At 57.0% G+C, this 53,682-nt stretch carries 62 protein-coding genes, 1 tRNA gene, 1 other RNA gene and 5 pseudogenes (1 of these 69 only partly in view); 37 read left to right on the forward strand and 32 right to left on the reverse strand.

The genetic code is table 11. The features are described from left to right. Window positions 1-21: 21 nt before the first annotated feature. On the reverse strand, window positions 22-429 hold the full coding sequence (locus ACUVSA_RS04870) for a hypothetical protein (protein WP_445893990.1): 408 nt from the start codon (window positions 427-429) through the stop codon (window positions 22-24). On the opposite strand from ACUVSA_RS04870, the gene ACUVSA_RS04875 reads away from it, so the two are divergent. From ACUVSA_RS04875 to ACUVSA_RS04890, 4 genes are all read left to right on the forward strand, one after another. Beyond that, window positions 428-1,027 carry a YkgJ family cysteine cluster protein gene (locus ACUVSA_RS04875; RefSeq protein ID WP_445893991.1) on the forward strand — a complete coding sequence of 200 codons (600 nt, stop codon included), beginning with the start codon at window positions 428-430 and terminating at the stop codon, window positions 1,025-1,027. The genes ACUVSA_RS04870 and ACUVSA_RS04875 overlap by 2 nt on opposite strands. Before the next feature lie 358 nt (window positions 1,028-1,385). Then, window positions 1,386-1,607, forward strand: coding sequence for a hypothetical protein (locus tag ACUVSA_RS04880; RefSeq protein WP_445891663.1), 222 nt, complete (start codon window positions 1,386-1,388; stop codon window positions 1,605-1,607). Between the two features lie 202 nt (window positions 1,608-1,809). Further along, window positions 1,810-2,538, forward strand: coding sequence for a hypothetical protein (locus ACUVSA_RS04885; protein ID WP_445893992.1), 729 nt, complete (start codon window positions 1,810-1,812; stop codon window positions 2,536-2,538). A 335-nt stretch (window positions 2,539-2,873) separates the two neighbouring features. Then, window positions 2,874-3,032, forward strand: a complete 159-nt coding sequence (locus ACUVSA_RS04890) for a hypothetical protein (protein ID WP_445893993.1) — start codon at window positions 2,874-2,876, stop codon at window positions 3,030-3,032. A 9-nt stretch (window positions 3,033-3,041) separates the two neighbouring features. On the opposite strand, the gene ACUVSA_RS04895 is transcribed toward ACUVSA_RS04890, so the two are convergent. After that, window positions 3,042-3,905: an HDOD domain-containing protein gene (locus ACUVSA_RS04895; RefSeq protein WP_445893994.1), complete on the reverse strand. Its 864-nt coding sequence runs from the start codon at window positions 3,903-3,905 to the stop codon at window positions 3,042-3,044. 44 nt (window positions 3,906-3,949) lie between these two features. Next, entirely contained in the window at window positions 3,950-4,429 is a 480-nt protein-coding gene (locus tag ACUVSA_RS04900) for a hypothetical protein (RefSeq protein WP_445893995.1), read from the reverse strand. Window positions 4,430-4,601: 172 nt separating this feature from the next. On the opposite strand from ACUVSA_RS04900, the gene ACUVSA_RS04905 reads away from it, so the two are divergent. After that, window positions 4,602-4,934, forward strand: coding sequence for a DVU0772 family protein (locus ACUVSA_RS04905; RefSeq protein ID WP_445893996.1), 333 nt, complete (start codon window positions 4,602-4,604; stop codon window positions 4,932-4,934). A 35-nt stretch (window positions 4,935-4,969) separates the two neighbouring features. On the opposite strand, the gene ACUVSA_RS04910 is transcribed toward ACUVSA_RS04905, so the two are convergent. Together ACUVSA_RS04910 and ACUVSA_RS04915 are read right to left on the reverse strand one after the other, a co-directional pair. Further along, window positions 4,970-5,599, reverse strand: coding sequence for an aldo/keto reductase (locus ACUVSA_RS04910; protein ID WP_445894090.1), 630 nt, complete (start codon window positions 5,597-5,599; stop codon window positions 4,970-4,972). 561 nt (window positions 5,600-6,160) lie between these two features. Beyond that, a complete protein-coding gene (locus ACUVSA_RS04915) occupies window positions 6,161-6,595 on the reverse strand; it encodes a helix-turn-helix domain-containing protein (protein WP_445893997.1) in 435 nt (144 codons plus the stop codon). A gap of 165 nt (window positions 6,596-6,760) precedes the next feature. Here ACUVSA_RS04915 and ACUVSA_RS04920 point away from each other — a divergent pair, with 165 nt between their 5' ends. Beyond that, entirely contained in the window at window positions 6,761-7,675 is a 915-nt protein-coding gene (locus ACUVSA_RS04920) for a DUF1269 domain-containing protein (protein ID WP_445891656.1), read from the forward strand. 124 nt (window positions 7,676-7,799) lie between these two features. On the opposite strand, the gene ACUVSA_RS04925 is transcribed toward ACUVSA_RS04920, so the two are convergent. Both ACUVSA_RS04925 and ACUVSA_RS04930 read right to left on the reverse strand, forming a co-directional pair. Next, the gene (locus tag ACUVSA_RS04925; protein ID WP_445893998.1) at window positions 7,800-8,702 is read right to left on the reverse strand and encodes an NAD(P)/FAD-dependent oxidoreductase; all 903 of its coding nucleotides are present in this window, start codon (window positions 8,700-8,702) and stop codon (window positions 7,800-7,802) included. A gap of 13 nt (window positions 8,703-8,715) precedes the next feature. Then, window positions 8,716-9,369: a lactate utilization protein gene (locus tag ACUVSA_RS04930; RefSeq protein WP_445891654.1), complete on the reverse strand. Its 654-nt coding sequence runs from the start codon at window positions 9,367-9,369 to the stop codon at window positions 8,716-8,718. Window positions 9,370-9,779: 410 nt separating this feature from the next. On the opposite strand from ACUVSA_RS04930, the gene ACUVSA_RS04935 reads away from it, so the two are divergent. From ACUVSA_RS04935 to ACUVSA_RS04950, 4 genes are all read left to right on the forward strand, one after another. Continuing rightward, on the forward strand, window positions 9,780-10,235 hold the full coding sequence (locus ACUVSA_RS04935; protein WP_445894091.1) for a class I SAM-dependent methyltransferase: 456 nt from the start codon (window positions 9,780-9,782) through the stop codon (window positions 10,233-10,235). Window position 10,236: 1 nt separating this feature from the next. Further along, the gene (locus ACUVSA_RS04940; protein ID WP_445893999.1) at window positions 10,237-10,548 is read left to right on the forward strand and encodes a hypothetical protein; all 312 of its coding nucleotides are present in this window, start codon (window positions 10,237-10,239) and stop codon (window positions 10,546-10,548) included. 11 nt (window positions 10,549-10,559) lie between these two features. Beyond that, complete coding sequence (locus ACUVSA_RS04945) at window positions 10,560-10,901, forward strand: hypothetical protein (protein ID WP_445891652.1); 342 nt, start codon at window positions 10,560-10,562, stop codon at window positions 10,899-10,901. 258 nt (window positions 10,902-11,159) lie between these two features. After that, window positions 11,160-12,395 carry a DEAD/DEAH box helicase gene (locus tag ACUVSA_RS04950; RefSeq protein WP_445894000.1) on the forward strand — a complete coding sequence of 412 codons (1,236 nt, stop codon included), beginning with the start codon at window positions 11,160-11,162 and terminating at the stop codon, window positions 12,393-12,395. Between the two features lie 118 nt (window positions 12,396-12,513). On the opposite strand, the gene ACUVSA_RS04955 is transcribed toward ACUVSA_RS04950, so the two are convergent. Together ACUVSA_RS04955 and ACUVSA_RS04960 are read right to left on the reverse strand one after the other, a co-directional pair. After that, window positions 12,514-12,705, reverse strand: coding sequence for a hypothetical protein (locus tag ACUVSA_RS04955; protein WP_445894001.1), 192 nt, complete (start codon window positions 12,703-12,705; stop codon window positions 12,514-12,516). A gap of 139 nt (window positions 12,706-12,844) precedes the next feature. Continuing rightward, window positions 12,845-13,816 (reverse strand): ARPP-1 family domain-containing protein, encoded by a 972-nt coding sequence (locus ACUVSA_RS04960; protein WP_445894002.1) that lies wholly within the window; start codon window positions 13,814-13,816, stop codon window positions 12,845-12,847. Between the two features lie 548 nt (window positions 13,817-14,364). Between ACUVSA_RS04960 and ACUVSA_RS04965 the strand changes: the two genes are divergently transcribed. Continuing rightward, entirely contained in the window at window positions 14,365-15,471 is a 1,107-nt protein-coding gene (locus ACUVSA_RS04965; protein WP_445894003.1) for a helix-turn-helix transcriptional regulator, read from the forward strand. A gap of 80 nt (window positions 15,472-15,551) precedes the next feature. Here the strand turns inward: ACUVSA_RS04965 and ACUVSA_RS04970 are convergent. Together ACUVSA_RS04970 and hisB are read right to left on the reverse strand one after the other, a co-directional pair. After that, a tRNA-Met gene (locus tag ACUVSA_RS04970) sits at window positions 15,552-15,628 on the reverse strand. An 834-nt stretch (window positions 15,629-16,462) separates the two neighbouring features. Further along, window positions 16,463-17,059, reverse strand: coding sequence for an imidazoleglycerol-phosphate dehydratase HisB (gene hisB, locus ACUVSA_RS04975; protein WP_445894004.1), 597 nt, complete (start codon window positions 17,057-17,059; stop codon window positions 16,463-16,465). Between the two features lie 265 nt (window positions 17,060-17,324). Between hisB and ACUVSA_RS04980 the strand changes: the two genes are divergently transcribed. The 11 genes and pseudogenes from ACUVSA_RS04980 to ACUVSA_RS05030 all read left to right on the forward strand — a co-directional run bounded on the left by ACUVSA_RS04980 (window position 17,325) and on the right by ACUVSA_RS05030 (window position 27,126). Continuing rightward, window positions 17,325-17,648, forward strand: a complete 324-nt coding sequence (locus ACUVSA_RS04980) for a carboxymuconolactone decarboxylase family protein (RefSeq protein ID WP_445891645.1) — start codon at window positions 17,325-17,327, stop codon at window positions 17,646-17,648. Between the two features lie 172 nt (window positions 17,649-17,820). Beyond that, window positions 17,821-19,740, forward strand: a complete 1,920-nt coding sequence (gene glgB / locus ACUVSA_RS04985; RefSeq protein WP_445894005.1) for a 1,4-alpha-glucan branching protein GlgB — start codon at window positions 17,821-17,823, stop codon at window positions 19,738-19,740. A gap of 89 nt (window positions 19,741-19,829) precedes the next feature. Next, window positions 19,830-20,792, forward strand: a complete 963-nt coding sequence (locus ACUVSA_RS04990; RefSeq protein WP_445894006.1) for a sulfite exporter TauE/SafE family protein — start codon at window positions 19,830-19,832, stop codon at window positions 20,790-20,792. 51 nt (window positions 20,793-20,843) lie between these two features. Beyond that, on the forward strand, window positions 20,844-21,266 hold the full coding sequence (locus tag ACUVSA_RS04995; protein ID WP_445891642.1) for a DUF1634 domain-containing protein: 423 nt from the start codon (window positions 20,844-20,846) through the stop codon (window positions 21,264-21,266). A gap of 119 nt (window positions 21,267-21,385) precedes the next feature. Beyond that, window positions 21,386-22,840 carry a sigma-54 interaction domain-containing protein gene (locus tag ACUVSA_RS05000; protein ID WP_445894007.1) on the forward strand — a complete coding sequence of 485 codons (1,455 nt, stop codon included), beginning with the start codon at window positions 21,386-21,388 and terminating at the stop codon, window positions 22,838-22,840. 1 nt (window position 22,841) lies between these two features. Continuing rightward, window positions 22,842-23,189, forward strand: a complete 348-nt coding sequence (locus ACUVSA_RS05005) for a dinitrogenase iron-molybdenum cofactor biosynthesis protein (protein ID WP_445894008.1) — start codon at window positions 22,842-22,844, stop codon at window positions 23,187-23,189. Between the two features lie 4 nt (window positions 23,190-23,193). Next, complete coding sequence (locus tag ACUVSA_RS05010) at window positions 23,194-23,352, forward strand: hypothetical protein (RefSeq protein ID WP_445894009.1); 159 nt, start codon at window positions 23,194-23,196, stop codon at window positions 23,350-23,352. A 30-nt stretch (window positions 23,353-23,382) separates the two neighbouring features. Further along, window positions 23,383-23,652, forward strand: a complete 270-nt coding sequence (locus ACUVSA_RS05015; protein ID WP_445894010.1) for a hypothetical protein — start codon at window positions 23,383-23,385, stop codon at window positions 23,650-23,652. A gap of 9 nt (window positions 23,653-23,661) precedes the next feature. Next, a complete protein-coding gene (locus tag ACUVSA_RS05020; protein ID WP_445894011.1) occupies window positions 23,662-24,045 on the forward strand; it encodes a hypothetical protein in 384 nt (127 codons plus the stop codon). 153 nt (window positions 24,046-24,198) lie between these two features. Next, complete coding sequence (locus tag ACUVSA_RS05025; RefSeq protein WP_445894012.1) at window positions 24,199-25,698, forward strand: ATP-binding protein; 1,500 nt, start codon at window positions 24,199-24,201, stop codon at window positions 25,696-25,698. After that, window positions 25,683-27,126: pseudogene (locus tag ACUVSA_RS05030) on the forward strand (sigma-54-dependent transcriptional regulator). Before ACUVSA_RS05025 ends, ACUVSA_RS05030 begins: the two are co-directional and overlap by 16 nt. Before the next feature lie 22 nt (window positions 27,127-27,148). On the opposite strand, the gene ACUVSA_RS05035 reads toward ACUVSA_RS05030, so the two are convergent. Continuing rightward, on the reverse strand, window positions 27,149-28,051 hold the full coding sequence (locus tag ACUVSA_RS05035; RefSeq protein WP_445894013.1) for an ATP-binding protein: 903 nt from the start codon (window positions 28,049-28,051) through the stop codon (window positions 27,149-27,151). Next, window positions 27,984-29,780, reverse strand: coding sequence for a PAS domain S-box protein (locus tag ACUVSA_RS05040; RefSeq protein WP_445894014.1), 1,797 nt, complete (start codon window positions 29,778-29,780; stop codon window positions 27,984-27,986). The genes ACUVSA_RS05035 and ACUVSA_RS05040 overlap by 68 nt, the downstream gene beginning before the upstream one ends. A gap of 681 nt (window positions 29,781-30,461) precedes the next feature. Here ACUVSA_RS05040 and ACUVSA_RS05045 point away from each other — a divergent pair. From ACUVSA_RS05045 to ACUVSA_RS05055, 3 genes and pseudogenes are all read left to right on the forward strand, one after another. Continuing rightward, window positions 30,462-30,716: pseudogene (locus ACUVSA_RS05045) on the forward strand (cyclic nucleotide-binding domain-containing protein); the annotation flags it as partial. Between the two features lie 55 nt (window positions 30,717-30,771). Then, the gene (locus ACUVSA_RS05050; RefSeq protein ID WP_445894095.1) at window positions 30,772-30,903 is read left to right on the forward strand and encodes a hypothetical protein; all 132 of its coding nucleotides are present in this window, start codon (window positions 30,772-30,774) and stop codon (window positions 30,901-30,903) included. Between the two features lie 258 nt (window positions 30,904-31,161). Then, window positions 31,162-31,473, forward strand: a complete 312-nt coding sequence (locus ACUVSA_RS05055) for a response regulator (RefSeq protein WP_445894015.1) — start codon at window positions 31,162-31,164, stop codon at window positions 31,471-31,473. Between the two features lie 115 nt (window positions 31,474-31,588). On the opposite strand, the pseudogene ACUVSA_RS05060 reads toward ACUVSA_RS05055, so the two are convergent. The 6 genes and pseudogenes from ACUVSA_RS05060 to ACUVSA_RS05085 all read right to left on the reverse strand — a co-directional run. Then, a pseudogene (locus ACUVSA_RS05060) lies at window positions 31,589-31,657 on the reverse strand (inorganic phosphate transporter); the annotation flags it as partial. Window positions 31,658-31,670: 13 nt separating this feature from the next. Further along, window positions 31,671-32,411 (reverse strand): annotated as a pseudogene (locus ACUVSA_RS05065) (anion permease); the annotation flags it as partial. A gap of 30 nt (window positions 32,412-32,441) precedes the next feature. Then, a complete protein-coding gene (locus ACUVSA_RS05070) occupies window positions 32,442-32,822 on the reverse strand; it encodes a DUF47 family protein (protein WP_445894016.1) in 381 nt (126 codons plus the stop codon). Next, window positions 32,711-33,064, reverse strand: coding sequence for a DUF47 family protein (locus ACUVSA_RS05075; protein ID WP_445894017.1), 354 nt, complete (start codon window positions 33,062-33,064; stop codon window positions 32,711-32,713). The genes ACUVSA_RS05070 and ACUVSA_RS05075 overlap by 112 nt, the downstream gene beginning before the upstream one ends. Further along, complete coding sequence (locus tag ACUVSA_RS05080; protein WP_445894018.1) at window positions 33,057-33,440, reverse strand: CBS domain-containing protein; 384 nt, start codon at window positions 33,438-33,440, stop codon at window positions 33,057-33,059. The genes ACUVSA_RS05075 and ACUVSA_RS05080 overlap by 8 nt, the downstream gene beginning before the upstream one ends. Window positions 33,441-33,691: 251 nt before the next feature. Next, window positions 33,692-34,018 carry a hypothetical protein gene (locus tag ACUVSA_RS05085; protein ID WP_445894019.1) on the reverse strand — a complete coding sequence of 109 codons (327 nt, stop codon included), beginning with the start codon at window positions 34,016-34,018 and terminating at the stop codon, window positions 33,692-33,694. A gap of 120 nt (window positions 34,019-34,138) precedes the next feature. Between ACUVSA_RS05085 and ACUVSA_RS05090 the strand changes: the two genes are divergently transcribed. Beyond that, window positions 34,139-34,600, forward strand: coding sequence for a hypothetical protein (locus tag ACUVSA_RS05090; RefSeq protein ID WP_445894020.1), 462 nt, complete (start codon window positions 34,139-34,141; stop codon window positions 34,598-34,600). A gap of 63 nt (window positions 34,601-34,663) precedes the next feature. On the opposite strand, the gene ACUVSA_RS05095 is transcribed toward ACUVSA_RS05090, so the two are convergent. The 3 genes from ACUVSA_RS05095 to ACUVSA_RS05105 form a co-directional block, all read right to left on the reverse strand. Then, entirely contained in the window at window positions 34,664-34,924 is a 261-nt protein-coding gene (locus ACUVSA_RS05095) for a response regulator (RefSeq protein WP_445894021.1), read from the reverse strand. Continuing rightward, entirely contained in the window at window positions 34,906-35,076 is a 171-nt protein-coding gene (locus ACUVSA_RS05100; RefSeq protein WP_445894022.1) for a hypothetical protein, read from the reverse strand. The genes ACUVSA_RS05095 and ACUVSA_RS05100 overlap by 19 nt, the downstream gene beginning before the upstream one ends. 138 nt (window positions 35,077-35,214) lie before the next feature. Beyond that, on the reverse strand, window positions 35,215-36,015 hold the full coding sequence (locus tag ACUVSA_RS05105) for a sensor histidine kinase (RefSeq protein WP_445894023.1): 801 nt from the start codon (window positions 36,013-36,015) through the stop codon (window positions 35,215-35,217). Window positions 36,016-36,797: 782 nt separating this feature from the next. Here ACUVSA_RS05105 and ACUVSA_RS05110 point away from each other — a divergent pair. The 9 genes and pseudogenes from ACUVSA_RS05110 (at window position 36,798) to ACUVSA_RS05150 (ending at window position 44,848) form a co-directional block, all read left to right on the forward strand. Then, entirely contained in the window at window positions 36,798-37,307 is a 510-nt protein-coding gene (locus ACUVSA_RS05110; protein ID WP_445894024.1) for a hypothetical protein, read from the forward strand. Beyond that, entirely contained in the window at window positions 37,232-37,807 is a 576-nt protein-coding gene (locus ACUVSA_RS05115; RefSeq protein WP_445894025.1) for a hypothetical protein, read from the forward strand. Before ACUVSA_RS05110 ends, ACUVSA_RS05115 begins: the two co-directional genes overlap by 76 nt. A gap of 55 nt (window positions 37,808-37,862) precedes the next feature. After that, window positions 37,863-38,429: a hypothetical protein gene (locus ACUVSA_RS05120; RefSeq protein WP_445894026.1), complete on the forward strand. Its 567-nt coding sequence runs from the start codon at window positions 37,863-37,865 to the stop codon at window positions 38,427-38,429. Between the two features lie 152 nt (window positions 38,430-38,581). Then, window positions 38,582-39,874 carry a sensor histidine kinase gene (locus ACUVSA_RS05125; protein ID WP_445894027.1) on the forward strand — a complete coding sequence of 431 codons (1,293 nt, stop codon included), beginning with the start codon at window positions 38,582-38,584 and terminating at the stop codon, window positions 39,872-39,874. A gap of 2 nt (window positions 39,875-39,876) precedes the next feature. Then, window positions 39,877-40,335, forward strand: a complete 459-nt coding sequence (locus ACUVSA_RS05130) for a universal stress protein (RefSeq protein WP_445894028.1) — start codon at window positions 39,877-39,879, stop codon at window positions 40,333-40,335. A gap of 174 nt (window positions 40,336-40,509) precedes the next feature. Next, a pseudogene (locus ACUVSA_RS05135) lies at window positions 40,510-42,472 on the forward strand (CoA-binding protein); the annotation flags it as partial. An 84-nt stretch (window positions 42,473-42,556) separates the two neighbouring features. Then, window positions 42,557-43,138, forward strand: a complete 582-nt coding sequence (locus ACUVSA_RS05140; RefSeq protein WP_445894092.1) for a GNAT family N-acetyltransferase — start codon at window positions 42,557-42,559, stop codon at window positions 43,136-43,138. A 416-nt stretch (window positions 43,139-43,554) separates the two neighbouring features. Beyond that, the gene (locus tag ACUVSA_RS05145) at window positions 43,555-44,631 is read left to right on the forward strand and encodes a DHH family phosphoesterase (protein ID WP_445894029.1); all 1,077 of its coding nucleotides are present in this window, start codon (window positions 43,555-43,557) and stop codon (window positions 44,629-44,631) included. A gap of 52 nt (window positions 44,632-44,683) precedes the next feature. Next, complete coding sequence (locus ACUVSA_RS05150; protein WP_445894030.1) at window positions 44,684-44,848, forward strand: CBS domain-containing protein; 165 nt, start codon at window positions 44,684-44,686, stop codon at window positions 44,846-44,848. 233 nt (window positions 44,849-45,081) lie between these two features. On the opposite strand, the gene ACUVSA_RS05155 is transcribed toward ACUVSA_RS05150, so the two are convergent. Then, complete coding sequence (locus ACUVSA_RS05155) at window positions 45,082-45,537, reverse strand: bifunctional nuclease family protein (protein WP_445891605.1); 456 nt, start codon at window positions 45,535-45,537, stop codon at window positions 45,082-45,084. A gap of 267 nt (window positions 45,538-45,804) precedes the next feature. On the opposite strand from ACUVSA_RS05155, the gene ACUVSA_RS05160 reads away from it, so the two are divergent. Both ACUVSA_RS05160 and ACUVSA_RS05165 read left to right on the forward strand, forming a co-directional pair. Beyond that, window positions 45,805-46,185 (forward strand): NifB/NifX family molybdenum-iron cluster-binding protein, encoded by a 381-nt coding sequence (locus ACUVSA_RS05160; RefSeq protein WP_445894031.1) that lies wholly within the window; start codon window positions 45,805-45,807, stop codon window positions 46,183-46,185. A 20-nt stretch (window positions 46,186-46,205) separates the two neighbouring features. Further along, entirely contained in the window at window positions 46,206-46,457 is a 252-nt protein-coding gene (locus tag ACUVSA_RS05165; protein ID WP_445891603.1) for an FmdB family zinc ribbon protein, read from the forward strand. Between the two features lie 435 nt (window positions 46,458-46,892). On the opposite strand, the gene cysS is transcribed toward ACUVSA_RS05165, so the two are convergent. The 9 genes from cysS to ruvC form a co-directional block, all read right to left on the reverse strand. Beyond that, window positions 46,893-48,377 (reverse strand): cysteine--tRNA ligase, encoded by a 1,485-nt coding sequence (gene cysS / locus ACUVSA_RS05170; protein WP_445894032.1) that lies wholly within the window; start codon window positions 48,375-48,377, stop codon window positions 46,893-46,895. Next, entirely contained in the window at window positions 48,374-48,874 is a 501-nt protein-coding gene (gene ispF, locus ACUVSA_RS05175) for a 2-C-methyl-D-erythritol 2,4-cyclodiphosphate synthase (RefSeq protein WP_445891601.1), read from the reverse strand. The genes cysS and ispF overlap by 4 nt, the downstream gene beginning before the upstream one ends. After that, the gene (ispD, locus tag ACUVSA_RS05180; protein ID WP_445894033.1) at window positions 48,871-49,623 is read right to left on the reverse strand and encodes a 2-C-methyl-D-erythritol 4-phosphate cytidylyltransferase; all 753 of its coding nucleotides are present in this window, start codon (window positions 49,621-49,623) and stop codon (window positions 48,871-48,873) included. Before ispD ends, ispF begins: the two co-directional genes overlap by 4 nt. 58 nt (window positions 49,624-49,681) lie before the next feature. Continuing rightward, window positions 49,682-50,089, reverse strand: an RNA gene (gene rnpB / locus ACUVSA_RS05185) — RNase P RNA component class A. A gap of 512 nt (window positions 50,090-50,601) precedes the next feature. Next, window positions 50,602-51,000: a cobalamin B12-binding domain-containing protein gene (locus ACUVSA_RS05190; protein WP_445891599.1), complete on the reverse strand. Its 399-nt coding sequence runs from the start codon at window positions 50,998-51,000 to the stop codon at window positions 50,602-50,604. A 97-nt stretch (window positions 51,001-51,097) separates the two neighbouring features. Further along, window positions 51,098-51,310: a dodecin family protein gene (locus ACUVSA_RS05195; protein WP_445894034.1), complete on the reverse strand. Its 213-nt coding sequence runs from the start codon at window positions 51,308-51,310 to the stop codon at window positions 51,098-51,100. Between the two features lie 131 nt (window positions 51,311-51,441). Further along, complete coding sequence (ruvB, locus tag ACUVSA_RS05200) at window positions 51,442-52,461, reverse strand: Holliday junction branch migration DNA helicase RuvB (RefSeq protein ID WP_445894035.1); 1,020 nt, start codon at window positions 52,459-52,461, stop codon at window positions 51,442-51,444. Window positions 52,462-52,703: 242 nt separating this feature from the next. Next, window positions 52,704-53,312: a Holliday junction branch migration protein RuvA gene (ruvA, locus tag ACUVSA_RS05205; RefSeq protein ID WP_445894036.1), complete on the reverse strand. Its 609-nt coding sequence runs from the start codon at window positions 53,310-53,312 to the stop codon at window positions 52,704-52,706. Then, window positions 53,309-53,682 carry the 3' portion of a crossover junction endodeoxyribonuclease RuvC gene (gene ruvC / locus ACUVSA_RS05210; RefSeq protein ID WP_445891647.1) on the reverse strand. It continues 127 nt past the right edge of the window, so 374 of the gene's 501 nt are visible here — the last part of the coding sequence; its start codon lies off the right edge, out of view — the gene reads right to left on this strand; its stop codon occupies window positions 53,309-53,311. The genes ruvA and ruvC overlap by 4 nt, the downstream gene beginning before the upstream one ends.

Raw genomic sequence — 53,682 nt, forward strand, 5'->3', positions numbered from 1 at the left:
GTCCAGGCTGGGGAGTAGGCTTCACGGAGAGCGCAAAGGTCTGCCATGATCGGGCACGGGCAGCACTCCTGTGCGGCCGCCTTGTCTCTGGATTCGGGACTCTTCTTTGTTGTAGGCAAACTTGTTGATCACATAGTCGGCCCCATAGGCCAAAGCGCCCAGGCAAAGGAGAGGGATTAAAACGCGGCCCACTACGGTGCCGAGGCGAATTCTTGTGCGCAACCGTCGTGCCCAGGAAAAAGGAGCCATCCAAAGCGCCAGGACAACGATCAGCAAGGGCAAAACGATCTTCAATAAAAGCACCTTCGTGAACATGACCACCTCGACGGTCCACCATGAAAAAGCCTTGCGAAATCCGAATGGATGATCATAACATACCTTGAAAACCAAAGCAGCCCGCAGTTTCGAACGGCAATAAGGGTCTTTCATGACATCGCCTTTGCCGCTTCCCTGGTTTGAGGAAAGAGTCCGCGAACTGGAGGGACTCTACGACGCATTTCAGAGTACGGCGGCCCCCTTTGTGGCCGGCGCCGCGTGCAGACCCGGCTGCGCTGACTGCTGTACCAACGTTGGCGAGATTTACACGACGACCCTGGAAGGCTTGCGCATAAGCTTGGCTATCGACGCCATGTCGGTTTTCGAAGCGCCCGTCCTGCGGCGACGGATTGCGGAAAATAGGGAGCAAAAGAAGCGAAGCCTTCTTTTGCTCTGCCCCTTTCTTGATCCGGAAAAGCACTGCCGCATCTATGCCGTTCGACCCTTCACTTGTCGTCGCCTGTATTCCGTCGAACCGTGCGGTCAAAAGGGGCCCGTGGTGCATCGAGACCTCTGGGCACTGGCCGAAGAGTTCACTCGAGCCGTTCAGGCCTTGGATCCTTTGGGCTATTCCGGCCATGTCTCGTATATTCTCGCCCTTTTTGATGATCCACTTTTCACCGAAAATTATATGGCCCAAAAACCATTGCCTAAGGCTCTGGAAAGGCTTGTGCGCGACTACGACCTCCTTGCCCACGCGCAGGCGATCTAGGAGCTAGCCGAAAATGGGGTGCGGAGCGCAAACCGTACAGCCACACAAAAGTATTCTCGGCAGGCTCCTCAGGAGCCTGTTCGAGAACGTTTTTCTAGTGGGGTTCATACAAGCCCGTATGTTCCAACGGGGAGCCGTGTGCGCGAGGTCCGCACATTTCCGGAGTCGTCAAAGCGCGTCCCACCGATGGCAGGGGGGTTAGCCTCCGATTCGCTTCGCAGGGACCGACTCCTGCTGGTGCGCCCGTACGCGAACGGGCAGGAGGCCTTTCCTGCGAAACCGTGTGCGCGAAAATCCTCGTTACGGACACTAGAACCTTCACACAACAGTTTTGAATGAGCTCCTGAGGGGGTTGCCCATGGCGTGGCAAGCTATCGTCTTTTGGAAGAGTTTCGGTGCCGGCCCCTTGGGCTGGCATTGGAGGATCGCCGATGTGGAGGTGGGCCATAAAGAAGAGGGCTCGGCGGATTCCGTCGAGCAGGCCAAGGACGCCATTCAAAGAGCCCTTGTTCGTCGCGGGGTCGATCCCCAAACTGTTCGCGTTGAAGTGTGGGACGAGGGTGTCTGGGAAAAGTGTTGATTCCCAAGGAAGAAGCCTCAAGAGCCCGTGAGAAAAGGCCTTTGCTTGGTGGCGTTCGTACGGGCCCGTATGTCCGAGCGGTGGGAGCGCCTTCGCGGTCCAATTATTGGGGAACGGCTGGAAGGCCGTTTCTCCAAACTGCCTCAACCCGAAAGGACGCGGCCGAACCATTTTCAGACACCCTCCTCAGGTGCATAATCACATGAGTTTCTACTGCTACCTCACCACGACGCAGGCCATTGTGATGGCTACGGACAACAAAAAAGAGGTGCTGAACCTTTCATGCGGCCTCCATGGGACTTTCCGCAGCGAAAAGGTCACCGCGTGGAATGCGCGAAAGATCCATGCCGTCGGCTCCGGCTGGTGGATGACCGGCGTTGGATTGTCCGCGTTTCTTGACGGGATTCGAGCACAGGTTCGGAATCTTTTGGAAGACAGAGCTAAAGAAGCCTCAGCTGCCGTGGATGTGATGGAACGGCTGACAGCGGCATCTCAATGGGTGCAGAGCCTGCACGAGCAGACCGTCGCCGGGCTGATGCAGGCCATGCCGCCTGGACTGGAAAAAGCCGAATGGCTCGAACATCAACAAGAAATCGTCTTTGCCGGTTTTGATGGGGCAATGCGCCCCGTGGTCATTCGGGCTCAAAGTGCGCAGGGTTTTGCTTTTGAAAGGCGAACCGGTGCCGCTTTGTTGGGGTTTGCCGGTGACAACGGAGGATGGAACGCCGCGGTTATCGAAGCCGTTGATGGTATTCTTTCCAACATCCTGGATGACTTGATGCGTCAGCCTATGGAGCAGGCGGTTCATCGGGCGTGGGACCTCATCCCTCCTCTCTTTCAGCGCATGGCGCGGGCTTTTCCAGAAAAGCTTTCGGCAAGCGGCGATCTCCTTTTCCTGACGCCCGCGGAACACCGCTGGTTTCTTTTCTGATGGTTTGTATCAAAAGGCAAAGTGTGTGAGCGGGCCAGGCCGTGCTCCTCTTGAGCCCCGGCCCTGCCTGCTCAAGTCCAGCCCCAGTGTTACAAAAAAACATGCCCCTGAAGTGAAAAGGCCCGGAACCGTGACTGAATTTCTCATGGCGTTCATCGCACACGACCTCAGCCCAATACGATCCAAATCGTGAACCAAGGGCTTCATAACAAGGCCAATAAAGGCTTTGCCCCAATAGGAGCTGCTTTGGGGACGGTCAACGAGCGACGCTCCTGACAAATGTTTTTTATGATAAAAACGGTTCGCGGAAAAGAGGAGCTCAAGGCCCTCTAAGAATGCCGATCGTCCATTTCACGGTGGCAGAAAAACGCTTTGACGCCATCGATTGGTGTTTTGAGGCCCTCCACCGGCAAATGCACGCTCATTTTGGGACTATGGACAAGCGCTCCACGATGTTTGAGTGGACTCTGAGTCTGGACTTTTATTTCGTCTAGGGCGCGCTTTTAGGCAAGGGTGAGGAAACTGCGGGCGTCTTCCATGGCTTCGATGACTTTAAGGAAATACGCGTCCATGCGGTCTTGCGTGATGCCCAGCTTTTGCAGGACCTCGTCGGCATCGGGCTGCAGGAAATCCCCGGCGCTCACGCCGATGCCGATGCTGTGAACGATGCGGTTGGCGGCGTACAGAATGGCGGCCACGTCCTGATGATGTTTGGCGTCTAAAGGGCTGTGATGAAAGCGAATGCCCACTTGCACTTCCGAAGGAAAATTCCATCGGTGGGCAATGAGGGCGCCTAGGTCTTGATGGTTGATGCCGATGACCTCGCGTTCCGCTTCCAAAAAGGTGATCTGACGTTCTCGAACCAGAAGGTAAATGGTGTCAAAATAGTCGGGAACCTGTCGGTCCAGCACTGTCTTGCCGATGTCGTGAAGCAGGCCGGCGGTGTAGATGCTGAGCGCGCGCTGGCGCTGCAGATCTTCGGCAATGATCTGGGAAAGAAGGGCGGTGGCCACCGAATGGGCCCACAGTTCCCCCTCCCGCAAGTCGTAGGAGCGCAGTTGTCCTCGAAAATAATGGGCCGAACAGGCCATGAGAATAATTTCCACAATCTGGCGCTGCCCGAGAAAAATGATGGCGTCGCGAAGGGATCGTATCTTATAGCGGCGGGCGAAAAAGGGCGATCGCGCGATGGAAAGCACGCGCGCTGTGATGGCCTGGTCATAGCGAATCACCGCCTCGATCTCATTAATGGGGGCCATGGCTCGGAGCAGCGGAATGACGCGGGTGACCACCTTGGGAAACGGCGGTAACCGATCCACAGCCCTCAAAATCTCATCCAGGGCGGGTTTGGTGACAATGGTGGCCATGGTTTGTCTTGCCTGTGTTTGTCCTAGACCTCAAAGCCCAGCCGCTACAGCGGCGGAAGGAGCCTAAATTCGCGGCCGTAGCGCACGAGATCCACTTTTTCCAGCTGTCCTAGGATCTGCTGAATGTCTGTGGGATCGTCCACCAGGTTGCGCGCTTTTTGCAAAAGCTGTATGGCCGCTTGCAGGTAGATTCCCGCCTTGGTGCGACGCACTTCGTGATCGGCTCCAATCCAAATGGTAAAGGACTTGTCGTCCTGTTCCACGGTAAAGCTGCCCACACCCTTAGCAAAACGCCCAAGCGCCTGTAGAATGCCGACCACTTTCTTATGGGTCTGCGCATCAAGGACGCCTTCCATGTCAATGCGGAACTTTCCCGTGTGCGGATCGAAATCCACCACGGGAACGGCATCCGATTCATCCAAAGAGCTGGCCGTTGCCTTGAGGAACCGAAGGGAGGGGCCCAGCTCCTTGTCGCTGGCTGGATCGAGAATCACGGAACCGTAATAGGATGCGTAAACCTCCATTTGCTGCTTCTCCCCCTAACATCTCTCGGCTCTTTTGCCAAAAAACATGAATTTTTTTCAGCCCTTTTCGTCGGCCGCCCTTGGTCGGCGCCCCCGCTGTTCTTAATTTTGCACTAAAAGTTCCTATGAACGGAAAAAGGCGGGACCGCAACTTTTTTTAGGAGGCGCGCGTATGATGGATGAAAAGGAGCTGAAGGCTCGCCAGGACCTTTTGGACGCCATCGACTGGGACATGACGCCCGAAAGGGCCGTGGAAACCTACCTGGAATGGGGCACGGGATGGTCACGTAAGGGGCAAGCCGCCATGGTGGCTGGCCAAGAATCCCTCTATTTTGTCGTCTATGCTTGGGAGGAACCGACCCAGGTGACATTGGTTCGAAGAAACTCTCAAGGAATGGAGGACTTGGCTAAGATTCACGTGCCGGCATCCATGGTACACGAGATCGTGAACCGCGAAGGACGGAAACCCGGCGTCGGAGGTCTATGCCCTGAGCGACGAACTTAAACAGTGGCTCATGAGGCGCCTCGGCCTGTGAGGTTTTACGATCGCCCCAAAGGACCACGATAAAAGGCCAACCTTTTTGCGTAGGGGCGAAAGACTTCAAGCACCGCGCTTTGTTCCTTCGGGTCCATGGGCTGAAAAGATCGAGCGCAGGAGGCCAAAGTGCGCACATGATGCGCGCTGTGGCAGCCCACGACCACCAGAGTCACCGGCTGCGAAAGGGCAAAGCGAATCAAGGTTTCGGCGCCGATGCCGGCATCAGGGGCCAGGTGCTGGCCGGCCCCGAGAACCTTCATGCCGATGACCGCCATGCCCTTGTGCGCCGCCACGGAAGCCGTCTCGTCCAGAAAACCGCCCAAAAGAACTTCTACGGGGTTGACGGGCAAAAGAACCGCGTCCAGAGGCCAACGGGCGACCGCTTCCGTTAAAACCCTGGGGTCGTGGTGGCCCGTGACGCCGATGTGCGCCGTGAGCCCCGAGGCTTTGGCTTCCAGAAAGGCATGCAGGGCTCCGCCGGGCTTTTCCATGGCGTCGAGCTCTTCCATGGTGCGCACATCGTGCATCTGCCATAGATCAAGACGGGAAAGGCCCATGCGGCGAAAAGTGCGCTCCAAATCACGAAGAGCGCCATCCCGGGTGCACTGGGCGGACTTGCTCGCCTGAAATATGCCGTTCCGCCGCTGGGGGCTCTTCTTCCATACGGCTCCGTAGTAGTCCTCCTGTCCGCGTACGCCGGAGCGCTGTCAAAATACACAAGACCCCCATCCAGCGCCGTCTCAATAACCGACCTCGCCGCCTCCAGACGATGCCGCGTGCGAAGCACCCCTTCGCCCCCCAAACCGACCCGGGAGACCCGACGGCTGGTTCGGCCAAAGTCCACCTCGTCCACAGGGATCATGGCCATATGCACGGCTTTTCCCTCTGCAAAATCCCCAGAGTGTGGTTCACAAAACGCCTCCTCTTACAAAAAAAGGCCAGACGGCGGGGCTATACCGTCTGGCCTTTTTCGAGGAGGAAAGAGTTCGTTTCTTTCGCTGTCCTTGCATAAGCAAGGGGCGTGCCATAAGAAAGGGACCGATGGCTACACCATATGTCACGGGCTCGGACACAACCCTGGAGCGCCGCCGAAGCCCAAAGAAGCACGCCATAATCCCGCCATACCGGCCACAATCCAGCCATTATGGCGGAGTGGGCTTTGGGCCGAGGGTTTGGGCAAAGGTGCGTGGAATTCAAAGGCGGCACAAGCGGTGCCACCAGGGTTTTTTGAGCTGGGCCAGTTCCGCTTCCAGTTGGCCGAGGCGGTGTTCCTTTTCCAAAAGCAGCGCGTTTTTTTCATAGGCTTCTGTTCGATAGAATTCCAGAAGTTGGCTCTGATAACGCAATCGCCCCAATTCTTCCAGCAGGGCTTCGTAGTGGCTGGCGGGAACAGAGATGGTGTTTTCTCCCACGGGCGGTTCGGAAGCCGTGTCCTTGGGCGGCGCATTCACAGACTGGGTTTGGCGTTTTTTTTCTTCCAGCAGCGCTTTGACTTCGTGGGAGGGAATAAAGACTCTTTTGCCGTGGCGTATGGCTTCCATCTTGCCGGTGCGTTCGAGGTATTCTTCCAGAATTTGAGGGGAAACGCCGAGGGCCTTGGCGGCCGTGCGAACGGTCATGCGTGCCATGGGATTCCCTCCTGGTAATCACCTTCCCTGAGTGTGGCCATGTCTAGCATAAAAACCCAGCGCGCCCAAGAGCTTGTTTGCCATTGTCCTGACCTTGTGTTCTATTGAAAGCGACGGCGCCGCCGGGAGAAGATGTCATGGACACCACCGAAAGGATTGGAAGGCATGCAGCACGTGGTGGATCGGTTCCAAAGGGCGTTGGGGGTCAAAATTTCGCCATGTTATGAGGCGTTGCTGACGCATCACAATGAGCAGTTGTCTTCGGATCCCTTATTCGAACCCGGTTGGATTCCAGGGCTGGGCAATGCGGATTTTGCTGTGGGAACGACCCAGACGTTTCGGGCCATGTTTTCGGATTTTCCAAAGGAATGGGTCATCATCGGCATGGAAGGCAAACGCACCATCGAAAAGATCGGCGAAACCATCGATGTCTACGTGGCCTTGGACATGCGGAACGACAGGATTCATTTGGTGGATTCTCTGGGAAAATCCTGGAAGGGGGCGGATCATTTTCGAGACTGGCTGGCTCACAAACTGGCCCGCGCCCTGTGGGAACGCACCCATGAAAGTCATCTTTTTGTCATCGGGGATAAGTCAGAAGCCGTGGTCCAGAGGTTGCGTGAAGAGCTGGTGCTTTGGCATCGTAGAGGCGTGGTACAGCTGGAAGGCATGCTTGTGCTCTATCGGGACGCCCAGGGCAAGCTCATCAGCAAACACCTCCAGCATGCGGACGTCAAGGAAACGGCCGTAGGTGGAATTGTCGGACTCTTGGTGGGATCGCTACTGCTGCACCCTGTGGTCGGTGCCGCCCTGGGCACCCTCACGGGGGCTGCGGTGGGAAGTGCCAGATTCAGTTTGTCCCATGTGGGCCTTGATGATGAATTTATTCAGCAGCTCGCCTGTGCTGTGCCTCCCGGCACGTGGGCTTTACTGGTTGTCGTGCGTCGTGCCAAAATTCGCGAAATGGTGGAGACCCTAAAAAAAGTGGGTGGCACGGTGCTGGTGACGTCCTTGAGCAAACGAGGTGAGGAGCGCCTTCGAGGCGCTTTGGCGGCCGCCGCGTCCGACGGGGCCTCGTAGGCGGACAAAGCGTTAAATTTTGCTGCCGCGAAAAATGTTTCCACAGGCCCCCAAAGATCTAGAGGGCCGAAAGCGAAATACGCCTCGCGGACCCTTTGTGGAGGTCTTCACGGCCTTTTCACCATTATGAGATCTTGCGAACGTAATCGGCAGCTTCCAGCCCGGCCACGCAGCCTTCCCCCACTGCCTTGGCGATCTGCCACGGCGGGCCGCAGATGTCTCCGGCGGCGTAGACCCCGGGAACGTTGGTTTCCTGTTTCTTGTTGGTGACCACATATTGAAAGGATTCCGTATCCAGGTTGACGCCTAAAGCGGTGGCGATTTCCAAAGCGCCCTTGGCGCCCAGTTCAATAAAGACGCCTTGAACCGGAATCCGGGTGCCGTCATCCAGAAGCACGGCTTCTACAGCGCTTGAGCCGACAATTTCTCGCACCCTGCGGCCTTCGTGCACAGTGACGGCGCTGTGGCGAAGTTTTTCGGCTAGATTTTCGGCCACTCGAAGTTCTTCGCAAATGAGATGGACGTGTTCGGTGTAAAAAAGCAAGGTGAGGGCGCCCGAGACGGCGGCGCTTTCGCAGCCCACCACGGCCACAGGAACCCCTCGAAAAAAGTTGGCATCACATTCCACGCAATAACTGACCCCTTTGCCGAACCATTCGCGCTCTCCGGGCACTCCCAGTTTTTTTCGAGAAATTCCCATAGCCAGTATCACGACTTTGGCTTCGATTTGGTCCCCGCCTTCCAGGTCCAGTTGAAACCGGCCGTTGAGCTGTCGAGCATGGACCACGTCCTGGTCAAAAAAGACGGCGCCGGACTTTTCCGCCTGCAGACGTCCTTGGTTCAGCAGGTCTTCACCGGTGGTCTGAGGAAGGCAGCAGAAGTTTTCCACATGGGCCCGGTAGGCGCTGCTTTTGGCTATTTTTCCGACCACGGCGACAGAAACCTTTTTGCGGGCGGCGTGGATGGCGGCCTGCAACCCGGCCGGACCGGTTCCCAAAATGGCCACATCATAAGTATGCTTTTTCATGGTCTTGTACTCCTTAGAGCCCCAGGTCTTCATTGATGAGGACCACGCGAATGCGCCCCTTGGGATAGGATTTTTCCGTGATCGTCCAGTGGTTGCAGATCCTGTCAGGGCTGGCGCAGTCGTCACATCGGCCCGTGTGAAGACAGGGCGTTTTCTTGTCCAGGCGCATGGCGTTGGCGGGGGCGGCGTAGTCCTTGATGCGCCCCATGGCCGTTTTGAGATCCGGTACCACCTTGTTGCGCCCGACCAGGAGCACCACGTAGCGGGGTCCAAAAGTGATGGCGGCCACTCGGTTGCCGATCATATCCAAATTGACCAGTCGGCCGTCTTCGGTGACGGCGTTGGTTCCTGTAAAAAAAAGATCCACCAGCAGGGAGCGTCGCCGCCTTTCCAGCATCTCGTCAAAGGTTAGGCCTTTTTCGTAGGTATCCAGCACCTCGAGATCGGGCCGGTTTTTCATGATTTCGTAGAGACCTGTCGTCACAAAGGTCATGGATCCACCCCAGGACACGGATTTGACCGAAAGCGAGGGCAGGATGTTTTCAAGAACGATCCTTTTGGCGTCCTGAGCATTCCGCGCAATGGCCACGGAAAAGTTGTTCTTTTCCAGGGCTTCTTGCACGCGTTTCAAGCGCAGTTCCCAGTAATGGTCCAAAGGCCGGTCCATATTGTCCTCCTGACGCGGGTCTTGGTGCCCATGTTACGCGGTCTCCACAAGCTTCCCAACAATCCTCTGCCCTTTTAACAGATTCACAGCCGCTTCGAAAGATCCCGATTTTTTCTGACACATGGGGAGCCTTTTTCAGACCAACAAGCATGGGCCAACAGGACGACGGGGCCATTTTGCATCGCCACACCTTCTCATGGGCATGGACCATCGTTGACCGGAACCCTGTCTCAAATGCCTTGCATGGAAGTGCTTTTGTCTTGCACCAATGCCAAAAAGGAGCGAAACAGATTTCGGCAACACCCAGCTTGCAGGCATCCAGGAAGGCCATAAAGGATTACTATGCTGAGCGCTTTGAAGAATACCATCGCTAAACATTCTTCTTTGATCCTACGCCGTTTCTTGAACCTCTGACGTGGTTTCTTTCACCACCGGCTCACATTCTTGATGTGGGCTGCGGTTCGGGACGCGACCTTTTGTGGTTTCAGCGGCGGGGCTCTCAGGTGACCGGGGTGGAACGCTCCGCCGGCCTTGCCCGGTTGGCACGCGAAATCACCAAAGCCACAATCTACGAAGCGGACTTTGGCACACTGGGCTTCACGTGCCTGTGTGTCCATGCGCTGGTGCTCATCGGCGCTCTGGTCCATCACCCCCATGGGCGCTTTGCCGAGGCGTTGAAAAGAATGCTGCAGGCCCTGAAAAAGCTTGGTTTCATTCTGCTGAGCTCCAAGGAAGGCCGGGGGACTAGGACGGCTTCTGACGGAAGGGTGTTTTATTTGTGGCGGGACCACGAACTGCGCAGAGAGTTTGACGCGCTGCGGTTATCCGTCCTGCATCAGAGGAAAAGCGCAAGCCTAACGCTGTAGGATGCGTGAAGTGCACCGGCAAGAACTGAGGCGCTCGGTAGGCCTAAAGCTGCTCCAGGAAGCCCATCAACTCTTTCGCGCTTGGCACCTTAACGATCCCAAAGTCGTGCTGAGAGAAGCCGCGGACCTGCTGGACATTATCCTCAAAGCCTTGAGCTTTTGTGGTTTCAACAGCAGGGATCTTCTTCGGATTCGAAAGGAAAAGTGCTGCTCGAGCAAAAGCTCTGAGCGAGAGATTGTCTTGGAAAGTGTTGACGAAGCGGCAGGAAATCTGGTCCGCGAGGACTTTCGCGTCTGCTCTTTGTCCCCGTAGATCAGGTGATCGTGATTCATCTCATCAAGGCGTTGCTCGATCAAAGCCGAAGGGTTTCCATCGCTTCGGCCTTTTCTACGCCGGCCATCACGAACGTGTTGCTCAGCGACTTGACCCGCTTGACCGAGAGGGGTGGGGTACCGCGCATCCTTCTATCCACCATGGGCAACCTGAAGCGTCCTAAGCACTTGGAGCAGATTACCCGATTTGTTCCCGGTGCCCGGGTGCGCATCTTTCATCCGGAGGGAGTTCCACTGGAGGAGACGCCTCCACATTTTCACGCCAAGGCGTACCTGTTTGAAAGGGGCCCTGCTCAGGGCAGTTTGATCATCGGATCGTCAAATTTCACCTAAGGGGGGGGCTGTCGAACGTGGAATGGTATTATTACAGTTCCGCTGAGGTGAACCTTCCCTTTGATGGCGTGCTTAGTCCCTTTGATCAGGCCCTAAAGGAACTTGATCGTCTATGGAACGACGGAACTCACGGAAACCTTCCTGTGTGCTTATCGCCAACGGCACGGCCCTGCGCCTGAAAGCCTCTGGATCGCCAGCGCCCGGGCCGGTTTCACGGCAAGGCCGAAGCTGCCACCGAACGCCGCCTAGCGAGATGCCTTGGAGCGTCTCGCCGCTTTGAGAGCGGAAGGGGTTAATAGAGCAGCCGTTGTGGCGGCCACAGGCCTGAGCAAGACCCACCTGGCGGCCTTTGACTTCAAACACAGTGGATTTCAAAGGGTCTTGTTCATCGCTCACCGGGAAAACCCTCTGCGCCATGCCCGCGAGATCTTCGCCCAGGTTTTCGGAGACAAGGACTTCGGGGGCATCTTCGTTGGAGGTCATCACGCGGACCGCCCCATGAATGCCGCCTTTGCCATGATTCAGACGCTGTCGCGCCCTGAGCATTTGGAGCAGTTCCCACGCGATCACTTTGAATACGTCGTGGTCGACGAATTTCATCATGCCGCCGCCAAGAGCTATGAGCGTGTTGTCAGCTATTTTCAGCCGCGCTTTCTCTCGGGGCTGACAGCCACACCGGAACGTAGCGATGGCCACGATGTGCTTGCCCTCTGCGGGTACAACATTGCCTCCGAGATCAGGCTACTGGACGCTGTCGATCGTGGGTGGCTCACCCCCTTTCAATATTACGCCAGTTACGATCCTACCGATTATGAACAAATCATCTGGCGCGGCGCACACTACGATGAAGGGGAACTGGAGCAGGCCCTGTGCAATGACACGCGTATGGGCATCCTCGTGCACAATCTAAGCATATATCTGCCCTACAGCGGCAAGATCAAGGCTCTTGCCTTTTGCAGCAGCATTGCCCATGCTAAATATGCGGCGCGAGTTTTGAGCGACACTTATGGCATTCCGTCTGCGTTTCTGGTGGGCAAGCACGCAGCCGACGAACGGCAATCTCTGATCGCCAGGCTGCAAAATGAAGAAGCCCCACTCCAAGTGATCCGCTGCGTGGATGTGTTCAACGAGGGGATCGATATTCCCGAGCGGTCTCATGTGTTGCTTTTGCGTCCCACGCAGTCCTTTTCTTTGTTCCTGCAGCAGATCGCCTGCGGGCTGCGACGGGCCGAAAACAAGGACTTCGTGGTGGTCATCGATTTCGTGGGAAATTACCGAAAGGCTCAAGTGGCTCCTCTGGCGCTGATGGGTTACGGCTTATGGACTTCTGGAGCGCCGGGGGAAGGATCGACACTGAAGTCTTCATTGTGGAATTCGGAGGTTTTTTGCAATTTTATCTGCAAAACCGGGAGATGCTCTTTGACCACGATGAGCTTGCCAGGGCGCCGAATCCCAACAAGTACCCGCATCGGCGCGTGCGATCGCACCTTCTGAACATGCCTTTAAAATATCTTAGCTCGAGCCATCGTTTGCGGAACGCCGCTTCCTGCGCAAACAAAATGGAATGGAGATCCTCCCACCCTTGGAGCCGGGGGAGAAGCGCAGCGTGAGACTAGCGTACGGGGACAAAACATTCCGCGTCTTGGTGGAGCGCTGCAAGTTTTCGCGCCCACACCAGCTGGTTTAAGTGCAGGTCCAGGAACACATTGACATGATGCGCAAACGCTTCAGGCCGCCGCCCCGCAAAGGACAGAAGGTTTTTGTTCTCAGGAGAAAAGACAGCCAGCACCTTGTGCTGCTTCATGCGCAAGACTGAAAATATGGAAAACGCTATGCCGGAATGCCAAGGCCGCGGCATTCCGGCGCGGTCTCTAAAGGATCTGCTTCACAATGTAACAATCCCCAGAGGTGTCGAGGTATTGCTGGCGAGCGGTGGATTCTTTCTACGTGTCTTCCTGGCGACGACGCATGGTGCGACGGCGGGCCGTGACCGAGAGCCTATGCGTGCCGAAGGAAGGCCCATGACCGGTGTGGACAAGTTCTTTGGGAAAGCAGGAAAAATGGATAAGCTGGTCGTTCCACACCAGGCCCGAACCGATCATTAAAGGGCTTTCCAAGCGCACATCTTGGCCATCCCCGGGCGAGTCGAACCATTCGACAGGTGTGCTCAGAACCTCGTGCCACCATTTCGCCACATTGTGGTGGTGCGCCGTAACCTCGCCCTCCAACAACGCCACTTCAAAGGCGAAGCTTTTCAGAATTTTTTCAAATGCCTTGAAAAAAAGATCGGAGGGCCCCAGAAGCTCGCAGCCTAGGACCCCTGGAGGGCCGAAAAAGACGGCGCCCACCTGAGCGTTCACGGGTCTGAGATTGCTCAAGTAACGTGCGATCCGATCCTCCAGGCATTGTCGAGCCGAACGGAAATCCCGCGTCTCCGAGACAGCCCCCAGCTCGTCAAGGGATCTGTCCACTTCCCTCCACACCGCGTGCTGATCGCTGAGAAACTGCATTTGAAAACGCAGGTTTTGGGTGACACTCTCCTTATGGTTCGCCCTGGACCGAGCTCGAAATACAGCCTGTCCGGCTTCGAAGTCCGAACGGTTTGCACGCCAACGACCCGCTTCCATACAGGAGACGGGAATGATGATCTTCTGGGCGGCTGGCACAAGAACCGTGGTGTTGACGATGCGGTTTTGCTTTCCACCCACCAGTTCTTCGCCATCCAGAATGAGGACCGGTCGATCCCCGTCGTTGGCCAACTGCAAAAAAGGAACCTGACCAAAGGAACCCATTTCCATGATGTGCACGGCGCCGTTTCGAAGCGCCTCCTCCAACAGCCATACGTTGGAAAGCGAAGGTACTGGATTTTCCCTCACAAGACAAACCATGCCCAGGGCTTTGTGTGTCCTGGTCATGCCCAACACAAGGTCTTCAGGGACAATTTTTTAGCGTGGTCACTCTTTCGTTCATGCTGTCCTCCTTCTTTCCTTTTGCGCCCAACGGACATCCACGATGTGGCCGGCTAACGAGACGTCGCCCCCTTCGAGGCTTCAAGGGCCCCTTCCAGAAGAAGCCCCCTGGAGTTATCGTGCCTCCCAAAGGGGGAGCCTCATTCCGTGTGGTCTGCACCATACCCATGCCCCCTGACATTTCGTGTCAGGTTTCCCCCGAATTTTTTTCGCTCCCGGCGTTTTCTTTTTTCTCGAGGAATGACAAAGTGTTAGGGTTAGAGTGGCAGCGGTCGAAAGTTTTTTCTCTCAAGTGGGCACCCTTCGATGCCCAATGACCTATTGAGGGGGTCTATCGTCCTCTCTCATTTTTTAGAGTTGCATGCGGACCGGTTCCATACGCCGGGGGCCACTTGAGGCAGGTTTGTCGCACACGCTGATCGGGGTTTGGGGGGCGCTTTTTGCGGCCTCTCACGCCGAGGAGGATACAGATGGCTAGCGCATGCTTTTAGCAGTTGAGCAAGCTTTTGCAAGTGGTGGATTGTCTGGCGAAACCACAGGGTGCAGGACTCAAAGAACTTCGGGAAGCCCTCGAGTGCGATGAGCGAACAGTTTACCGATGGATTGGCACCATTGAGTACCTGGGATTTCCAGTGGAAGGGGTCCAGGGCAAGAATCCGAAAAGCTATCGCTTGATCAAGTCCTACGTCAAAAAGTTACCCAATATTGCCATTCCCAATTTCGACTTGTCTTTGTCCGATATCATTCTCATTCACGTGGTGCTGAGTCAAGATCGGGTGACTCGGGGAACACAAATGAAATCCCGCATAGAGAATCTATTGAAGCGCTTGAGAGCTTATCTTTCGGAAGATGATCAGAGGCGTGTCGAAGCCCTGGAGCGCCTGGCTATACTTAACCCAAGGCCGCAGAAAGATTATTCTCAGAAAGAAGATATCATTGAGTGCCTAACAAATGCCATTCTTCAAAAGAAACGCTGTTTGGTGAAGTATTATTCTTTTCACAAGAAAAAAGAATATAGGTTTCCCACTCATCCGCTACACTTCTTTGAAAGCCAAGGCGGCCTTTATGTGATGGTGCAGTTGGCCGAGATGAAGAAACCAGTGAGCTGCGTCGTGGACACCCTTCGCGTCTTGGCCGTGGAGCGGATTCAAGAGATCACCCTGCTCAAAGAAACATTTGAATACCCAGAAGGGCTGAATCCGTACGAACTCTTGTCGCAGGCTTTCGATGTTGTGTGGAACGACCCTGTGGAAGCAAAGTTATGGTTCTCGAATGAAGCGGCCCCTTATGTCAAGGAGAGGGTATGGCCCGGGCGCTACACAATAGAAGAAAATTCGGACGGAAGCCTATATTTGCACCTGAAGACTTCCGGCTATGACAATGTGAAGCGCTGGATTCTGTCCTTTGGAAACGACGCCTGGGTGATCGAGCCTCCTCGACTCAAAAGAGACGTTGCAGAGACGTGCCGCAAAATGGCTGATGGCTACTTCCGAAAAACGGGCAACACGTTACGGTGTTTTTTACGGGCCGGAGCCCCTCTTCGATCCGCAATGCGCCCGGGCAAACGGTGCCGAAAACTGTCCATGAGCATCGATCAGTGATAGTTCAGGGAAACCCCGGGTTTTTGCAAAGCCTTTTCAACAAAAAAGAACTCGGTCTTACGGCCGAGTCCCTGATTTTCTGGTAGCGGGGGGAGGATTTGAACCTCCGACCTTCGGGTTATGAGCCCGACGAGCTACCTAACTGCTCCACCCCGCGTCAACGAGCAATGTTGTATAGCTCACGGTGCATGAGAAGTCAAGAGGAGAAAATCACTGTCAAGCATTCGTCCAGGCTGTGTCGGACGCCGCGATGTGAGAGGTTGCTCAGGAGTGCATCGGAAAAAGGCTTTTGGGCATGACGGGCGATTCCATTTTATGAAACTGTGCCTCGGAGCGGTGACGATTGCGGCCTATACTGTGGTCACCGCATTGAGCCTGGCGACGGAGCGCAAGGACAGGTCCGCTCTTTTGAAACGGGTTATCGGTAATGTTTAGCCGGGAAAAGTGATTTGACAACGGTCTGCTCAGAGTCTGTCCAGGATTGCCTTTGCCTGGCAACGATCCGGGCGTGCACAATGGTGGGACTGCTACATGGCGGTCGGAAAATTTCCAGACGCGCGGAACCGCGTCCCTCTGATGCCAAGGGTTCGCTTGCTCGATTTTCTTCAAAGGGACCGGCTTCCGCTGGTCCGCACGTTCACAGACGGTGAGAAGGTCGTCCATCCAAACGGATCACCGCAAAAACACTCTCACAAAAGCCTCGGGAGCTAGTCTGAGAATTCGATTTTGACAGTTGACGACCAAGCAATTTTAATAAGTTACAAGGTCGAATGCGACCAAAATCGGCATTCTCGGAAGGCTTTCTCGGGAGAGTCTCCGAGAAGACCTTTTCGGAGCCGTTTTCGTTTTATTCTGTAGGAGCAGCGCAAGCCGCGACTCCAGGCTCGGGGCGTGTTTCATGGGCATCCAGTGACGAGCAAAGATCGTGCCCTGCGGCGCTCCGACAGCCTTGCACGAAAGGGGCCCTGAAAAGCCGGCCTAGGACATTCTCTTAGAGCACACCCTTGGAGCTGGGAACGGTGGTGTAGCGGGGATCCAGGGTTGTGGCTTCGTCCAGGGCGCGGCCAAAAGCTTTAAAGACCGCTTCCAGCATGTGATGGGTATTGTCCCCGTAAGGGACGGCAATGTGCAGGGTGATACCACCGTGCTGGCACAAAGCGCGAAAGAACTCAGGCACCAGTTCGGTTTCAAAAGCGCCCACCCGCTCGGCCATGGCAGGCAAGCGGCACACGAGATAAGGGCGATTGGAGAGATCCAGACTCACCTGAGCCAGCGCTTCATCCATGGGAACAAAGGATGTGCCGTAGCGTCGAAGCCCCTTGCGATCCCCCAGCGCCTTGGACAGGGCCTGGCCGAGGCAGATGCCCACGTCCTCCACGGTGTGGTGGCCGTCCACATGCAAATCCCCTTGAGCCCGAATGCTTACATCAAAGAGACCATGCACGGCCCACAGGGTGAGCATATGGTCAAAAAAGGCGAGACCCGTGTCCACCTCCGCTGTTCCCGTACCGTCCAGCGAGATCTTGACAGTGATGGCGGTTTCCCGGGTTCGTCGTTCTACCATTGCCTGACGTGAGTCCCTGTCCATGGCAACTCCTTGAGCGCGTACCAATGGGGCTTTTTCCACGGGGCGCGCGGCCCGGTCCTGTGCAGCGTAGAGCACCGTGCGCCAACTTCCACTGTATAAAGGCTTTTCTTCTACATGTAAACGGCGGAGGACCCCATGCCCGTTCAGCGCCTTGCCTCAAAAGGTAGGTCGAGGTAGAGTAAAAAACCAAGGTGGCCCCAAAGGTTATGCCAAGCGCTTTAGGGGGTCCAGGCTCTTCACAGGAAACGCTCAAGGAGGAAGTCTCATGGCCGAGGAGCAATTACCGCGTTGGTACGCTATGGTTCGAGAAAAACATCCGGGAGTTATGGCCGCTCTAGATGCGCTGGGAGTTGCGGTGCGCCGCGAAGGCCCTCTGGACCATAAGACGGCTCATCTGGTGCAACTGGCGGCGTCGGCCGCCATTCGCTCCCAAGGCGCCGTGCACAGCCATGTGCGGCGGGCGTTGCGCGCAGGAGCGAGCTCAGAGGAGATTGTTCACGCGCTGCTGTTGCTCGTGAGCACCATCGGGTTTCCGTCCGTTTCGGCGGCCCTCAGTTGGGCGCAGGAGGAGCTGGAGAAGGCCTCCTGAGAGATCGCAAAAACCGCGTTCATCTTGATGGATTTTGGTGCCTGGCTGGGATGTGCCGCGCGTGAACGGCATGCTGGCATGCGGAAAATGGCACTGACGGGGGCCGACCAGGGCACAGGCCGGCACGGGGCCGCAGACGGCCAAGCTCAAGCGGGAAAGGGAAATCGGGAGCATGAGTGAGAGCGGGTGGCGATTCTTCAGCGACTTTGACGTGTATCTCTGGAAACAGGGGAATTTTTACCGATCGTGGGAGAAAATGGGAGCTCATCCATGCCGACTGAGCGGCGCGGACGGGGTCCACTTTGCCGTGTGGGCTCCCAATGCGAAAAAGGTCTCGGTGGTGGGGGAGTTCAACGGCTGGGATGAGGCGGCCCATCCCTTGGAGCCTTTCGGAGATACGGGGATTTGGAAAGGATTTGTGCCAGACATCGGTGTGGGCACCCTTTACAAATATGCCATTCGATCGGGCTTCAACGACTATTACGTGCTGAAGTCTGATCCTTACGCCTTTTACGCGGAAAAGCGACCCGGAACGGCTTCCATTGTCTGGGATCTCAGCGCGTATGCGTGGCAAGACAAGGCCTGGATGCAGTCTCGCAAAGACCGCAACTCCCGTTCCGCCCCCATGGCCATCTACGAAGTGCATCTGGGTTCGTGGATGCGGGTGGCCGAAGAAGGGAACCGCTGGCTGACCTACCGGGAACTGGCGCCTCGATTGGCGGCCTATGTTCAAGAGATGGGCTTCACCCACGTGGAGCTTCTGCCGGTGACCGAACATCCCTTGGACGCTTCCTGGGGATACCAGACCACCGGTTATTTTGCCGCCACCAGCCGCTTCGGCACACCCCAGGATTTCATGTACTTTGTGGACACCCTACACCAGCACGGCATCGGGGTCATCGTGGACTGGGTGCCCGCGCATTTTCCCACTGATGAACACGGTTTGGGCTACTTTGACGGCACCCACCTTTACGAACACGCCGACCCGAGACAAGGTTTTCATCCGGATTGGAAATCCTTCATCTACAACTACGGGCGCAACGAAGTTTTAAATTTCCTTATTTCCAGCGCTCTGTTCTGGCTCGACGTCTACCATGTGGATGGGTTGCGGGTGGACGCCGTGGCCTCCATGCTCTACCTGGATTATTCCCGGCGCAATGGGGAATGGATTCCCAACATGTACGGCGGCAACGAGAACCTAGAGGCCATCGCCTTTCTGCGCCGTTTTAATGAGATGGTGTATCGAGAACACCCCGACGCCCTGACCATCGCGGAAGAATCCACGGCCTGGCCCATGGTGTCGCGGCCCACGTACTTGGGAGGGCTGGGGTTCGGCTTCAAATGGAACATGGGCTGGATGCATGACACCCTGCTGTACATGTCCAAAGATCCAGTCCACCGAAAATACCACCACAACCTTTTGACTTTCAGCCTGCTTTACGCGTTTTCGGAAAACTTCATTCTGCCTTTTTCCCACGACGAAGTGGTTCACGGCAAAGCGTCCATGTTGGCCAAGATGCCCGGGGACCTGTGGCAAAAATTCGCCAATTTGAGGCTGCTCTTCGGCTACATGTACGGCCATCCGGGCAAGAAACTCCTGTTCATGGGTTCGGAATTCGGTCAATGGAGCGAATGGAACCATGACGCATCGCTGGATTGGCCCCTGCTGGAGCACGACACGCACAGAGGCGTGCAGCAGTGGGTGCGGGACTTGAACCGGCTTTTGCAATCCGAGCCAGCCCTTTATGAACTGGACAACGAACCGCACGGGTTTGAATGGATCGACTGCAATGACAGCGACCAGAGCACCTTGGTGTTCTTGCGGCGCGGCAAAAGAGTGGAAAACGTCTTGGTGTGTGCCCTGAACTTCACTCCCGTTCCTCGGTTTCCTTATCGCATCGGCGTGCCCTTCGGCGGTTTTTGGCATGAAGTGCTCAACAGCGATGCCGCCGTCTACGGCGGCAGCGGCCAAGGCAATCTGGGAGGCGTGGTCGCCGAGGCCACGCCCTACCACGGCAGGCCCTACTGCTTGACCATCAATTTGCCCCCCCTGGCGGCTGTTTTCTTTAAACCCGGGGAAATTTCCCTTTGACTCCACGGCCTCGACTGATTAATATGCCAACGCCTTGTGCAATCCTTCACGATAGGCATGGGTTTTAGTACTTACGGGGGGGGTATGGCATGGTCAACAGACTGCAAAAAGGGTTAGGTGCGTTGTTTTGGGCCGTCTTTGCGGCGGTGGTGACGAGCCCCGCATGGGCTCTGGCCTCCGAAGCGCAGGCGGCGGTCCCTGAAGTCAACAAGCCGTGGTGGTTCTGGCCTTTGGTTCTTTTGTTTTTTTGCTTTATCCTAGGCATCATTGCCGTGCTGGCCGGCGTGGGCGGCGGCGTGTTGTACGTGCCCCTGGTCAGCGGCTTTTTCCCCTTTCATCTCGACTTTGTTCGGGGCGCCGGGCTTCTGGTGGCTTTGGCTGGGGCTCTTGCGGCAGGTCCGGGGCTTTTGCGGCGTAACCTGGCCAACTTGCGCCTGGCTCTGCCCGTGGCCTTGATCGCTTCCACGTGCGCCATTGCCGGAGCCTTTCTTGGGCTGGCGTTGCCCACCAATGTGGTGCAGATCTGTTTGGGGGCCACCATCGTTTTTATCGCCATTCTTCTGGCAACGTCCAAAAACGTGGAGCGTCCCCAGGTGAAGGCCCAAGACGCTGTCGGGCGGGCTCTGGGCATGAGTGGGGTGTACTACGAAGAGTCCACTCGGGAGGTGGTGGAATGGAAAACGCATCGCACGCTTCCCGGCATGATCCTCTTCATCGTCATTGGTGTCATGGCCGGTATGTTCGGTCTCGGAGCGGGATGGGCCAACGTTCCTGTGCTCAACCTTCTCATGGGCGCTCCCCTCAAGGTGGCCGTGGGCACCAGCAAGTTTCTTCTGTCCATCACAGACACTTCGGCCGCCTGGGTCTATCTCAACAAAGGATGCGTCATTCCGCTCATGGCCATTCCGTCCATCGTGGGCCTGATGCTGGGCTCCTTTGTGGGAGTGCGCATTTTGGCCGTGGCCAAGCCCAAGGTGATCCGGTACCTGGTCATTGGCGTGCTGTTGTTTTCCGGGATCAAGGCCCTTCTGAATGGTTTGGGTATCGGCTAGCGTTGCTGAAACGAAGCGGTTGTGTAGGAATCTGGAGGAGAGAGGTGGACCATGGTGTCGAGGGACAGTGCGAAGGCATCTCCGGAGCAATTGCTCTATGCCGATCTTTTGTTTTACGGTTGCTGGGCCAGTATTTTCATTATGATCATCACGTACGTGATTTACGTCGCGGGATTAGCGAACCCGCACATTCCGTTGGATCAACTGCCCCATCTGTGGCGTCTTCCTGTCGGCGATTTTTTGGCACAATCCGGCGCGCCGCACGGTTGGGGCTGGGCTCTGCTTTTAGGCAAGGGCGACTATTTGAATTTTTTGGGCATCGCCCTTCTGGGAGCCATGACCATTATCGCCTTTGCGACGCTCATTCCAGCGTATGTGCGCCAAAAAGATATGGCTTTCCTTGTCATCGTCATTGTTGAGATGGCGGCTCTTCTGCTGGCGGCTTCAGGCATTCTTGGAGCCGGCGCCCATTAGGGATGAACTGAAGGGTGGAAAGCCGCGCGTGGTGCCAGTTGCCTTCTCGTGAATGGGGAAGTATGGTTGTTGACGGGACGAGAACACCGTCCGCCGTGACATTCGAGAGGTAACCCATTATGCATCCTGCGGCTCCCCCGCTCATTTCCGGACTCTTTTCCAAGCCCATCGAATGCGCCGCGGCGTTCAACGATCTTCCCGACGCTGTGATTTTCCTGTCTAGGCATCGAAGGGTTCTTTACCTGAATCGGGCGGCGGAAGTGCTCACGGGCTTAAGCCACGCGGAAGCTCGAGGTCTTCCGTGCCGTCACGTGGTGCGCAGCAACTTATGTCTCTTGGGATGTCCTTTGACGGAATCCCCATGGGAGGGTGGCGCGCGGTGCCTGGAAGGGGACCTGATCAACAGGGATCGTCGCCGGGTTCCCCTGCGGATCAGCTATGTGGTTTTGAAGGATCTTGAGGGGCGGCTCGCCGGCTTCATGGAGGTTCTGGAAGACCTTCGAGCGTTTCAAGAACTGGAATCGCGGTCAGGCCAGGCGTTCCGCTTCAGTCGCATCATTGGGCGAAGCCCCGCTATGGAGCGGCTCTTTGCCATTCTTCCAGGCATTGCCCAGACGGACTCTTCGGTGCTGATCACCGGAGAGACGGGTACAGGCAAGGATCTTCTCGCCGAAGCCATTCATCAATTGTCCAGCCGGGCCAAAGGACCTTTCGTCAAAGTGAATTGCGGCGCCCTGCCGGAGACGCTTTTGGAGAGCGAACTGTTCGGTCACCAAAAAGGGGCCTTCACCGGGGCCGTGGAAACCAAGCCGGGCCGATTTCGCCTCGCGCACAACGGGACCTTGTTCCTCACCGAGATCGGGGACTTGCCCCTGCCCCTTCAGGTCAAGCTGCTCACTTTCCTGGACGATCATGTCATCTATCCCTTGGGATCCACCAAAGGCATGCGGGTGGATGTGCGCATCATCGCGGCCACACATAGAGACCTTCAAGCCATGGTTCGAGAGGGAAGGTTTCGCCAGGATCTGCTGTATCGATTGAACGTGGTGCGCATGCATATTCCACCGCTTCGAGAACGCGGCGAAGATATTCGGCTGTTGCTGGATCACTTCCCGGCTGCCTTCGTTTCGGATTTTCATAAATATATCAATGGGTTTTCCAAAGACGCGCTGCAATGCCTTTTAGAGTATTCTTATCCGGGAAATGTGCGCGAGCTGAAAAACATCGTAGAATATGCGGTGAATGTGTGTCGGGAGGATACCATTGAGCGGCATCATTTGCCGTCCTACCTGACGGAGGCGCGCGTGAAGCTGATTTCAAACCTTTCGGAAGCGTGGGAATCGAAACCTGCCGAGAACGAGGTGTCCTTGGGGATGCCTCTTGAGGAGAGGGGCGCCGACTGGGGCGAGGTGGAGCGACGCCTTATCTTGAAGGCGCTCATTAAGGCCAAGGGAAGGCGCCATCGAGCAGCGGAGATTCTGGGCTGGGGCCGGTCCACGCTATGGCGCAAGATGAAGCAATATGGGCTCTTGTCGTCGGCATCGGCCGAGTCGGAGCGAGGAGAAGATTCCTAGCATGGCGCGCGTGATCATTCCCCTTTACGGCATGGAAGTGGCACCACGTTTCGACCTGACCTCCGAGGTCTGGATTGGTGTGCAGGGACCCGACGGCCATTTTCTGGAAGAACGCACCGTGGTCATGCCTCAGGCTTCCGCGGAGAATCTTTGTCAGCTTATCCTTTCCGAAGGGGCGGACGTCGTGGTTTGCGGGGGCGTGGAGCAAGAGCATTATGATTATCTGGTATGGAAAAAAAACACGGTCGATGACGACGTGATAGCGGTGCTGGATGCGGCGAAGAAGGCGTTAGAAGAGGGTGGCTTGAGGTCAGGCGCAGTGCTCTTGAAGCGCTCCGTTGAGGAGTGAAGGCATGTTTTGGGATCGGTGGCTTCACCACATGAAGACAACGTTCAGCTTTGAGGTGGATGAGAGCAGTGCCGACCGTTACCGCATTCTTCGTCGCAACCTGATCATCCTCATGGCCGTGATGACCCTTGTGCCGCTGGTGCTGATGGCCGCCATCAACTAATATGAATATCGCAAAGTGCTCCGCTAGGAAGTGGCCAACCCTCTGCGTAACATCGTCAATAAGACGAAACATTCCTTTGAGTTCTTCATTGCTGAGCGCAAATCCGCCGTGAGTTTCATTGCGCGCGCCTATGGGTATCAGGAGCTTGCGGACCCTCTGCGCCTTAATCATATCTATCGTGTGGTCAAACAGGAATTTTCCGGCTTTGTGGACCTGGGTCTGATTAATGCTCGAGGCGTTCAGGTCAATTTCGTCGGTCCCTATGATCTCAAGGACAAGGACTATTCAGACCAGATCTAGTTTCACGAAGTGAGTGTTCGCGGAACCTATGTGAGCGATGTGTTTCTGGGGTATCGTCGATTCCCCCATGTGGTCATCGCCGTGGAACAGACGAATCTTGAAGGGGACCGCTGGATTCTTCGGGCAACCATTGACACGCAAAGGTTCAATGAACTCATCGCCTCCATGGGCCTGGAAGCCGACAGCGACGCCTTTCTCATCAACTGGGATGGCATTTTTCGGACGCCTTCGCGTTTTTATGGGGGTGTTTTGGAAAAATGCCCGTTGCCCGCGCTCCCGATCAGCTATCAAGCCAACGTGACCACGGCCATCGACCCATTGGGCCGCCACGTCTTTTTGGCCTACGCACATTTTGTGCACCCCAATTTTATCCTAGTGGCGGTCAACCCCTAGGAGCCTGTCCGAGAACACTTTTCGGAGGAGCGGCGTTAGCCGCGATGCCTGATCGTGCCTTGCGGCGCTCCTACAATAATGAAATGACAACGGCCCCCAAAAGCCATTCTCAGACGAGCGCCCAAGATCGTGTGCTGAGGAGGTCCGCAGAGAATGCGTCGGCTTGCCTTCTTGACCCTAAGATCTCGCCTTTTTGTCCTCCTGCTGGCCTTGGTTGCGGTCAATTGTGCCGGGGCCGTGATCACCATCTGGACCACATCCCGCACCCTGGAGCTTTCCGAATCGGTGGTCAAAAGGGACGTGCAGGCCTTGCTGGCGGCGGAAAAACTCGGCAGTGCTCTGGTCATGCAAAAAGGCTATGTCACCTACTATTATCTCACGGGCGACGAGCAATGGCTCACGCGGCTCAGAGAACACCAAATGGCCTTTCACCACTGGTTGGGTGTGGCCCAAGAGCGCACGCGCATGGAAGAAGGCCGCCAAATTTTGTACGAGATCGGCGAAGCCTATGCGGACTTTGAAGCGGGCCGGGATCAGGTGATCGCCCTCTATCGAGAAGGGCGCAAAGACGAAGGGGCGCACAGGCACTGGACCGTGCGCGACCAGTTTCACAACATTTACGCCCTTACCAAAAGGTTTAAGAATCTGCACGAGCTGCAGATTCAGCATAACCAAGGCTTGTTTACCCGCAAAGCCCACCGTCTGACTGCGCTGGCACGGGCGGCTTTGCCGGTGGCCCTGCTGGTGGGCGTCAGCCTGGCCGTTGTGTTGTGGAGTCAGATTTTGGAGCCCATTCGCCGGTTGGCCTTTAATCAGGAAAAGGGGATCTTTACGGTACCCGCCGAGGATGCCCGCGATGAAGTGAAGGCGTTGAGTCGGCGCATGCACAGCTTGCTGGAAGACGTGGACCGCGCCCATGAGGAGCTGGAGGAAAGCCGGGAACACCTCATCCAGTCGGAAAAACTGGCCATGGTGGGCAAGCTGGCCGCCAGTGTGGCCCACAGCATTCGCAACCCCCTCACCTCCGTGAAGATGCGGCTTTTCTCCTTGGAAAGGAGCCTCAACCTGGCCCCGACGCAGCGTGAAGACTTTGAGGTGATAGCGGAAGAAATCGGCCACATCGACACCATTGTGGGCAACTTTTTGGAATTCAGCCGCCCGCCGAAACTGAAAATGCAGCCTCTGAGCCTTTCCGACGTGGTGGACATGACCCTGCAACTGCTGAAACACCGGTTGGAATCCTATGGCGTGCGCGTCGAACTGGACCGCAAAGGAAGACTGCCCAAAACGCTGCTGGATCCCGACCAGATGAAGGAGGTCCTGGTCAATCTCATTTTGAATGCCTGCGAGGCCATGGGCGAGGGAGGGCACATACGCATTGTGGAGGAATCGGGCATGATGGGCGACCACGGGTATGTGGTGCTTGTGCGCATCAAGGACAGCGGGCCTGGTATTCCCGATGAGATCAAGGACAAGATCTTTGAGCCTTTCTTCAGCACCAAGGAAGAAGGATCGGGTTTGGGACTGGCCATTGCCAGGAGGATTCTTCAAGATCATTGGGGATGGATTCACGTGCATTCCAAGCCAGGGCAAGGGACCACCTTCGTGGTGGGGCTGCCTTGCGAGGAGCGGGGGCTGTGGCTGAGATCCTGATTGTGGATGACGATCCGCAGTTACGTCAAAGCCTCGGGAAAATCTTGCGCACAGAAGGGCACAGCGTGCGCATGGCCGGATCCGGCGAAGCGGGCCTGGCCGCCGTTCAGGAACGGGTGCCGGATTTGGTGGTCCTGGACGTGCGGTTGCCGGGCATGTCGGGCTTGGAAACCTTCAAGGCTATCAAAGCCGTGGACCCCAAACTGCCCGTAATCGTCATGACGGCTTACGGCACCACGGAAACGGCCATTGAAGCCACGAAAATGGGCGCCTTTGACTACGTGCTGAAACCCTTCAATATTCCGGCCCTGCTCGATCTGGTGTCCCAGGCCCTCAAAGCCGGTCGTTTCATGCGCAGCAAAGTGGCGGTGGATGCTCAGCCTGCATCCCCTCAGGAAGATGCGCTCATCGGCCGCAGTCGAGCCATGCAGGACGTCTTTAAGGCCATCGGGCGTGTGGCTTGTACCGACGCCACGGTGGTGATTCGTAGTGAGTCCGGGACCGGAAAGGAACTAGTGGCACGAGCCATCGACCAACACAGCCACAGGTCTTCCGGACCCTTTATGGTTATCAACTGTGTCGCCATTCCCGAAACGCTGTTGGAAAGCGAACTCTTCGGCTACGAAAAAGGAGCCTTTACCGGAGCGGTCAATCGCCGCATGGGCAAGGTGGAACAGGCCCATCATGGCACATTGTTTCTGGACCAAATCGCTGACATGCCCGTGAGCATTCAGGCCAAGATTCTGCGGTTGCTTCAAGAGCGCAGCATCGAACACCAGGGCGGGCGGCGACCCATTCCCGTGGATGTGCGCATCATTGCGGCCACCAATAGAAACCTGGAAGAGGCGGTGGCACAAGGGCGTTTTCGAGACGATCTCTTTTACCGATTGAATGTGGTGGCCTTGACGCTGCCGCCTTTGCGAGAGCGACGGGAGGATATTCCGCTGCTGGCGGAGTATTTTCTCAGTCGCTATGCTGCGGAAATGGGGGTGGCTAATCCCGGGATCACGCAGGACGCCCTGCAGTGTCTGATGTCCATGGACTGGCTGGGAAACGTGCGCCAGCTGGCCAACGTGATCCGCAAGGCGCTGATTTTCAATCGCGGGTTTCCTTTAGAAAATGCCGACGTGCGCCGTGCCGTGGGGGGAAGAACCCAATGGTGAAGAGCTGTCCAAAGGGGTCAAGGATCTTGCTGGACTGACTGCGGCGCTGGACCAGTGGATTCTTCACCAGCTAAGGCACGGTGTGGCCGAGAGGCTTTTTGACGCCCTTGTGGACGACTTTAGTGCGCGCGTCATTCGCCTAGCCCTGGAAATGACCAAGGGCAATCGCACCCATGCAGCCAGGCTTTTGGGCGTCTCCCGGCCGACTCTTTTGGCGCGTATGGAAAAGTACGGCATTCGTGTGGAAGCCGCCGTAGCCTCTTGAGGCTTTCTGCAGGCCGCAGCCCTTACTGTTTTTCGGGTTTCCCGCGTGCCGACCACATCCTGCGCACCACCTTTTCCAGATCTTCCATGCGGTACGGTTTGGCGATGCCAGCCTGGAAACCGTAGGCTTGAGGCCGGGACAGGACGGGGTCGGTGGAGTACCCGGTGGAGGCGACGGCGCGCACGTGAGGATCCAGGGCCTTGAGCTTTTTGACGACTTCCCGACCCCCGACGCCCCCCGGCACGGTCAGGTCCAGGATGACGCCGTCAAAAGGTTTTCCCTCGGCCAGGGCTTGCTGGTAGCGCGCAAAAACCTCCATGCCTTCCGCCGTCGCCTCGCTTTCAAAGCCCAGGTGTTCCAGCACGGCCAAAAGCACGTCCCGCACGATAGGGTCATCGTCCATGATCAGAATACGGCCGGTGCCTCGAAAAGGTTTGAGGTTTTCGGGAACTTCGGCCGCGTCGGCTGCCTGCTGGGATGCCGGAAGGTAAAAGGTCACACGCGTTCCTTGGCCGACGCGGGAGCGCACGGTTATGTGACCATCGTGCCGTTTGACGATGGAATAAGCCGTGGGCAATCCCAGGCCGCTCCCTTCCTTCTTGCTGGTAAAGTACGGATCGAAAATAGCATCCATGTGTTCTTCCGGAATGCCAATCCCGTGATCTTCAACGGACACCGCCACATAGCGACCAGGACGCAGCGGCAGATCGGCGCCTTCTTCCACAAGAATGTTTTGCGCCTCCACCGTCACGGTGCCTCCATGCGGCATGGCCTGATGGGAGTTGATAACCAAGTTTTGCAGGACCTGACTGATCTGAGCGGCGTCGTAGTCCACCAGCCACAAGTCCTCAGGAAGATCAAACCGAGCTTGAGAGGGCGTGCCACGCAGAGAAAACTCCGTGCAGTCCCGAATCAGATCCTGCAAGGACCCTGTTTTCTTGACGGGCGCTCCACCCTTGGCAAAGGTGAGCAACTGGCGCGTGAGCTCCTGGGCTCTGAGGCATGCTTTTTCTACGTGATCCAAACGATCGCCAGTGGGGGGCTCCGTTCTTGATGGCATGTTTGATGAGGGAAATATGGCCGAGAATGCCTGTGAGAATGTTGTTGAAGTCGTGGGCGATGCCTCCCGCCAGAAGCCCCAAGGATTCCAGTTTTTGGGCTCGAAGCCGTTCCTGTTCGGCGAGTTTCCGGTCGCTGATGTCCTGCACAAAAGTCCAGATGGAATCTGGGGTGCTATCGGGCCTTCGATGAAGATACATCCGCACTTCCACATCCAAAAGAGAACCATCTTTTCGAATGAGCTGCTTTTCAAATTTATCCGAGAAGCCTCGTTCCATGAGCTGCCGGCGCATGTTTCGTGAAATGGCGTCAAAACGCTGCGGCGGCGTCATATCCCGGCATGGTACGCCGATGATTTCCTGAGGATTGTCGTATCCCAGCATCGAAGCAAAGGGACCGTTGCACTCCAAAATCACGCCCTGAAAGTCCGTGCGCACATAGCCGTCCCTGCTGCGTTCGTACAGCTCCCTGTAGCGCCGCTCCGATTCCGCGAGCCGAGCCTGGGCTTCTCGGCGTGCTCTGAGTTCTTCGTGAAGCCGAGCGTTGGCTTCCTTAAGTTCCGCCGTCTTTCTGGCCACTTCCCTTTCCAAATGCCGCGCGGCCTGATCCAGGATGGCATCGGAGCGTTGTTTTTGCACCATGGCGCCCACAAGATGCGCCGCCGTCTTTAAGGCGTCGATTTCCACGGAGGTCCATCGCCTGGGCAGGACACAGTCGTCAAAGCCCATGAACCCCCAGAGAGCACCGTTGACGAAAATGGGAGCGGCAACCAACGAAATGATGTCTTGGGCTTTCAAAACGGAGCGCTCCGAAGGTGGAAATTCTTCAATAAGGCCGTAAATGGGTTCCCCTAGCAAAAAGGTTTCGAGCCATCGGGAAAAACCGCCTTCCACGTAAGGAAAATTTTGCAAGTCCGGATTGTCCTTTTGCGAAGAGATGCCTTCCGCCGTCCATTCATACCTTTGGCTGGTGAACCAAGTGCCGTCGGAGGCGCGGTAATTTTCAAACACGTAGACGCGGCTTACCTGGGCGGCTTCCCCGAGTCTGCCCAACACTTTTTCCAGAGGCACGTCGCTTCGAGAATGCAGAAGAAAGTATTCAGCAGCATAGGCTACAGCTTGCAAAATCGTGTCCCGGTTGGCCAAGGATTGTTCCAGGACCTTCCTTTCCGTAATGTCGTGCAAAACGCCGTGAAGCTGCCGCGTGCCGTCGGAGGCGTGCACCACCCTGGCCCGGTCCAGCACCCAACGAATGTGCCCGTCGTGGCTGACGAGCCGATATTCACAGGACAAAGGCTGAGACTCTTTCAAAGCACGACGCCGTTCGGCCAGAACCCGATCCCTGTCTTCGGGATGCAGGCACGCATGCCACGATTGTTGAGAAGGCTCAAGAGCCGTCTCCGGATGGGTCAGCATCCACTGCAGCTGAGGGCTCATATAACAGGCACCGCCCTCGTCATCGAGGGTGTCACAATAGACCACAGCCGGAATGTGCTCCAGGAGGCCTTGATAGGAGAGCTTTTCTTTCACACCTTGGGACAAATCTCTTTTGGCTCCTTCCTGCCGGCCCTTGAATGTCACCCTACGTCTCTGCATGCGCCCTCTCCTCCATGTTCGCGCCAGTTCTGACCGGCATTCTCAGAGCCCTGCCCCGTCCTTGTCAGGGCATGACCTGCCGACGTGACCAAATTTGGCGAAATACCACGCCTTGTCAACTCTCATCGCACGAGAGGTCTAGAAAATTTGAAGGGCCGTCAGGTTTTTTACACTTTGTCCGTTCTTTTGCTTGTTGTGGCATCGGTTCGCCGCCCTGCTACGCGCCTTCCCGATTGGGCTTGCCTGACGATTATCAACAAGAGGCATTCATACACAGGTTGGCAGGCGTGATCCGTCTTGGCGGCTTGCTCCAGTCCACCGGTGGGCCTTGCCCGAATCCTGTCGAAGATCGACCTTTCCCGTCGAAGAGATTCACCCCGCCACCAAGCAGACCAGCCTTTACAAAGGTGACCTTGATGCCTGCCCGGCATTTTCGGACTGCCAGAACGCGGTCCCTTCGGTGTTCAGGGCCTTGGGCCACCTTGCATTCCGGGCGCGCGATTTTCCTTTAATGGTGCAGATCTTGCCGCATGAAAAAGTGGATCTTGCCCTGTGCCGCACAGCCGGCTTTTCGACTTCCAAGGCGATGGGCGTCCTGGGGACAAGCTTGGGGAAGGGGCTGCTCCATGGATGAGCGGCATGAGGTGCTTTAAAAGCTCTGAGGCAAGGAGGGCAGAGATGATGCCTGTCAAGCAACTCAAATCATGTCGTTTCTTTTTGGTTTTCAGCGATGAGGAACTGGAAAAGATCGCCCAGGTGACGCAAAAGAAAAGCCTGAAAAAGGGGAATGTAGTCTACAGAAACGGGGAAACAGCTGGGCATTTTTTCATCGCGAGCAAAGGATTAGTCAGTCTTCGAGAGTTCCAACCTGGAGACACGGTGGGGATTGCCTTTGAAACTCGAGGTCCTGGGGAGATCTTTGGCGTGGCGTCCTTGATGCCGTCAAAGACATACACTCTCACGGCGGTATGCCAGGAGGATACGGAACTTTTTGTTGAGTATCTCTTACAGCATCATGACCAAGCTGGGAGGGCGCATCGAAGTGCGCAACGGTGCTCGAGGGGGCGCCATCTTTGTCATGAACCTTCCGCTGCGCGCGCCCGGAGCATCTCCCATCGGGTAGCCAAGGGGCGCGATTCGCTATCGCGCCTTGCGGCGCTCCGACAGTTCCAAGCGTAAAGGACGTGGCCCAAGCATGTGGGACAGGCTCCTTGCTGTTTGCGCGAGTGACACGGCCACATCGGGCTGCAATGAATCTTTTCGAATGAGCTTTCAAAAGGGAGGTTTGACGCTATGCACCGCCCACCGTACCGTGTGTTGGTTGTGGACGACGAGCTGGATTTTTTGGAAACCCTTGTGAGGCGCCTGGAAAAAACGGCAGGTGGCGGCCGTAGGTGTCACCGGTGGTCGCGAAGCCTTGGATAAACTCTCGCAGCACTCCGTGGATGTGGTGGTCTTGGATGTGCGCATGCCCGGCATGGACGGCCTTGAAGTGCTTCAAGAGATCAAGAAACGCTGGCCTCTCGTGGAAGTGATCCTGCTCACCGGGCACGCCTCGGTGGAATCCGGGCTTCAGGGCATGGAACTGCGGGCCTTTGACTATGTGATGAAACCCTGCAAGTTAACAGAATTGTTACCGAAGATTGAGCAGGCTTACGAGCGCAAGTGCCCTCGCGAAAAGGCTCGCCAGTGAAGCCGCTCCGGCAAGCATGAGCAGGGTATGGGCGACCAGGGCCAGTACCCCGGCGCAGAGGGGGGGTCACGACCCATCCGAAACCGATCTTCAACGCCACGCGCCTGTTGATGGTTTCCAAACCTTTGACAAATCCGATGCCCACTACAGCTCCCACCACGGCCTGCGGCGACGATACGGGCACCCCCCAGCTGGGTGAAAAGGTACAGTGTGGCGGCTTCCGCAAACACCACCACCATGGCCGAAAAGGGATCCAAAGGGACGACGCCTTTGCCCACCGTCATCATGACACGGCCGCTGTAGGTTAAAACCCCGAGAGCCATGCTCAGTCCGCCGATCAGGGCCCCCGCTTGCGTGCTCACAAGCCCCGACGTGACATAGAGCCCGGTGACATTGGCCACGCTGTTGGCCCCTAAGCCGTAGGCGGCATAACAGCCCGTGAGCAGTACGGCCACGAAATAGAACCGGTTGCGTGCCGAAAAGGAGGCGATCCGCTCCACGATGAGTTTTGCAAAGGCGCGATGGAGGCTGGCACTGCAGATGAGGGATGTGACAGGGGTTAGAGTCCAGCACAAAACGATCTTGGCCAGCTGGGAATAATCGAGGGATGTCTCCAGAAAAGACCACCCGAGAATGGCTCCCACAAGCGCTTGGGACGTGGATGCCGGAATGCCGGCTCGCGTGAGCACCGTCATGGTGACGGCGATGGAGATGGTCAGAAGGAAGGCCGTGTCAGGATGCACAAGGGCCAATTTGCCGTAGGTGCTCATGCACTTGACCCCCTCCATCACCGCGCCCAAAAACACATAGATGGCGGTCCGCCAGAGGGTGTGCGAAAAGCGCACGAGACCGCTGGCCACGGCCGTTCCAAAGATGTTAGCGGAATGATTGGCCCCCAGACTCCATCCCAGAAAAAGCCCGCCAAGGATTCTCCACATGGCTTCCGCTTCGCTCCCCTCTAGGACCTTCTAACGGAAGCTCACGGTGAGCACATAAAGGGCGTCACCGGCGTCTTCAATGAGATCTCTGAAACTGGTGAGGCTTTCCAGGAAATCGCCGTAGAATTTACCCTGCCAGAAATTGGCGATGGGAATATCTTGGATTTTTTTGAAAATGTCCGCCTTGAGGTCGTCGACGCGCTTTTCCAAGATGCGAATGGCCAAAACCTGCTCTCGAATGTCTTTGCCTTGAACGGCCAGCTGAAAGGCGATTTGAAGGATTTCGCACATCTGCTTGTTCAGCGATGTGACCGTGCGGCATTCTTGGGCAATGGCGTCATGAAGGGAGATCCGCTCAAAAAATCGTGCCGTGTCCTCCACTGTATCAAAGGCCTGATCCACCAATTCCACGAAACGACACAGACTGGGCCGAGATAGGGCAGAAACGCTCCTTCAAAGATAATGGACAGGGCACGGCGTCGCACCATGTCGCCTTCCCGTTCCAGATCGTAAATGGCTTCCACCTGGGAGGCTTCTTCGCTGTTGATGAGAGCGGCCAGGGCCTCGTTGGCGACGCACATCAGCTGCAGGTGCTCGTGCATGGCTTTCAGGGCCGCTTCTTCATTGCGGTTGCCGCGCATCCACTTAAACATGGGCGTTCCTTGCCCTGTCGATGAGCGTCGCTTGCATGATGTCCATGAGGGCGACGACACCCACGATCTTTCCGTGGTCGCAGACGAACACGCGAGCCACATTGGCCTGTTCCATCAATGCGGCCACCTTTTCCACAGTCTCATCTTGTGATACGCACCGCAGAGGTCGACAGGCGATGTCTCCCACCCGGACCTTCAGGGGATGGAGGCCTTTAGCTAATACCTTAAAAACCACGTCCCGTGCCGTGACCACCCCGTCCGTTTCCGAAGGATGGGAAGCGCGCACCAGCAGGGAGCGGATGCGCTTGTCCACCATTTTTTCAATGGCTTCGTGGACAGTGGCGTTTGAAGCGATGGACTCCAGCTTGCGCGTCATGATTTCTTACAGCTTCATAAAATCCTCATCCTTGGGGGGCGGCCTTTGGGTTATCAAATTGAAGAATCGAAAAGTTCTTTGGCACATGACCATGTTACCGCCACGCAACCGCCTTGCCCGCTCTTCATGGCCGCCCGTGGCTTGCGCCGCGATGCCTTATGGTGTTGTGGAGCGTTCTTAGAGCCTGATTACGAAATGACCACGCAAAACCGTTCCCGGATGGGCTTCCGGCTCCCTTGTCCCATAACCCTCTAGAGACGCGAGGCATAGAGGGTGGAAGGAAGACGTTCGGCCCCATCAAAGCGCGCCTGTGCGTCGTTGCGGCTCACCGACTCCACGTGGGCCCTGCCCAGAAGTCGACCGTCTTTGGCCAGGACCCGCACAACATCTCCCGGCGCCAGGCCGTCGGCGCTGCCCAATCCAAAAAAGAGGGTAAAAGATCGGTCCTTGTTCTGAACGGCTCGATAAACGGAAGCGATCCCTTGGTGCCGAAGCGCCCGGTCCAGCCTGTCGTTGGGTTTGTAGGATAAATACAGGTAAAAAACCAGATTGGCATGGCGCAGGGTGCCATGAACCATGGGCTGACACCAAGAGTGCGCAACAGAAGGGATCTTGCGGGCACTTCTGAGCGGCATGACCCATGAAGCGCTGCACGAGGAGGGACCCAGGCCGGGTCATCTCAAGGGTTTTTTTCGGTTATGGCCGAGCAGATGCTCTCGCCGCCTCTGCTGGGTGTTGAACGTTTCGGCGACAAAAGCTATGCCATCATTTCCGACAAGTACATGAACTTCAGTTCACGGGTAGGCTATCATTATACTATTGTGGACTGTTACTGCGGTCGAGACACCCACAAGAACTACATCACACTTTTCTTTATGGGAGGTGCGGCCGACGAGATTCGGCGAAACCGTCGGGTGCGGGCTATTGGCCTCATTTTGGAACATTTGAATTTTCGCGTGGATGTGGTGGGCGACCGCGTGACGGCGCGTTTTCAAAAGCACCCGACCCACAAGATTCTGGAACACATGGAGCGTCTGGGGCGTCTGCTTCAGTTTACACGCCAAATGGATATGTTGATGGAGAGCGAACGCTCCGTCGAGGATCTGGCTCGACGGTTCCTGGAGGAACGCTATGCCTTGACGGCGGAGCAGCCCGTTTGACATTGCCTCTGCAATGTCCAACAGGCCGCGTGCATCAATCTGCCGCCCAATATGGCGCGTCGATCAAGGGGCAGGTGAAGAGCGCTGCACTTTTTCCCGGGCCCTTTTCTTTTCCAAAGCCCCTTCGATCTTGGTCACGAGCTCCTCGATGGGGCAGGGTTTGAGTAGATACTCGTATCCTCCCAACCGCATGATTTCCACGGCGGCATCGACATTGGCGTGGCCGGTGAGGATGATCACTTCGGGCAAAGGATCCAACGCTTTGATTTTGGCCAGGGCCTGAATTCCGTCCATGCCCGGCATCTTCACGTCCAAGACAACCACGTCCACATCCCTTGCTGAATGCGCACCAGGGCCTCGTGGCCCGATCCCGCCTCCTCCACCCCAAAGCCTCTTTTCCTCAGAAGCTTTCCCATGGTGGAGCGAAATCGTTCCTCATCGTCCACCAACAACACACGTGCCATATGCGGAGCCATAAGGAACTCCTATGCCAATTTTTGCCCCAAAGTGCGGGGAAGCCGAGGCAGCCGCACCGTGAAACGGCTGCCGTGGCCCACTGTGGATTCCACAAGAATGAGGCCGCCTAAGGCGGTGACGATCTTTTGGCAAACGGCCTAGCCCAGTCCCGTTCCTTGACTCGGAACCTTGGCGGTGAAAAAAGGGTCAAAGAGATGGGGAAGATGCGACGCAGGAATGCCGCAGCCGGTGTCGGCGATGGAAATGTCCACCCACCCCTTGGGGTGTTCCTGTGTCGTGGCGGTCACCGTCCCCTGAGACTTGATGGCCTGAACCGCGTTGTTGAGCAGGTTGAGAAGGACCTGCCGCAGGAGAGGTGGATCCGTCCATACAGGGGGTATGGGATCCTGGTAAGACCTTTGAAAAGAGATGTCTTTGCCTTTGCTCAACCGCTCCACCAGCCGAACCATATCCTCGATCAAACCGTTGATGTCCACCCACTGGAGCACCGGCTCACTTTTGCGGGCAAAATTGAGCAACCGGTGGGTGAATTCCGCGCATCGAGCCACCTGGCCGCCGATGACCTGAAGCGATTCGATGATTTCCTGAGCCGCTTCAGCATCGGCGGGCGGATGTTCCTTCAGAAGTTCCTGGATCCATTCCACCTCTCGCCCGATGACGGCTAAGGGATTGTTCACTTCGTGGGCGATCCCCGAGGCCATCTCGCCGATGGTGGCCATTTTCTGTGCCTGAAGCAGCTGTCGTCCCGTGAACTCATCCTTGGCCCGTTCGTTGATGAGCATGCGAACCAGAAGGTAGCTCATGACCAAGGACAGGATGGCCCAGGGAACTAGAAGCACCCTAAGGCATGAAGCCCCTTGAAAGCGTTCGACGCCACTCATGCCGACGGCGCTCAGGGCCGGAAGATATGCCCACAGAAACCGGCCATGCTTTTTCATGCCATTCACCTCACGCCTCTGCGTATTTCCAAGGCCATGGAAGAGGTGCAAAAGACGGGCCGATTCGAGGTTTGAAATTCATGCCACGGCGTGGAGAGGGATCTCCATGGCTTTTTGAATGTGTTCAAGAATAATCGGCCGACACACCTCAGAGGGAACGGGCTCAGGAGCTTGTCCGACAATGGTTTTGCCACGCCCTCACGGCGTGCTGTCGGAGCCGCGCACGCCGCGACTCCATACCAGCGCGCTTCATAGGCATTCGCTCTCAGATGGGGTTCACGCCTTGTGAGGCTTCTACAGAGTGGCACGAAAACGGTCCCAAAAAGCCATTCTCAGACGAGCGCCTCGCCGCCCGCTGCCATGTGGACCGCCGGGAGCCGGTTCCTTCAAGTTCGGGCCAGGAAGACGCGGTCCACTGACCAGAGGACGGCCACGGCATGGCCTCGACACAGAGCCGCTTGGGAACGTGGTCCTGACCCTGCGGCTTTGTCTGGATTTTGGATCCGCGAAAGCCCGGTGCCCATTAGAGGGGTTTTGTGTCGATGATCTTGTCACCTTTGACGAACTGTTAAAGATCCTGACAGAAGAACGCATGGTCCCTGAGAGCGCTGTGGCTGAAGCGTTTCGAAAAAACTCTTGAAGTGGGCCGCTCTTGGCTGCCTTTCCACGTCTTGTGCCCTCTGGCACGTTCATTGCCCTTCACCAAAGTGCACCGGCGGTCCATGAGGGCATGGCCGGACCTCGGAAAGCGTTCACTTCATCGGACAAGGACATGGGGTTTCATGGATCGACCTTTTCGCATTGTGGTCACCGATCGCAACCGACACGTTCGGGCTTTCGTTCGAAGGGAGTTGGCCCAGGACGGTTACGAGGTCATGGAAGCCGTCGACTATCGGGAATTGCAGAAAATTTTGGGTTCTTCGGTGAACGTGGATCTTCTGGTTTCGGATCCCGATATCGCCGTGCAGAGCCTGCGGGTAGTCCTGCGCACCCTGAAGCAACGGTATCCGACCATGCGCGTGGTGGCGCACAGCTTCTGGGATGATGCGGCCCTGGCCCATCATGTGGATGCGTCGGTGACCAAGACGGGATCTCCACGGGAACTCAAAGAGGTGGTGTCACGCCTGCTGGCCACGGCGGTCGCGGCTGAACCGAAGGACTCCAGCTCCCCCCACAGGGCCGGGGCGACAAATCATGGACAAGGAAGGGGACCACGGTGCTCACAGCGGATGACAGGTACTACAGCAGCCTGCGCCGGAACATCATGGCCATCATCATCACGGTGTCCATGATGCCCCTGCTGGCCATGATGGCCATCGCCGGATACCAGTTTCACACGGCGTACCGGCACAAAGTGGCGGATCATCTGGGAGCCTTGGTGGAACGGCACGCGCTGCACATCGACACCTTTCTTATGGAAAAACTGGCGGACATCCGTTCACTGGCGGCCATTAAGCCTTTGGAAAAGCTGCAGGATCCTCAGGAGTTGGAAAACATTCTCGCCATTTTTCAAGAAAAGCATCAGGGGGATTTTGTGGATCTGGGGCTCGTAAATGAGCGGGGCGTTCAGGTGGCCTACGCTGGTCCGTTTCGGCTGACGCGGGCCCAGTACGGGGACGGTTCACGGTTTCAGGAAGCCATGAGCCAGCCTTTTACCATCAGCGATGTGTTTTTGGGACTTCGAGGTCTTCCGCACTTCATCGTGGCTGTACGAGTGGAAAAAAACGGTCGTCCCTGGGTGTTGCGGTCCACCGTCGTTTTCGTCTCTTTTTTGGATCATCAACTTAGATGACGGGTTAACGGAAGACCTTGATGGGCCTTATGTCACTTTGGAACAAATCGTGTCCGTGCCGATACTCGCCCTGTGGCAAGGCATGACGGCCATTCCATGGGAAGGCCCGCCTCCTGTGGACACCAAAGGTTTTATGTCCGTTCTCATGGAGGCCGCCTTCAACCCGGGCCTGGACCCTTCCGTAGCCTCCCCCTACGCCGTACGCAACTATTTTATGATTTCCAGGAACCTTTGCAGTCTGCAGTCCCGCTTCGGCTTTCATTTCTCCACGCTGGAAGCCTTAGTGGATGAGCGGACGTCCCAAAACTACGTGAGCTTTCAGTTCAAAGGCGGGGCGGCCGATCGCAGGCGCCGTGTGTTGAGGGCTCGAGGTGTGGCGGATCTTTTAGAGCCCTTTGACTTTCGTTGCGAAGTTCGGGAGGATGCCGCCTTCGCTCGGCTGGAAGGCCGCCCGGTAGAGGTGATGGTGGACCGGCTGCGCATTTTGGGTTATCTCATCATGCACACGCGCCAATTGGACATGGTGATGCATAATGCGGGTTCCGTGCACCGTTACCGCGCCAAGATGCTGCAAGAAATCGAGACTGTGCGGCAATGGCGAGGGCTGGCATGTCCATCTTAAGAGCGGTTCGAAGATGCCTTTTCTTGGCGAAGGTCCGGCGCGCACAGGCCATTGAACCATTAAGCGTAGCCGTTTTGTCAGTTGCCCTCAAAGCGGTGTGCCGCGTGCCTACAGGTGACTTTGTCGCACGGCCTATGGTGAGGAGTTTCTCCGTGGTGCCCATATCGTTTCAAAGCGATCTGACCACCGTGTCCTTCAGCCGAAAAAAGCTGATGCGCCGCAACCGTGCCTTGTCGGTACTGTTGGGATTGAGCGAAGTCCTTTCCCAGTCCAAAGATTTAAGGCAACTTTTGAGCCAAGCCTTGGATTACGTGCTGGAGCATACGGCCTTTGATGCCGGACGCGTCTACCTCATGGAACCGGATCGGCAAAGCCTTCGACTGGCCGCGTATCGAGGCATGGATGTGGAGGGTTTGGAGCGGGTAAGTCTTGAGGAAGGGTTTACGGGGCGAGCCGCCAAATCCTGTCTATTCATTGCCCAGTCGGTGCAGGCCCTGGGGGATGCCAAGAGAGCTGAGTTGTTGGTGTCCAAAGGGATTCACACCGTGGTTTGTGTTCCCTTTGTGGTCTCGGACCGCGTCGAAGGGGTCATGAACCTGGCCTCCAGGAACCCCATTCAGCTCAAACAGGACGAAGTGGATCTTTTGATGATGATCGGGCATCTCATCGGTGTGGCGGCCATCCATGCGGAAACGGAAGAAATCCTTCGGGAGATTGTGGAAGAGCCGCAGGACCGCAATGAAACCATCAAGCTTTTTGTGTCCACAGTAGGCCACGACCTGAAAGGTCCGGCCGTGGCCGCGTATGGTTTTGCCCACAGACTGCACGAACACTATGGGCATGTTTTGGACGAGCGCGGGCGGCTCTATTGCAACCAGATTCTCAAGACAACCAAGCAGATCGCGTGCATGGTGGATGAGCTCAACAGCTTTGTGCGCACGCGGGAAATGGTGTTGCGCCCGCAGCCGGTGGCCATATCGTCCCTGTGGGACAGTTTGCGCCAGGAATTTGCGGTGGAACTTACCAAAAGATCCGTGCAATGGTCGGAACATTCGCAGCTCGCTGAAGTGACGGTGGACGAGGTCATGGTGCTTCGCGCTTTGCGAAATCTTGTCCAGAACGCCCTGATCCATGCAGGGCCCACCATGCGACGTCTGCAGGTAGGTTGCGAAGAAAGACAAAATTTTTTCGTGTTTTGGGTGGCAGACGACGGCGAAGGCATTGCCTTGGAACACCAGAGAAAGCTTTTTGAACCTTTTGCTCGGTTGAAGCCTTCCTCGGCCTCGGAGGGTTCAGGACTCGGTTTGGCCATCGTGCGTGAAGTGGCCCACCGGCACGGCGGCGAAGCCTGGGTGCGTTCGGAACCGGGTAAAGGGGCGGTCTTTTTCTTCAGTGTGGCCAAGCCGGTGAAAATTGAATGCCCATGCGCATCCCAAGGAGACTGATCATGTTTGAGAAAATTCTTTTTCCCGTAGATTTTTCACCTGTTTCGGAAAAAATTGTTCCGGTCGTGAGGGAAGTGGCGGCACGCTTTCAGGCCAAGGTGCAGGTGCTCTTTGTTGCCCGTGTGTTTGAACATTTGGGAAGTATTTACGTGCCGCACCCCAGCATCACGACCATTCAGGCGGAACTGGCTAAAGGGGCTCGAAAGAAACTGGATGAGTTTCTCCGGGAACACTTTCAAGACCTGCCTGTGGAGGGCCGGGTGGTTTCGGGGGATCCTGCGGAGGAGATCCTGAAGTTCGCCGCGACGCACGGCGTGAACCTGATCGTTATGGGTACCCATGGCCGAAAGGGGCTGGAACGCATTATGTTTGGCAGCGTCGCGGAACGGGTGGTCAAGGGAGCGAGGGTGCCGGTCCTTACCGTCAATCCCTATGGAGACCAGGCCCGATCGGCGCGGTGACGCATTCCACCGGAATATGCTTCACCCATCGCACGAGCTGCTGAGTGGTCACGATATTCATCGCCCACGAGAGGGGAACTCATGGGACTGTTGCATCTGGACCGCATGCTCAATCCGAAATCCATCGCCGTCGTGGGAGCCAGCGAGCGGCCGGAAAGTGTCGGGGCCGCCGTCATGAGAAATCTTGTGGAAGGCGGTTTTCCCGGAGCCGTCTACCCCATCAATCCGCGTCGGTCCTCCGTCTGGGCCTCCAAGCTTACAACGCCCTGCAAAGCGCTCCAAGCCCGGTGGACTTGGCCATCGTGGCCACCCCCATGGAGACCGTGCCCTCCATCATCAAGGAATGCGGCGCCACGGGCGTTGCAGGGGCGGTGATTCTTTCGGCAGGGGGACGGGAAACGGGGGAGAAAGGGCGACGGCTCGAACACAAGATCGCTCGAGAAGCCGCCACCGCAAAGGTTCGCATCATCGGCCCCAACTGCCTGGGGTTTATCTGCCCGGGGGCGAAACTCAATGCCAGTTTTGCTGCTCACATGCCCCAGCCGGGTCGTTTGGCCTTCATTTCCCAAAGCGGCGCCCTGTGCACGTCCATTCTGGATCTTTCCCTTCAAGAAGGCATCGGCTTCAGCCACTTTGTCAGCATCGGTTCCATGCTGGATGTGGACTTTGCCGACCTCATTGATTACCTGGGCAACGACTTCCGCGTCACCAGCATTCTCCTCCATGCAGAAAGCATTCCTCATTTGCGTAAGTTCATGAGTGCGGCGCGTGCGGTGTCGCGCATCAAGCCCATCGTGGTCCTTAAGTCGGAAAGAGTCCAGCCGGAGCCCGGGCCGCCTCGTCCCATACCGGCGCCATGGCCGGAGAAGACGCGCTTTACGATGCTGCGTTTCGACGGGCCGGTGTTTTGAGGGTCACCACCATCGGCGAACTTTTCGACTGCGCGGAGCTTCTGGCCAAGCAACCGCGACCCGAAGGCCCTCGACTGGCCATCATCACCAACGCCGGCGGCCCGGGAGTAATGGCCGCGGACGCTTTGGCGGAATACGGATTGGAACCCGCGCCTCTAAGTGAAAAAACCTTAGAGGCCCTCAATGCCGTGCTTCCACCCTGGTGGAGCCGCAACAATCCTGTGGACATTCTTGGGGATGCTTCCCCGGAAAGGTATGCCAAGGCGCTTCAGGTGTGCGTGGAATCCTCGGAAGTCGACGGCGTCCTGATCATTCTCACGCCACAGGCCATGACCGACCCCACAGCCGGGGCCCGTCAGGTGGCGGCCATGGCTGCCAAGCGGCCCTGTCCCATTTTGGCCTCATGGATGGGCGGCGTCAACGTAGAAGAAGGGCGCCGCGTGCTGAACCAGGCGGGCATTCCCACATACGCGACGCCGGAACAGGCCATTGCGGCTTTCATGGAACTGTATCAGTTCGCCGTGAACCAAAAGATGCTCAAGGAGATTCCCAAGAGATTCCGGGAAGACCTCACCTTTGACGAAGAACGGGCCAGAAGGGTTCTTCAAAGGGGTTTGGCGAGACCGCACGGCATGCTCACAGAAGTGGAATCCAAAGAGCTTATGGAAGCGTATGGCCTACCGATCACGGTCACGCGCCTTGCGCACCATGAAGACCACGCGGTCGTCCTGGCCCGGGATATGGGCTTTCCCGTGGTGCTCAAGATTTGTTCGCCGGATATCGTCCACAAAACGGAAGCCGGGGGCATTGTGCTGGATGTGCAAAACGAAGACCAGGTGCGCGCCGCTTATCGCACCATCCTCGAGAGGGCTCGAGTCTACAAGCCCGACGCCGAGATTCACGGCGTGTCGGTGCAACCCATGCTGCGCACCGCCCAGGGCGCCACGGGCGTGGAGCTTATCGTGGGAGCCAAAAGGGACGATCACTTTGGGCCCGTGATCCTTTTCGGCATGGGTGGCATTCTGGCCGAACTGCTTAAAGACCGTTCCCTGGCGCTGCCTCCCTTGAATCGTTCCCTTGCGCATCGCCTCATGGAGGACACCAAGGTCTACAAGGTGCTTCGAGGATACCGCAATCTGCCACCAGCCGACATGGCCTCGCTGGAGGAATTACTGATTCGGCTGAGTCAGCTGGTAACGGACTTTCCGGAAATCGTGGAACTGGACATGAATCCTGTTATTTTGCAACACGGAAGGCCATGGGCGGTGGATGCACGGGTTCTGGTTCGACCCAGCTCGGTTCCCTCTCCCATGCACCTCATCATCAGCCCGTATCCGGCGCGCTACGAAAAGCACGCCGTGACAACGACAGCATTGCCCGTTTTTGTTCGACCCATTAAACCGGAAGATGCCCCGCTGCTGGTGGACCTCTTTCACGTGCTTTCTCCCACGAGCATCTATTTCCGGTTTTTCAGCCCCATCAAGGAACTGTCCGAAGACATGCTGGCTCGGTTCACGCAGATCGACTACGACCGAGAAATCGCCCTGGTGGCCGTGGATGCGTCGGGAACCGCGCAGGAGATACTGTTGGGTGTGGCCCGTGTCATCAGCGACCCTGATGGAAAAAAGGCGGAATTCGCCGTGTTGGTAGGGGATCTCTGGCAAGGAAAGGGCATCGGGGCCTTGCTTTTGGAAAACTGTCTACACATTGCCAAGGAACGGGGCATCGAAACCGTCTGGGGCACGGTCCTCAGAGAAAACACTCAAATGCTGGCACTGGGCCGAAAACTGGGCTTTTCCGTGTGTCGCGTACCCGAAAGCACGGACTGCGAACTGACCATTGATCTGCGCGCCGTGACCTTTGATGAGGCAGGTCGAATCCAGCGCTCTTAGGAGCAGGCCGACAACGGTTTTGCGACACATCCCTTCGGCTTGATTCTGTCGAAACGCCGCGAGGCTCAATAAGGAATCGCGGCTTGCGCCGCTCTTACAAAGGCTGTTCTCGGACAAACTGTTGAGGAGCCGTCCCAGCTGTGTGTTCTGAGTAAAAGTCCCAGCGCGCCCAAACGCGCGCGAGGTGCGGTCAGCACTTGCCGCGGGCGCCGTTTTCACAAAGTGGCGTGCTGACAGAACGTCTAGCTCCGTCTGCGAAAATGGGCCTGATGACGTCTTTTAGCGTAAACGGCTGGAATGGTCACCCCAGCAGGGGAGGAAAGTTTGTGAAAAGTTTCAAGTCCTGAAGCCTACGTGCCGTTAACCGGGATGAAGCCCTGCAGCTTTCGATGAACAATCTCGCTGGGACATGCTTCATGGAGATCATCACAACCCACAAGAACGTGGATTTTGATGCACTGGCTTCCGTGGTGGCCGCCAAACATCTTTACCCCAAAGCGCACATCGTCATACCTCGAAGCATCAATGCCAACGTGCGCTCTTTCCTATCCATTCATAAGGATTTGTTTCCTTTCATGAGCCCCCTGGGGGTGCCCCAGGACGAGGTGTCGCGACTCATCGTCGTGGACGCCAACCGCTGGGAACGCCTCGATGGCCTGGACGCGCTCATGAATCGCTCCGATCTGGAAGTGCACTTGTGGGACCATCATCCCGACATCGGAGACATTCATGCCGTCGCCGGCCGGCAGGCCCTTGTAGGATCCGCCGCCACGTTGCTGGTGCAGGAATTGGAACAACGGGGTGCGGCCATCGATCCCATTCAGGCCACTTTGTTTTTGGCCAGCATTTACGAGGACACGGGGCACCTTACCTTTCCCTGCACGCGAGCCACGGATGCTCGGGCGGCCGCTTTTCTTTTGGAAGTGCAAGCGGACCTGAACGTCATTCAGACGGCTCTCAGACCCGGCTATGGACCGGAGCACAAGGAAATTCTTGCGCACCTTCTGGAAACCGCGCAACGCGTCACCCTGAACGGCCATGTGGTGTGTTTCGCCAAAGCGGACCTGAAGGGACATGTTTCCGGACTGGCCTCTGTGGTGGCCATGCTACGGGACGTGTTGAGCGCCGATGCTGCCTTCGGCCTCTTTTGGGATGGCCGACGGCGACAAAGCATCGTCATTGCCCGAAGCGGCCCTGACAGTATGGATGTGGCGGCGCTCATGAAACCCCTTGGCGGAGGCGGCCGCCCGGAAGCGGCCTCCGCCCTCGTCAAGGGCACTCGCCCGGAAGGCATCGAAAACTGGATTCGGGAACTCATGGCCCAAAACGGCCACGCATCCATGCCCATCTTCGATCTCATGTCCTTTCCTGTGTTTACTGTAGGACCGGACGAAACGGTGGACGCCGTGCACAGCCAACTTAAAGAGCGGGGGCACACGGGTGCCCCGGTCACGGAAGGGGAAAAAACTGGTGGGCTTGATTTCCTTGCGTGACCTCGTCAAACTGGAGCGCCCCACCCAACGTTCGGCCCCCGTCAAGGCGTTCATGAAAAGAGATGTCATCACCATCGACCCGCAGGCCACCATTCCCGCAGCCCTGCGACTGATGGTCAAACACGACATCGGCCGTTTGCCCGTGGTGGACAACGGACGGCTCGTGGGCATCGTGACCCGTTCCGACCTGATGCTCTATTACTACAACCTGGTCTAAAAGGCTTTCAAGGACGCCGTGGCATGATACCGGCGGCCGCTCCGCACACACCACAGTGCCTGCGGCCTCGGCGCGTGTCCGAGAATGGCTTTCTAGGGCCTTTTTCGTTTCATGCTGTAGGAGCGCCGCAAGGCACGATCAGGGGTCGCGGCTTGCGCCGCTCCTACGAATGGTGTTCTCAGGCAAGCTCCTCGAGGGTTGAAGGGGCAGGATGGACCACGTACTAAGGCCCCTTAAAACTTTACCGTCTTGATGATGGATTCGTATTCTTTGACTTCTTCAGGCGTCAGTTCCCGGCGAAGCAACCTTCTGTTCACCAAAATGGGACATTTTTCGTGCAACGCCAAAGCCACGGCGTCGCTGGGACGGCTGTCAAAGACCACCTGCTCATCCTCGATGCGAGCGATGATGCGGGCGTAATAGGTGTTTTCTTTCATGGTGTAGATTTCCACCCGTTCGAAACGCACTCCGGCCCGTTCCAGAATGGAGAGGTACGTGTCGTGGGTTAGGGGCCGCTTGGGTTCCACGAACCCCTTTTCTTTAGCGATGGCCGTGATCTCGCTGTCCCCGACGAACATGAGAAAATACTGAGAAGCGTCCTCCGATTCCTTCAAAATGACCATGTTGCCTTGCTGGCGGTCCGTCTTGATGAACACCTCGTTGGCCACGATGAAGTCCTGATTGTCCATGGATCCACCTCCAAACCTGTGCGAAGCCGGTTTTGGCGATGCTGCTCATTGATGGCATTATAGAAAGGTGCCTGCCCAAATGGAAGGAGGAAACACAGAAGAAAAGGCCGTGAAGCGAGATAACCTCGTTAAATATGGGCGTAGAGCAGGTTTGGGTAGCGGAGTTGACAATGCATTTGAACGATCCTATAAAAGTCACGTTGTACGGTTCTCAGGCTGGATGAAAGCTGGTGAGCTTTCCATGTGCATCTAAGGAGGAAAGAAAAAATGAAGATTTGTTTTCCGGCGGCAAGGTTGAGCGGTCTTGAAAGCGAGGTCTTTGGTCATTTTGGTTCGGCACCCGGCTATGTCATTGTGGATACCGAGACCGGTGCCGTGGAGGAAGTGTCCAACGGGGATTTGCATCACGCCCATGGTATGTGCCAGCCCTTAAAAGCTTTGGGGGGCCGCACTGTGGATGGCATTGTGGTCGGGGGGATCGGCATGGGCGCCTTGATGAAGTTGCAGGCTCAGGGCATCAAGGTTTACCGGGCCATGGAGGGTTCGGTGAAGGACAATCTGGACGCGTGGAAACAGGGAAAACTTCCGGTTTTTTCCGCGGATTGGACGTGCGCCGGGCATCATCACGGGGGCGGATGCGCTCAGTGAAAGCGACGGAAAGGCGGCTTATGCCTCTCTACGAATACGTGTGCACTCAGTGCGGTCAGGTTTCAGAGCATTTGGTTTTGGCCAAAGAAGAAGCCGTGTCGTGCCCTGGCTGTGGCAGTGTCCATCTGAAGAAACTTCTTTCCGTTTCTTCCAGGGCTTCCGGCGCCAAAGACGGCCATCGGCTTCCCGGGCCTCGGGATACGGGCTGTTGCGGAACAAGCCCGGCAAATCAAGGGTGTGTTCCAGGTTCCTGCTGCGGCAAGACCCGGTAAAGGCTCGGCTGAGAATGCCTTCGCAGGGCGTTCGTCTGCCCGCGCATGACGCGACGGAGGGACCGCGTCCTCGCGGTCCGCAGGTTTACGGACAACCAGGAGGCCCTTCCACAGATCAAGAATGGCGAGCCTTTCTATTCACCTCAGAAAGACGCCCAGAAGGCTGTCCCTTCGAAGCTATGGGCCTGCCCACAGGATTCCCCTCGAAGGGCCGGCTTGTGCTGGTCCAAACATTCCCGAATGCGGATGGGGGCGTCTCGAACGGCGAATGAAAAGACGGACGCGCGGAAGCGCGTCCCTCCCACATCCATGCTCAGAACGACAGACATTTTGAATGGGGCGGTTCCAACCCTCTGTGCCAAGGCTTAACAGGGAATGGAACGCACCCAGGCCGCTTTTATGAAGAAAAAATGGCGTTTTCACGGTGGCTTTTCGCTATCGAACGCGCCACCGGGTTCCCTGCGGCGTGTCTTCCAGTTGAACTCCCATGGTGGCAAGCTGGTCGCGAATGCGGTCCGCTTCCTGAAAGTTTTTCTCCCGGCGAGCTTTGGTGCGCTGTGCGATCAGGGCTTCCACATCGGCTTCGGCGATGCCTTTCCGGGCCACCTTTCGCTTCTTGATTTCGTCAAAGAACGCTTCCGGTGAACGCGACAGTAGGCCGAGTATCCGGGCGTGGTCCTGAAGGCATGCGGCGGCTTTGCGTGCAAGAGCGGCGGCCGGCCCTTTGAGGGTTTTACGGCCGAAGGTGTCCAGAAAGCGCTGCGTGGATCTTTGCAGTTCAAAGAGCAAGGCCAAGGCCTGGGCGGTGTTGAAGTCGTTGTCCATGGCTTCGCCAAAGGCCTCGGGAAAGCCCGCAATTTTTTGAAAGAGCTCCTTGTCTTGATCCTGCAAGGTCTTTTCGGCGATCTTTTCCCCTTGGATTTCTTGAGGTGTACGAATCTGGGTTTCTTCCAAGGTCGCGTAGAGCCGTTCCAAGGCCCGTTCGGCTTCCGCCAGCGCCTCATCGGAAAAATCCACCGGATTGCGATAATGCTTGGAAAGCACAAACAATCTGAGAGCTTCCGGATGCACCACCTTGAGAATGTCTCGAATGGTAAAAAAATTGCCCAAGGACTTGGACATCTTTTCATTGTTGATGTTGACGAAACCGTTGTGCAGCCAGTAGCGCACGAAGGGCGCACCGAAAGCGGCTTCGCTCTGAGCGATTTCGTTCTCGTGATGGGGAAAGATAAGATCCTTGCCGCCGCCGTGAATGTCAAAGGTGGGGCCCAGAAAGCGGCTACCCATGGCCGAGCATTCGATGTGCCAGCCCGGGCGTCCGGGTCCCCAGGGGCTGTCCCAGGCCGGTTCCCCGGGCTTGCTTCCTTTCCATAGCACGAAGTCCAGCGGGTTGCGTTTGTGGACATCCACCTCCACGCGGGCTCCGGCCATCATGTCATCCAAGCTGCGCCCGGACAGTTTTCCGTAGTCGGGAAATTTTTCCACAGCAAAATACACATCCGTGCCGGCCTTGTAGGCGATGCCCTTTTCTTCCAGGCGGCGAATGATGTCGATCATCTGCGGAATGTTTTCCGTTGCCAGAGGTTCCAAGTCGGGGCGCAAGACGTCCAGTGCGTCCATGTCTTCATAAAAGGCGGCGATGTAGCGATCCGCAATAGTGCGGTAGTCCGTGCCTTCCTCCTGAGCCCTCTTGATGATCTTGTCGTCGATATCGGTGAAATTGCGAACATACGTCACCCGATAGCCCCGGTGCTTTAAGTACCTGTAGATGACATCAAAAACGATGGCCGATCGCGCATGCCCGATGTGGCACAAGTCGTAGACCGTCACGCCGCAGACGTAGAGCTTGACGACGCCGGTTTCCAAGGGAACAAAGGGTTCTTTTTTCTTTGTCAAAGTGTTGTAGACAACCAGGCTCATGAGGCGGCTCCTTGTTTCTGGTAGAGCAGGGCGACGGCACATGCAGCGATGCCTTCCACGCGGCCGACGAACCCCAGTCCTTCCGTGGTGGTGGCTTTGATGCTCACCGCATTCTCGTCCACACCCAGCACATCAGCCAGATTCCGTCGCATTCGGGCGACATACGAGGCGATTTTGGGCTCTTGGGCCAAAACGGTCATGTCCACATTGGCGATGCCGAAGCCGGATTGGTGCAGGAGGCGGCACACGGCTTCCAGCAACCCCAAACTGGACGCATCCTTGTATTGGGGCTGGGAGTCAGGAAAATGGGTGCCGATATCCCCTAAAGCGGCAGCACCCAGCAAGGCGTCACATAGCGCGTGGCACAGCACGTCGGCATCGGAATGGCCGAGAAGGCCCCGTTCATGGGCAATGTTCACACCGCCGAGAATGAGGGGCCGGTCTGAGGCAAAGGCGTGCACATCCCAGCCCATGCCGATGCGAAAATTTCTGTTCATAGACCTTCCTTTTGGCGTCGCAAAGACGCGGAGACTACGGGCGAGTGTTCCAGATACCAGGAAGCCCAAAGCAGATCGTCTGGGGTTGTGATCTTGATGTTAGATTTTTCCCCCTCCACCACGGCCACGCGAACCCCTAACCGTTCCACGAGGGAGGCGTCGTCCGTGGCGTCCCATCCAAGGGCCTGGGCTTGGCGAAAGGCCTTTTCTAAAAGATCCCGGCGAAACACCTGCGGCGTTTGGACCAGCCAGACTTGGTCTCGAGGCAGCGTGGCCTGAACCCATCCCTCTTCGGCCATCTTCACGGTTTCTACGACACGACAGGCGCACACGGCAGCCCCGCACCGCTGCGCGGCCTCGTAAGTGCGGAAAAAAAGTTCCGAAGAGGCCATAGGGCGCACGCCGTCGTGAATGAGCACCCATCGGCAGGAATCCGGCACGGCCTGAAGCCCGGACAGCACACTGTCCTGGCGGCGCGCTCCGCCGGCCACCACCGTCATGATGGGTCCGGCGCCAAGGGAGGAAATCAACGCTGCAACGGAGTCCAAGGCATTTTCAGGGACGACGGTGATGATGCCGTGCAAAAAGGGTAGGGCGCGCAGAACTTCAAGGGTCCACGCCAGAATTGGCTTGCCGTGCAGGGGATGAAACTGCTTGGGATGGGCAAGCCCCATCCGTACGCCGGAGCCTGCAGCCGGCACGACGGCAAAGGTTTGTTCCAAAGGCTTGGAAAGCGTCGCGATCGTCAAGTCATTCAGCCGATGGTGAAAAGGGTTTCTGTCGTGCGCCGCTGACGGTGCAAGAGGGATGTGGAGGAGCCCATAAGCCGGGTTCTGTGCCTTTCCTAGGGAAAGGTCCCGATCATTCCTCTAGGCCCCATGTTGCCATGAAGCTCAAGCGGCCGACCCGGGAGCCTCGGGCGGGCAACCCTTGAACGCTCCCCTACTTGGCCTTGCTCCGGGTGGGGTTTACCGAGCTCCCGGTGTCACCACCGGGACTGGTGAGCTCTTACCTCACCGTTTCACCCTTACCGGGCCCTCACGTGGCTTTGGCGCCGCCACGGGGCGGCGACGGTCAAGTGAGGGCTCGGCGGTTTGTTTTCTGTGGCACTTTCCTGCTCGTCACCGAGACTGGGCGTTACCCAGCACCCTGCCCTGCGGAGCCCGGACTTTCCTCCCGTTCCTTAAAGGAACCGGCGATCGGGTGTGCTCCTCCACATCCGTTAGAAAAGTATCCAAAAACGGCCTTGTGTGCAAGCCCGGTCCGGAACCCGCAAAGGCGAGTGCCGGACCGGTCGGCGACAGGTGGGGGGGCGTTTTTTTGCACCGGGGATTGCCGTGGTCATGGAGGTCGGCTTCTAGAGGGAGCGATGCACGGCGCGATTTTCTTGAGAAGGGAATTTGCCGTTTCGTGGCCAAAGACCTATCGTGTCTTGCGCCGCTCTTGCAGACCAGGAGCCTGCCTGAGAAGAGTGTTTGTCGTGGCCCATGTTCGTGTTCAGGATTTCTCTGCCCATGCCTTCAAAAGGACGGCTTGGGGTACACCTTTCTCGATTCGCCTTGGGGGGACCGGCCTTTGTCCGTCCGAATATTCGTAGACGGCCGAAGGGAAGCCACTCTGGAAACATGAAAGAGGAGGTCCTCGATTTGCATGCAGGAACCCTCACGCGGCTGCTTAAGGACCTTCTGAAATGTTCTTGGAACGCTAAGGCGTTTTAAGGTTTTGGCTCATTCAACGGGGGAAATGTGTTGCCGGGCCCACTGAATGAGCTGCTCGTGGGTGGTGCCTTTAGGGAAGAATTCCACCACGCCCAGTTTTTTCAATTCGGGCACCAGGGCCTCATCAAAGAAACCTCCCGCCGTCACGCCGATGTTTTGGGCGTCGTGCGCCTTGAGCAGGTCCAGAACGGCAGCGAATTGTTCCAGGTGGGCTTCCGGAAGGGTGGTGATGCCGATGTGATCCACGGATTCCTGCAGAGCAGCGTTCACAATGGCTTTGGGATCTTCCGATTCGGTGTAAATGACTTCAAAGCCTGCTTCGCTGAAGGCGGCGGCAAGGCGCATGAGAGCCGCCTCGTAGCCTTGGCCGAATTTGGCCATCAGGATTCTTACCTTTCGTTGACCCATGGCGTTTCCTCCAAAGGGGCGTGTTCGGTCGACTGCAGGCAATGAAAGGGCGGCGGCGCAGCCCGGATCACCTTTTTGACGCGACAGAATGGGCGGATCAACTCCCTTGGTACTTAAAGGAAATAGCCACGCGGGCTCGGTAGGCCACCACCTTGCCTTCCTCAAGCTTCATGTCCAGCTTGGTGATTTCAGCAATGCGCAGATCCCGCGGCGTCTTGGACGCCGTTTCCACCGCGTTCTTGGCGGCGTCTTCCCACGAAACCGCGCTCGTTCCCACCAATTCAATGATCTTGTACACGCTTTCAGCCATGGGAACCTCCTCTGCTGCTTGCCTTGAGGGCCAGCTTGAGGGTGCGTCCGCCGCCTTGAAAATCGGTGCGCCTTTGGTGCGCGGGGCTTCTTGTTCTATACACGCTTTGGGAATCCCGAACCAGGGCTTTCTCAAAGGAGCGACAATTGGCGCGACGAGTGATAGGGGCGCCCCAAATGTTCAAAAGCCAAGCGCGTGGCCACGCGGCCCCGCGGAGTTTTCTTGAGAAACCCTTGTTGAATGAGAAACGGCTCGTAGACCTCTTCCAGAGTGTCCTTTTCTTCGGAAACCGCCGCTGCGAGGGTCTCGATCCCCACGGGACCTCCATCGTATTTTTCGATGATCGTCGAAAGAATGCGCCGATCCATGCGGTCAAAGCCTCGCTCGTCCACATCCAGCATTCTGAGCGCCATGTCCGCCACGTCTTGCGTGATGAATCCTTGAGCGCGCACTTCGGCGAAATCTCGAACCCGTCGCAGGAGTCTGTTGGCAATGCGCGGCGTGCCTCGAGAGCGGCGGGCGATTTCCCGTGCTCCCTCATCATCGATAGCCAGGCCCATGATGCGTGCGGCCCGCAACACAATCTGTTGCAGATCGTCCACTCGGTAAAAGTCAAGGCGCAACACCACTCCGAATCGGTCTCGCAACGGCGGGGACAGCAACCCGGCCCTCGTGGTGGCTCCCACCAAGGTAAACGGTGGAAGATCCAGTTTGATGGTCCGCGCCGACGGACCTTGACCGATGATGATGTCCAACTGAAAGTCCTCCATGGCCGGATACAAGATCTCTTCCACCACGTGGTTCAGTCGATGAATTTCATCGATGAACAGGACGGATCTGGGTTCCAGGTTCGTCAAAATGGCGGCCAAATCGCCGGGACGTTCAATGACGGGGCCTGAGGTGGCTCGAAAAGGCACGCCCAGTTCGAGACTGATAATGGATGCCAGGGAGGTTTTGCCCAGCCCGGGATGGCCGTGTAAAAGGACATGGTCCAGCGGCTCCTTGCGCTGCAACGCCGCTTGGATGAAGATTCTAAGTTTTTCCTTCAGTTCGCTTTGGCCGAGGTATTCATCGAGGGTACGGGGTCTGAGACCAGCTTCTACGGGCAAATCTTCGTCTCGTGGTCTTGGTTCCAATAATCGGTCCGTCATGGCTGCCGTTCCTTTTCGGTTTCATGGGGCAGGAGCCGGTTGCCGAGGAGCTTGGCCAAAAACGCCTTCAGTAGGGGCGTCGCAACCCGTGATTGCTTAGCACTCCTTGGGGCGGTCCGACAACCTCAAGAAGCCGAAAGCATGGGGCCAGACCATTGGCCTGGCTTTAGGTGAAAGAAGGGGCGACCTCCTGGAACGGTCGTTCTCCAAGGAGCTGCCATGGGGCGACCCCCACGTGCGCATCAGGCGAGGATGCGAAGTGCTTCCCGCAAGAGCTGTTCCAGGGAAGGCTTTTCCGTGGCGGCGGCTGCTGCCTGAAGAGCCTTTTGCATGGCTTTGGCGGCTTCCGCGGGACGATAGCCCAAGTTCAGCAGAGCGGAGTAGGCGTCGGCATAGCCGTCTTCTTCCAGTTTCTGGGGTGATGCGGCGGCGGACGGTTCCGGCACAGGAACGCGCAATCGGTCCTTGAGTTCCAACAGAATGCGTTCCGCCGTCTTCTTTCCGATGCCGGGGATCTTTTGCAGGCGTTGACGGTCTTGAAAAAGCACTACCTGGCGCAGTTCATCAGGCTGAATTCCTGAAAGAATGCTCAAGGCCATCTTGGGTCCGACGCCGTTGACGGCGATCAGATGCAGAAACATGTCTTTTTCGGCGGAAGTGCCGAAGCCGAAAAGTTGCAGCGTGTCTTCCCGCACATGCGTGTGCACGTAAAGGCTGGCGGAAGCACCCACCTCGGGCAAGTCATAAAAGGTGCTCAGCGACACGTGGACACAGTAACCCACCCCGTGGACGTCCACGATGACATGGTCTGGAGCCTTATGGCGCAGTCTGCCCTCCAGATGAGCGATCATAGGCGTTGAGCCAAAGAACAACGGGTGTGAAAGGAGCGCGCGTGGATGTGGCAGACGGCGGCGGCCAGGGCATCGGCGGCATGAGGGTCCTGAAGGTCGTGAAGACCCAACAGGAGCCGAACCATATGGGCCACCTGGCCTTTTTCCGCTTTTCCGTAGCCCACCACAGCCTGCTTGATTTCCAACGCACTGTATTCAAAGACCTGCAGGCCGCCGTGAATGCCTGCCGCCATGGCGGCCCCTCGAGCGTGCCCCAGAATGAGAGCACTTCGAGCGTTGCGGGCCACGAAGACCGCCTCCACCGCCATTTCCGTAGGGCGGGCCTCCTCGATGAGGCGCCGGATTTCCGTAAAGATCGACCCCAAGCGCA

It is taken from the genome of Desulfosoma sp. (genome assembly GCF_052743555.1).

Bases quoted from the DNA above. Each gene is read 5' to 3' on its own strand.
- ACUVSA_RS04875 (WP_445893991.1), top strand. From the start codon at position 428: ATGACATCGCCTTTGCCGCTTCCCTGGTTTGAGGAAAGAGTCCGCGAA.
- ACUVSA_RS04870 (WP_445893990.1), bottom strand. From the start codon at position 429: ATGAAAGACCCTTATTGCCGTTCGAAACTGCGGGCTGCTTTGGTTTTC.
- ACUVSA_RS04880 (WP_445891663.1), top strand. From the start codon at position 1,386: ATGGCGTGGCAAGCTATCGTCTTTTGGAAGAGTTTCGGTGCCGGCCCC.
- ACUVSA_RS04885 (WP_445893992.1), top strand. From the start codon at position 1,810: ATGAGTTTCTACTGCTACCTCACCACGACGCAGGCCATTGTGATGGCT.
- ACUVSA_RS04890 (WP_445893993.1), top strand. From the start codon at position 2,874: ATGCCGATCGTCCATTTCACGGTGGCAGAAAAACGCTTTGACGCCATC.
- ACUVSA_RS04895 (WP_445893994.1), bottom strand. From the start codon at position 3,905: ATGGCCACCATTGTCACCAAACCCGCCCTGGATGAGATTTTGAGGGCT.
- ACUVSA_RS04900 (WP_445893995.1), bottom strand. From the start codon at position 4,429: ATGGAGGTTTACGCATCCTATTACGGTTCCGTGATTCTCGATCCAGCC.
- ACUVSA_RS04905 (WP_445893996.1), top strand. From the start codon at position 4,602: ATGATGGATGAAAAGGAGCTGAAGGCTCGCCAGGACCTTTTGGACGCC.
- ACUVSA_RS04915 (WP_445893997.1), bottom strand. From the start codon at position 6,595: ATGGCACGCATGACCGTTCGCACGGCCGCCAAGGCCCTCGGCGTTTCC.
- ACUVSA_RS04920 (WP_445891656.1), top strand. From the start codon at position 6,761: ATGCAGCACGTGGTGGATCGGTTCCAAAGGGCGTTGGGGGTCAAAATT.
- ACUVSA_RS04925 (WP_445893998.1), bottom strand. From the start codon at position 8,702: ATGAAAAAGCATACTTATGATGTGGCCATTTTGGGAACCGGTCCGGCC.
- ACUVSA_RS04930 (WP_445891654.1), bottom strand. From the start codon at position 9,369: ATGGACCGGCCTTTGGACCATTACTGGGAACTGCGCTTGAAACGCGTG.
- ACUVSA_RS04940 (WP_445893999.1), top strand. From the start codon at position 10,237: ATGCGTGAAGTGCACCGGCAAGAACTGAGGCGCTCGGTAGGCCTAAAG.
- ACUVSA_RS04955 (WP_445894001.1), bottom strand. From the start codon at position 12,705: ATGAAGCAGCACAAGGTGCTGGCTGTCTTTTCTCCTGAGAACAAAAAC.
- ACUVSA_RS04960 (WP_445894002.1), bottom strand. From the start codon at position 13,816: ATGACCAGGACACACAAAGCCCTGGGCATGGTTTGTCTTGTGAGGGAA.
- hisB (WP_445894004.1), bottom strand. From the start codon at position 17,059: ATGGACAGGGACTCACGTCAGGCAATGGTAGAACGACGAACCCGGGAA.
- ACUVSA_RS04980 (WP_445891645.1), top strand. From the start codon at position 17,325: ATGGCCGAGGAGCAATTACCGCGTTGGTACGCTATGGTTCGAGAAAAA.
- glgB (WP_445894005.1), top strand. From the start codon at position 17,821: ATGAGTGAGAGCGGGTGGCGATTCTTCAGCGACTTTGACGTGTATCTC.
- ACUVSA_RS04990 (WP_445894006.1), top strand. From the start codon at position 19,830: ATGGTCAACAGACTGCAAAAAGGGTTAGGTGCGTTGTTTTGGGCCGTC.
- ACUVSA_RS04995 (WP_445891642.1), top strand. From the start codon at position 20,844: ATGGTGTCGAGGGACAGTGCGAAGGCATCTCCGGAGCAATTGCTCTAT.
- ACUVSA_RS05000 (WP_445894007.1), top strand. From the start codon at position 21,386: ATGCATCCTGCGGCTCCCCCGCTCATTTCCGGACTCTTTTCCAAGCCC.
- ACUVSA_RS05005 (WP_445894008.1), top strand. From the start codon at position 22,842: ATGGCGCGCGTGATCATTCCCCTTTACGGCATGGAAGTGGCACCACGT.
- ACUVSA_RS05010 (WP_445894009.1), top strand. From the start codon at position 23,194: ATGTTTTGGGATCGGTGGCTTCACCACATGAAGACAACGTTCAGCTTT.
- ACUVSA_RS05025 (WP_445894012.1), top strand. From the start codon at position 24,199: ATGCGTCGGCTTGCCTTCTTGACCCTAAGATCTCGCCTTTTTGTCCTC.
- ACUVSA_RS05040 (WP_445894014.1), bottom strand. From the start codon at position 29,780: ATGCAGAGACGTAGGGTGACATTCAAGGGCCGGCAGGAAGGAGCCAAA.
- ACUVSA_RS05075 (WP_445894017.1), bottom strand. From the start codon at position 33,064: ATGTTTAAGTGGATGCGCGGCAACCGCAATGAAGAAGCGGCCCTGAAA.
- ACUVSA_RS05080 (WP_445894018.1), bottom strand. From the start codon at position 33,440: ATGACGCGCAAGCTGGAGTCCATCGCTTCAAACGCCACTGTCCACGAA.
- ACUVSA_RS05085 (WP_445894019.1), bottom strand. From the start codon at position 34,018: ATGGTTCATGGCACCCTGCGCCATGCCAATCTGGTTTTTTACCTGTAT.
- ACUVSA_RS05090 (WP_445894020.1), top strand. From the start codon at position 34,139: ATGGCCGAGCAGATGCTCTCGCCGCCTCTGCTGGGTGTTGAACGTTTC.
- ACUVSA_RS05100 (WP_445894022.1), bottom strand. From the start codon at position 35,076: ATGGCTCCGCATATGGCACGTGTGTTGTTGGTGGACGATGAGGAACGA.
- ACUVSA_RS05105 (WP_445894023.1), bottom strand. From the start codon at position 36,015: ATGAAAAAGCATGGCCGGTTTCTGTGGGCATATCTTCCGGCCCTGAGC.
- ACUVSA_RS05110 (WP_445894024.1), top strand. From the start codon at position 36,798: ATGGATCGACCTTTTCGCATTGTGGTCACCGATCGCAACCGACACGTT.
- ACUVSA_RS05130 (WP_445894028.1), top strand. From the start codon at position 39,877: ATGTTTGAGAAAATTCTTTTTCCCGTAGATTTTTCACCTGTTTCGGAA.
- ACUVSA_RS05140 (WP_445894092.1), top strand. From the start codon at position 42,557: ATGCACCTCATCATCAGCCCGTATCCGGCGCGCTACGAAAAGCACGCC.
- ACUVSA_RS05145 (WP_445894029.1), top strand. From the start codon at position 43,555: ATGGAGATCATCACAACCCACAAGAACGTGGATTTTGATGCACTGGCT.
- ACUVSA_RS05150 (WP_445894030.1), top strand. From the start codon at position 44,684: ATGAAAAGAGATGTCATCACCATCGACCCGCAGGCCACCATTCCCGCA.
- ACUVSA_RS05155 (WP_445891605.1), bottom strand. From the start codon at position 45,537: ATGGACAATCAGGACTTCATCGTGGCCAACGAGGTGTTCATCAAGACG.
- ACUVSA_RS05160 (WP_445894031.1), top strand. From the start codon at position 45,805: ATGAAGATTTGTTTTCCGGCGGCAAGGTTGAGCGGTCTTGAAAGCGAG.
- ACUVSA_RS05165 (WP_445891603.1), top strand. From the start codon at position 46,206: ATGCCTCTCTACGAATACGTGTGCACTCAGTGCGGTCAGGTTTCAGAG.
- cysS (WP_445894032.1), bottom strand. From the start codon at position 48,377: ATGAGCCTGGTTGTCTACAACACTTTGACAAAGAAAAAAGAACCCTTT.
- ispF (WP_445891601.1), bottom strand. From the start codon at position 48,874: ATGAACAGAAATTTTCGCATCGGCATGGGCTGGGATGTGCACGCCTTT.
- ACUVSA_RS05190 (WP_445891599.1), bottom strand. From the start codon at position 51,000: ATGGGTCAACGAAAGGTAAGAATCCTGATGGCCAAATTCGGCCAAGGC.
- ACUVSA_RS05195 (WP_445894034.1), bottom strand. From the start codon at position 51,310: ATGGCTGAAAGCGTGTACAAGATCATTGAATTGGTGGGAACGAGCGCG.
- ruvB (WP_445894035.1), bottom strand. From the start codon at position 52,461: ATGACGGACCGATTATTGGAACCAAGACCACGAGACGAAGATTTGCCC.
- ruvA (WP_445894036.1), bottom strand. From the start codon at position 53,312: ATGATCGCTCATCTGGAGGGCAGACTGCGCCATAAGGCTCCAGACCAT.